Origin of the sequence: uncultured Pontibacter sp. (assembly GCF_947499215.1) — a bacterium.
Taxonomy (GTDB): domain Bacteria; phylum Bacteroidota; class Bacteroidia; order Cytophagales; family Hymenobacteraceae; genus Pontibacter.
In genome coordinates, this window is sequence record NZ_CANMNI010000002.1 from 573,647 (window position 1) to 631,317 (window position 57,671).

The 57,671-nt window shown below is 50.1% G+C and carries 51 protein-coding genes and 1 riboswitch (1 of these 52 cut by a window edge); of the genes, 21 read left to right on the forward strand and 30 right to left on the reverse strand.

Features of this window, described 5'->3' with window-relative positions; all coding sequences use genetic code 11:
* Window positions 1–3: 3 nt before the first annotated feature.
* The gene (locus Q1A04_RS10530) at window positions 4–603 is read right to left on the reverse strand and encodes a DNA-3-methyladenine glycosylase (protein ID WP_299705145.1); all 600 of its coding nucleotides are present in this window, start codon (window positions 601–603) and stop codon (window positions 4–6) included.
* Window positions 604–832: 229 nt separating this feature from the next.
* A riboswitch (cobalamin riboswitch) is annotated at window positions 833–1,040 on the forward strand.
* A 103-nt stretch (window positions 1,041–1,143) separates the two neighbouring features.
* Between Q1A04_RS10530 and Q1A04_RS10535 the strand changes: the two genes are divergently transcribed.
* Window positions 1,144–3,060 carry a TonB-dependent siderophore receptor gene (locus Q1A04_RS10535; RefSeq protein WP_299705147.1) on the forward strand — a complete coding sequence of 639 codons (1,917 nt, stop codon included), beginning with the start codon at window positions 1,144–1,146 and terminating at the stop codon, window positions 3,058–3,060.
* Between the two features lie 23 nt (window positions 3,061–3,083).
* Window positions 3,084–4,211, forward strand: a complete 1,128-nt coding sequence (locus tag Q1A04_RS10540; protein WP_299705149.1) for a YncE family protein — start codon at window positions 3,084–3,086, stop codon at window positions 4,209–4,211.
* A gap of 91 nt (window positions 4,212–4,302) precedes the next feature.
* On the opposite strand, the gene Q1A04_RS10545 is transcribed toward Q1A04_RS10540, so the two are convergent.
* The gene (locus Q1A04_RS10545) at window positions 4,303–4,587 is read right to left on the reverse strand and encodes a hypothetical protein (RefSeq protein ID WP_299705151.1); all 285 of its coding nucleotides are present in this window, start codon (window positions 4,585–4,587) and stop codon (window positions 4,303–4,305) included.
* A gap of 149 nt (window positions 4,588–4,736) precedes the next feature.
* Between Q1A04_RS10545 and Q1A04_RS10550 the strand changes: the two genes are divergently transcribed.
* The 3 genes from Q1A04_RS10550 to Q1A04_RS10560 all read left to right on the forward strand — a co-directional run bounded on the left by Q1A04_RS10550 (window position 4,737) and on the right by Q1A04_RS10560 (window position 7,779).
* Window positions 4,737–4,913: a hypothetical protein gene (locus tag Q1A04_RS10550; RefSeq protein WP_299705153.1), complete on the forward strand. Its 177-nt coding sequence runs from the start codon at window positions 4,737–4,739 to the stop codon at window positions 4,911–4,913.
* 50 nt (window positions 4,914–4,963) lie between these two features.
* Entirely contained in the window at window positions 4,964–5,197 is a 234-nt protein-coding gene (locus tag Q1A04_RS10555) for a DUF2798 domain-containing protein (protein WP_299705155.1), read from the forward strand.
* Window positions 5,198–5,574: 377 nt separating this feature from the next.
* The gene (locus Q1A04_RS10560) at window positions 5,575–7,779 is read left to right on the forward strand and encodes a radical SAM protein (protein ID WP_299705158.1); all 2,205 of its coding nucleotides are present in this window, start codon (window positions 5,575–5,577) and stop codon (window positions 7,777–7,779) included.
* A gap of 183 nt (window positions 7,780–7,962) precedes the next feature.
* Here Q1A04_RS10560 and Q1A04_RS10565 read toward each other — a convergent pair whose 3' ends face one another.
* The 14 genes from Q1A04_RS10565 to Q1A04_RS10630 form a co-directional block, all read right to left on the reverse strand.
* Entirely contained in the window at window positions 7,963–9,636 is a 1,674-nt protein-coding gene (locus Q1A04_RS10565; protein WP_299705162.1) for a M28 family metallopeptidase, read from the reverse strand.
* Window positions 9,637–9,795: 159 nt separating this feature from the next.
* The gene (uvrB, locus tag Q1A04_RS10570) at window positions 9,796–11,823 is read right to left on the reverse strand and encodes an excinuclease ABC subunit UvrB (RefSeq protein WP_299705165.1); all 2,028 of its coding nucleotides are present in this window, start codon (window positions 11,821–11,823) and stop codon (window positions 9,796–9,798) included.
* 186 nt (window positions 11,824–12,009) lie between these two features.
* Window positions 12,010–12,378: a hypothetical protein gene (locus Q1A04_RS10575; protein WP_299705168.1), complete on the reverse strand. Its 369-nt coding sequence runs from the start codon at window positions 12,376–12,378 to the stop codon at window positions 12,010–12,012.
* A gap of 131 nt (window positions 12,379–12,509) precedes the next feature.
* Entirely contained in the window at window positions 12,510–12,968 is a 459-nt protein-coding gene (locus tag Q1A04_RS10580) for a hypothetical protein (RefSeq protein ID WP_299705171.1), read from the reverse strand.
* A gap of 20 nt (window positions 12,969–12,988) precedes the next feature.
* A complete protein-coding gene (locus Q1A04_RS10585) occupies window positions 12,989–13,138 on the reverse strand; it encodes a hypothetical protein (protein ID WP_299705174.1) in 150 nt (49 codons plus the stop codon).
* Window positions 13,139–13,242: 104 nt separating this feature from the next.
* A complete protein-coding gene (locus Q1A04_RS10590; protein WP_299705175.1) occupies window positions 13,243–14,949 on the reverse strand; it encodes an outer membrane beta-barrel protein in 1,707 nt (568 codons plus the stop codon).
* Window positions 14,933–15,511 (reverse strand): RNA polymerase sigma factor, encoded by a 579-nt coding sequence (locus Q1A04_RS10595; RefSeq protein ID WP_299705177.1) that lies wholly within the window; start codon window positions 15,509–15,511, stop codon window positions 14,933–14,935. The genes Q1A04_RS10590 and Q1A04_RS10595 overlap by 17 nt, the downstream gene beginning before the upstream one ends.
* 297 nt (window positions 15,512–15,808) lie before the next feature.
* Window positions 15,809–16,210 carry a YkvA family protein gene (locus tag Q1A04_RS10600; RefSeq protein ID WP_299705179.1) on the reverse strand — a complete coding sequence of 134 codons (402 nt, stop codon included), beginning with the start codon at window positions 16,208–16,210 and terminating at the stop codon, window positions 15,809–15,811.
* 93 nt (window positions 16,211–16,303) lie between these two features.
* Window positions 16,304–17,041, reverse strand: a complete 738-nt coding sequence (locus tag Q1A04_RS10605) for a shikimate dehydrogenase (protein ID WP_299705182.1) — start codon at window positions 17,039–17,041, stop codon at window positions 16,304–16,306.
* Between the two features lie 2 nt (window positions 17,042–17,043).
* Window positions 17,044–17,991 (reverse strand): DUF368 domain-containing protein, encoded by a 948-nt coding sequence (locus Q1A04_RS10610; protein WP_299705185.1) that lies wholly within the window; start codon window positions 17,989–17,991, stop codon window positions 17,044–17,046.
* An 83-nt stretch (window positions 17,992–18,074) separates the two neighbouring features.
* A complete protein-coding gene (locus Q1A04_RS10615; protein ID WP_299705188.1) occupies window positions 18,075–18,863 on the reverse strand; it encodes a phosphosulfolactate synthase in 789 nt (262 codons plus the stop codon).
* A complete protein-coding gene (locus Q1A04_RS10620) occupies window positions 18,863–20,260 on the reverse strand; it encodes a tetratricopeptide repeat protein (RefSeq protein WP_299705190.1) in 1,398 nt (465 codons plus the stop codon). The genes Q1A04_RS10615 and Q1A04_RS10620 overlap by 1 nt, the downstream gene beginning before the upstream one ends.
* Before the next feature lie 68 nt (window positions 20,261–20,328).
* Window positions 20,329–21,339 carry an NAD-dependent epimerase/dehydratase family protein gene (locus Q1A04_RS10625; RefSeq protein WP_299705192.1) on the reverse strand — a complete coding sequence of 337 codons (1,011 nt, stop codon included), beginning with the start codon at window positions 21,337–21,339 and terminating at the stop codon, window positions 20,329–20,331.
* Window positions 21,340–21,357: 18 nt separating this feature from the next.
* Window positions 21,358–22,104, reverse strand: coding sequence for a CpsB/CapC family capsule biosynthesis tyrosine phosphatase (locus Q1A04_RS10630; protein ID WP_299705193.1), 747 nt, complete (start codon window positions 22,102–22,104; stop codon window positions 21,358–21,360).
* Between the two features lie 328 nt (window positions 22,105–22,432).
* Here Q1A04_RS10630 and Q1A04_RS10635 point away from each other — a divergent pair, with 328 nt between their 5' ends.
* From Q1A04_RS10635 to raiA, 4 genes are all read left to right on the forward strand, one after another.
* Entirely contained in the window at window positions 22,433–23,572 is a 1,140-nt protein-coding gene (locus Q1A04_RS10635; RefSeq protein WP_299705195.1) for an acyl-CoA dehydrogenase, read from the forward strand.
* 163 nt (window positions 23,573–23,735) lie between these two features.
* Entirely contained in the window at window positions 23,736–23,930 is a 195-nt protein-coding gene (gene rpsU, locus Q1A04_RS10640; protein WP_299705197.1) for a 30S ribosomal protein S21, read from the forward strand.
* Window positions 23,931–24,000: 70 nt separating this feature from the next.
* Window positions 24,001–24,879: a tyrosine-type recombinase/integrase gene (locus Q1A04_RS10645; RefSeq protein ID WP_299705198.1), complete on the forward strand. Its 879-nt coding sequence runs from the start codon at window positions 24,001–24,003 to the stop codon at window positions 24,877–24,879.
* A 25-nt stretch (window positions 24,880–24,904) separates the two neighbouring features.
* The gene (gene raiA / locus Q1A04_RS10650; protein ID WP_299705200.1) at window positions 24,905–25,207 is read left to right on the forward strand and encodes a ribosome-associated translation inhibitor RaiA; all 303 of its coding nucleotides are present in this window, start codon (window positions 24,905–24,907) and stop codon (window positions 25,205–25,207) included.
* A 100-nt stretch (window positions 25,208–25,307) separates the two neighbouring features.
* Here raiA and metK read toward each other — a convergent pair whose 3' ends face one another.
* Window positions 25,308–26,612 carry a methionine adenosyltransferase gene (gene metK / locus Q1A04_RS10655; protein WP_299705202.1) on the reverse strand — a complete coding sequence of 435 codons (1,305 nt, stop codon included), beginning with the start codon at window positions 26,610–26,612 and terminating at the stop codon, window positions 25,308–25,310.
* A 324-nt stretch (window positions 26,613–26,936) separates the two neighbouring features.
* Here metK and Q1A04_RS10660 point away from each other — a divergent pair, with 324 nt between their 5' ends.
* Both Q1A04_RS10660 and Q1A04_RS10665 read left to right on the forward strand, forming a co-directional pair.
* Window positions 26,937–27,755 (forward strand): phosphatase PAP2 family protein, encoded by an 819-nt coding sequence (locus Q1A04_RS10660; protein ID WP_299705204.1) that lies wholly within the window; start codon window positions 26,937–26,939, stop codon window positions 27,753–27,755.
* Between the two features lie 8 nt (window positions 27,756–27,763).
* Complete coding sequence (locus Q1A04_RS10665) at window positions 27,764–28,426, forward strand: PA-phosphatase (protein WP_299705207.1); 663 nt, start codon at window positions 27,764–27,766, stop codon at window positions 28,424–28,426.
* A 238-nt stretch (window positions 28,427–28,664) separates the two neighbouring features.
* On the opposite strand, the gene Q1A04_RS10670 is transcribed toward Q1A04_RS10665, so the two are convergent.
* From Q1A04_RS10670 to Q1A04_RS19045, 7 genes are all read right to left on the reverse strand, one after another.
* Window positions 28,665–31,064: a prolyl oligopeptidase family serine peptidase gene (locus Q1A04_RS10670; RefSeq protein ID WP_299705210.1), complete on the reverse strand. Its 2,400-nt coding sequence runs from the start codon at window positions 31,062–31,064 to the stop codon at window positions 28,665–28,667.
* Between the two features lie 74 nt (window positions 31,065–31,138).
* Window positions 31,139–32,809 carry an amidase gene (locus tag Q1A04_RS10675; protein WP_299705213.1) on the reverse strand — a complete coding sequence of 557 codons (1,671 nt, stop codon included), beginning with the start codon at window positions 32,807–32,809 and terminating at the stop codon, window positions 31,139–31,141.
* Between the two features lie 268 nt (window positions 32,810–33,077).
* Window positions 33,078–33,914 carry a Calx-beta domain-containing protein gene (locus tag Q1A04_RS10680; RefSeq protein WP_299705215.1) on the reverse strand — a complete coding sequence of 279 codons (837 nt, stop codon included), beginning with the start codon at window positions 33,912–33,914 and terminating at the stop codon, window positions 33,078–33,080.
* 17 nt (window positions 33,915–33,931) lie between these two features.
* On the reverse strand, window positions 33,932–35,392 hold the full coding sequence (locus Q1A04_RS10685; protein WP_299705217.1) for a RagB/SusD family nutrient uptake outer membrane protein: 1,461 nt from the start codon (window positions 35,390–35,392) through the stop codon (window positions 33,932–33,934).
* Between the two features lie 31 nt (window positions 35,393–35,423).
* Window positions 35,424–38,435: a TonB-dependent receptor gene (locus Q1A04_RS10690; RefSeq protein ID WP_299705220.1), complete on the reverse strand. Its 3,012-nt coding sequence runs from the start codon at window positions 38,433–38,435 to the stop codon at window positions 35,424–35,426.
* A gap of 326 nt (window positions 38,436–38,761) precedes the next feature.
* Window positions 38,762–39,148: a TM2 domain-containing protein gene (locus Q1A04_RS10695; protein WP_299705222.1), complete on the reverse strand. Its 387-nt coding sequence runs from the start codon at window positions 39,146–39,148 to the stop codon at window positions 38,762–38,764.
* A gap of 3 nt (window positions 39,149–39,151) precedes the next feature.
* Window positions 39,152–39,655, reverse strand: coding sequence for a DUF2752 domain-containing protein (locus Q1A04_RS19045; protein ID WP_366943858.1), 504 nt, complete (start codon window positions 39,653–39,655; stop codon window positions 39,152–39,154).
* On the opposite strand from Q1A04_RS19045, the gene Q1A04_RS10705 reads away from it, so the two are divergent.
* Both Q1A04_RS10705 and Q1A04_RS10710 read left to right on the forward strand, forming a co-directional pair.
* Window positions 39,597–39,812, forward strand: coding sequence for a DUF2892 domain-containing protein (locus Q1A04_RS10705; protein WP_299705225.1), 216 nt, complete (start codon window positions 39,597–39,599; stop codon window positions 39,810–39,812). The two genes, Q1A04_RS19045 and Q1A04_RS10705, sit on opposite strands and share 59 nt — an antisense overlap.
* Before the next feature lie 73 nt (window positions 39,813–39,885).
* Window positions 39,886–40,419, forward strand: a complete 534-nt coding sequence (locus tag Q1A04_RS10710) for a dihydrofolate reductase family protein (RefSeq protein WP_299705228.1) — start codon at window positions 39,886–39,888, stop codon at window positions 40,417–40,419.
* A gap of 134 nt (window positions 40,420–40,553) precedes the next feature.
* Here Q1A04_RS10710 and Q1A04_RS10715 read toward each other — a convergent pair whose 3' ends face one another.
* Both Q1A04_RS10715 and Q1A04_RS10720 read right to left on the reverse strand, forming a co-directional pair.
* Window positions 40,554–40,790, reverse strand: coding sequence for a hypothetical protein (locus Q1A04_RS10715; RefSeq protein WP_299705231.1), 237 nt, complete (start codon window positions 40,788–40,790; stop codon window positions 40,554–40,556).
* A gap of 199 nt (window positions 40,791–40,989) precedes the next feature.
* Window positions 40,990–42,255: a DEAD/DEAH box helicase gene (locus tag Q1A04_RS10720; protein WP_299705234.1), complete on the reverse strand. Its 1,266-nt coding sequence runs from the start codon at window positions 42,253–42,255 to the stop codon at window positions 40,990–40,992.
* A gap of 328 nt (window positions 42,256–42,583) precedes the next feature.
* Between Q1A04_RS10720 and Q1A04_RS10725 the strand changes: the two genes are divergently transcribed.
* Genes Q1A04_RS10725 through Q1A04_RS10740 form a run of 4 tightly spaced genes read left to right on the forward strand, consistent with a single transcriptional unit; the run spans window position 42,584 to window position 47,848 of the window.
* On the forward strand, window positions 42,584–43,279 hold the full coding sequence (locus tag Q1A04_RS10725) for a TetR/AcrR family transcriptional regulator (RefSeq protein WP_299705237.1): 696 nt from the start codon (window positions 42,584–42,586) through the stop codon (window positions 43,277–43,279).
* 24 nt (window positions 43,280–43,303) lie between these two features.
* Window positions 43,304–45,043: an ATP-binding cassette domain-containing protein gene (locus Q1A04_RS10730; RefSeq protein WP_299705240.1), complete on the forward strand. Its 1,740-nt coding sequence runs from the start codon at window positions 43,304–43,306 to the stop codon at window positions 45,041–45,043.
* Window positions 45,044–45,045: 2 nt separating this feature from the next.
* On the forward strand, window positions 45,046–46,401 hold the full coding sequence (locus Q1A04_RS10735; protein ID WP_299705243.1) for an HlyD family efflux transporter periplasmic adaptor subunit: 1,356 nt from the start codon (window positions 45,046–45,048) through the stop codon (window positions 46,399–46,401).
* Between the two features lie 7 nt (window positions 46,402–46,408).
* Window positions 46,409–47,848, forward strand: coding sequence for a TolC family protein (locus tag Q1A04_RS10740; protein WP_299705246.1), 1,440 nt, complete (start codon window positions 46,409–46,411; stop codon window positions 47,846–47,848).
* A 502-nt stretch (window positions 47,849–48,350) separates the two neighbouring features.
* Here Q1A04_RS10740 and Q1A04_RS10745 read toward each other — a convergent pair.
* Window positions 48,351–51,089: a lamin tail domain-containing protein gene (locus Q1A04_RS10745; RefSeq protein WP_299705249.1), complete on the reverse strand. Its 2,739-nt coding sequence runs from the start codon at window positions 51,087–51,089 to the stop codon at window positions 48,351–48,353.
* Between the two features lie 386 nt (window positions 51,090–51,475).
* On the opposite strand from Q1A04_RS10745, the gene Q1A04_RS10750 reads away from it, so the two are divergent.
* The 4 genes from Q1A04_RS10750 to Q1A04_RS10765 all read left to right on the forward strand — a co-directional run bounded on the left by Q1A04_RS10750 (window position 51,476) and on the right by Q1A04_RS10765 (window position 54,559).
* Window positions 51,476–52,465: an aspartate-semialdehyde dehydrogenase gene (locus Q1A04_RS10750; RefSeq protein ID WP_299705252.1), complete on the forward strand. Its 990-nt coding sequence runs from the start codon at window positions 51,476–51,478 to the stop codon at window positions 52,463–52,465.
* A gap of 150 nt (window positions 52,466–52,615) precedes the next feature.
* Window positions 52,616–53,473: an Mrr restriction system protein gene (locus Q1A04_RS10755; protein WP_299705255.1), complete on the forward strand. Its 858-nt coding sequence runs from the start codon at window positions 52,616–52,618 to the stop codon at window positions 53,471–53,473.
* A gap of 56 nt (window positions 53,474–53,529) precedes the next feature.
* Window positions 53,530–53,922: a DUF302 domain-containing protein gene (locus tag Q1A04_RS10760; RefSeq protein WP_299705258.1), complete on the forward strand. Its 393-nt coding sequence runs from the start codon at window positions 53,530–53,532 to the stop codon at window positions 53,920–53,922.
* Window positions 53,923–53,986: 64 nt separating this feature from the next.
* Window positions 53,987–54,559 (forward strand): GNAT family N-acetyltransferase, encoded by a 573-nt coding sequence (locus tag Q1A04_RS10765; RefSeq protein ID WP_299705261.1) that lies wholly within the window; start codon window positions 53,987–53,989, stop codon window positions 54,557–54,559.
* A 14-nt stretch (window positions 54,560–54,573) separates the two neighbouring features.
* Here the strand turns inward: Q1A04_RS10765 and Q1A04_RS10770 are convergent, their stop codons facing one another.
* From Q1A04_RS10770 to Q1A04_RS10780, 3 genes are all read right to left on the reverse strand, one after another.
* Entirely contained in the window at window positions 54,574–55,716 is a 1,143-nt protein-coding gene (locus Q1A04_RS10770; RefSeq protein ID WP_299705264.1) for an FAD-dependent monooxygenase, read from the reverse strand.
* Window positions 55,717–55,875: 159 nt separating this feature from the next.
* Entirely contained in the window at window positions 55,876–56,937 is a 1,062-nt protein-coding gene (locus Q1A04_RS10775; protein WP_299705267.1) for a lysylphosphatidylglycerol synthase transmembrane domain-containing protein, read from the reverse strand.
* 119 nt (window positions 56,938–57,056) lie between these two features.
* Window positions 57,057–57,671, reverse strand: the 3' portion of a protein-coding gene (locus tag Q1A04_RS10780) for a segregation/condensation protein A (protein ID WP_299705269.1). The gene runs 156 nt beyond the window's last position; only the last 615 of its 771 coding nucleotides appear in the window; its start codon lies off the right edge, out of view; it ends in the stop codon at window positions 57,057–57,059.

Here is a 57,671-nt window from a genome sequence, read left to right on the forward strand (position 1 = left end):
AGGCTACTTCTTCCTGCTCACCCACTTGTTACCTTTCAGCCAGAAGCGCCATGGTAGTAGCGCGTCCTCTCCTGCGTAGTCTATTCCTATGCGAGGGCCGATGGCTATATCTTCGGCGGGAACGGCTATACCTTTGTCCTCTACCCAAATTGTGTTCCCAGTGAGGGGAGTACCATAGTGCTTCCGATCTATACCTAGCGCGATGCTCAGCACACCCGGCCCGGCCGTTAGGTTCGGCTTAGGAGTGGCCATATTGCGGCGCAGCATCATCTCCTCTATACCTTCGGTTGGTTCGATGGCCCGCACCAATACGGCATCGGCTTGGCCTTCCACGTTGGTAATGATGTTGAACAGGTTATACATGCCATATACCAAGTATACATAGGCCACGCCACCTTCATGGTACATAATCTCGGTGCGTTGGGTGCGCCGGTTCATGTGCGCATGGCAAGCCTTGTCTCCCACGCCGGAATATGCTTCCGTCTCCACAATGATGCCTCCGGTCAGCATGCCGTCGTGCCGGGTATACAGGTGCTTACCCAGCAGGTCCTGTGCCACCTGCACCACATCCGGCCGGGTATAAAATGATCTTTCGAGTTTCACTTTTTCTAATGAGTAATTTCTTTTAATGACTAATTACGAATGAGTAATGATTAATTGGGTACACTCCTAATTGATGAATACTGTACTACGCATAATTTAAGGGTATACGGTGAACTGTTACACCAGCCATTCATCGATCATCCCTTTATCATTAATAATTACTCACTACTTATTAGTTAATGATTCATTATTCACGACTAATTAATCATTACTCATTCATAATTAGTCATTATCTTTACGCCAGATTGGTGGCCTTTACTGCTTCCGTGGTAAATGCCTTAAAAGGGAAATAGGTGTAAAACCTATGCTGTTCCCGCAACTGTAATCTTCGAAAAAGAGGGTTAGCCAACACCAAAGCCACTGCGCAGCACCCGCTGCATGGGAAGGCCGGCTGACTGAAGAGAGCCAGGAGACCTGCCAGTCCGACAAGATATAGTCGTATGCTTTCGGGTAAAAAGCTGCACGGCCTTCGCTATACCTGCGCGCGCTGTTCCTGCCCTATACCTGTTTGCATGCTTCGGGATTTAAGCAAGCGTATACGTGGCTACTATTTTTCATCGTACTCTTTCAGGCCTAGCTCTTTTGCTAGGTATGGCTCCGGCGGCTTTGGCGCAGCAGGATACTACGGTATACCAATTGGGTACAGTGGAGGTATTCGGCAAGCCGGCCGAGGTCTTCTCCTCGGGTAGCCGCCTGAGCACCCTCGACAGCAGTTTCACCAAAACCTACTCCTCCGGCTCACTCGCAGAGGTTTTGCAGGCCCGTACGCCTATTTTCTTAAAAAGCTATGGTGCGAGCGGCATTTCCACACCAACTTTTCGGGGAACGAATGCCACCCACACCGCCGTGCTTTGGAACGGGCTGAACATTGGCCTGCCCTCACTTGGCCTAAGCGACTTTGCCACCCTTCCTATAAGCGCCTTGAGTGATGTGTCGGTGCAGCATGGTGCGGCGGGCGCGACCTACGGCAGCGGTGCTATCGGAGGGGCCATCCTCTTAAACTCCCCTGCTTTTGACAGGGCGCCGGGCTTTGGCGCAGAATTGCAGCAGGAGGTTGGCAGCTTCGGACGGTACTTCACAAGCCTAGGCACCCATTACAAAGGTGGAAAGTTCTCCATTGGCCTGAGCGGGCATCGCCTTGTTTCAGAAAACAACTTTCCTTACGCAGACTATGGGAGCTTCGGTGCGCCAGTCCGCCGCCAAGACCACGCGCGGGTGGAACAGCATGGCTTTACACAGGACTTGGCTTGGCAGCTTTCCAGCAAGAGCCGACTTGCCCTGCACGGCTGGTATACCTATGCCGACAGAGAAGTTACACCAACGCTGGGCGCCGCCAACAACAATGCACGGCAGCTCGACAAGAACTTGCGCCTGATGGCTGACTTCGGGCACAGCAGCCGCTGGGGTGAAACCAGCTTGAAAGCGGCGCATTTCTCTGACTATCTCCGTTACACCGATAACAGCAATAATTCAGTCACCGACATCAATACCTACCAGCTGCAAGTCGAGCAAACCTATACCTATGCCCGGCGCTGGAGCCTGCGAGGTGGCCTCAACCTGCAGCACTTCGCCGCTGATGTGCAGGGCTACGGCGGAGAGGTAAGTGAAGACCGCGCCGCCGCTTTTCTGCTTTTTCGCTTCGACCCAAGCCGCCGGCTGGACCTGAGCCTTAACGTGCGACAGGCTTTCGTGAAAGGCTACAACCCCACACCGGCGCCTACTCTAGGTGCCAACTGGCTAGCTCTGCAGCTAGACCAGCACCAACTGTACCTGAAAGGCAATATATCGGGCAGCTACCGGGTGCCTACCCTAAACGAGCGCTTCTGGCAACCGGGCGGCAACCCGAATATAAAACCGGAGCAGGGCTGGAACTACGAAAGCGGCCTGCGCCATGTGTATACCTCCGGATCGCTGCAAGTAGAGAGTGAAGCCACGCTTTACCGTATGCTCATTGACAACTGGGTGCAGTGGATGCCCATGGAATCAGGCTATTGGTCGCCGCGCAACCTGCAAAAGGTGCGCTCACAAGGCATGGAGCTGAGCAGCCAGGTTAGTCAAAAGTTCGGAGTTTGGACCGTGGCTGCTACTGCCGGCTATACCTATACCGCCTCGGAGCAGGTGAAAGCTTATGAAGGTCCGGAGGAGCTTTACAGGCAGCTGGCCCACGTGCCCTTGCACAAAGCCCAGCTAGGCTCGGATGTAACCTTCCGCTCATGGAGTTTCCTTGGCAACATCACGTACAATGGGCTCCGGTATACCAACAACAGCAACACCTCCAGCCTGCCGGCCTATACCTTGCTGAGCCTCGCCCTGAGCAAAAGGTTTACGATCGGAAGGTATAGACTTATCGGTACGGTACGCTCCGATAATGCCACCAACGCCGACTACCACGTCATGGAAAACATGCCCATGCCTCCCCGCAGTTTTGCGGCAAGCTTACGCTTCATTATTCCTTAACAATACATTCTTAAACACCATACATGAAAAAAAACACCCTCTTCTGCAGCCTCCTGTTATCGGCTGCCTTTTCTTTAAGTGCAATGGTTTTCACCAGCTGCGAAAAAACCTCTAACAACCCGACAGGTGAATATGCTCAAAACGGTGTGCTCATTTCCAATGAAGGAGCCATGAATTTCTCAAATGCTTCTGTGGGTTTCTATAGTCACGACCGCCGCTCAGTAGAAAACAACGTCTTTAAGAAAGTGAACAACCCAATGGTGTTGGGTGATGTGCTGCAGCATTTGTCTGTCCACGGCGAGCAAGTTTACCTTGTGATGAACAACAGCGGCAAAGTAGTGGTGGCAAACGCCAATACATTGAAAGCCGAAGGAGAGATCACTGGTTTTGAGGCCCCACGCCACTTCACCGCATTAAACGAGGAGAAAGGCTACGTGACCGAATGGCTTGGCTACGACCCTGCTACCTATGTCTATGGAAACGGCCGTGTGGCTGTGGTTGACCTGAAAACGCTCAGCGTTACGAAAACCATCACGGTTGGCGTGCAGCCGGAGCACTTGGTTGTTAGCGGCGGCAAGTTGTTTGTGGCAAACGCAGGCGGAAACACGGTAACGGTTATCAACACCGCGACCGATGCCATAGAAGCTTCTATTGCCGTGAACGATGGTCCAAACTCGCTGGCACTGGATCGAAACAATGTGCTGTGGGTGAGCAGCAGCGGTGTAAAAGCCTACAACTCCGACTGGACTGTAAGTGAGGAAAACAGCACACCGGGTTCTCTGTCGAAAATCAATCCGGGCAGCAATGCGGTAATTGAAACAATGACGTTTAGCCAGAAGGCTCCCTCTCCTAGCAAGCTCATTACAAACAGCAACCGCGACAAACTCTACTATGTGTTCAATAACAAAGTATACGGACAGAGCATAAGTGCAAGCACCCTGGCCTCGCAAGCCCTTATCGACCGTGGTAGCGCTTACACGCCTTATGGTTTTTACGGCTTGGGTGTAGAGCCGACAACAGGTATGATCTACGCCGGCAAAGCGCCTGACTTTACCAACAATGGCTGGATGGTGCGTTACAATGGACAAAGCGGTGCCCCTATCGATTCTTTTCAGGTGGGTGTTGCGCCGAATGGCTTTGTTTTCAGATAGGTCGAAACCGGGTACCTCTTATATCTGTCACTAAAACGAAAGGCCCGGCTTCTCTACAGAAGCCGGGCCTTTCGTTTTATACCTGTGTAAATTACTGTTTAGGATTAGGCTTGATGTTTTCATCATAGCGTCCTTCGCGTTTGCCTTCTTGGTTGTAGGCACTGTCACCGATGGCGGTGCCTTCGCGACCTTCATAGATCTCTTCGTAATTTTCGGTCGTGTCACCGTAAGTGCCGGCACGGTCCATCTCTTCTGTTTCCTCAATACCGCTACGCTCTACATTGGTTTCGCCGGGATCGGTACCGGTGTTGCAAGCCGCCATACCTACTCCTAGTAGAATACCCATCACGACTGCACTTGTTTTTATCGATTTCATAGTATAATTCGCTTTAGTACGTTCTTTATTCAGTCTACCCTTTTAGAGGGGTGACTCTTTCATGTACGACCAGCCTACAATTTGAGTTAGAAAAAGGCTCTTCCTTACTGATATGCCGTATTAAGATAGACACTATACTTAAACACACTATGGAAGAGAAACAAGAAAAACAGCCAACAAAGAAAAACACCAAGGAGATGTCGTCGGATGCGAGAAAAGTAGCGGGCGAAAAGCAGACCCCACCACCTCAGGGCACAGGCGCAAACAATCCGGGCCACACGAAGGACGACAGCTCAGACGCCGAGGCACAAAAAGGGCATGCCTGATGCTGAAGCTATAAAGCTATCCCTTAACTTTGCGGCTCACCTGATCTGTTATGAGAAAAGCTTTTTTAAAACCGCCGGTTAAGCGCAAGCTACTGGTTATCTTTCTACTCTGCTTTTTAACGGCCACTGCGTTGCAACTGTATACCTTTGGCTTTGCCGACAACTTTTTCATAAACTGGCTGCGCATGTTCGTGGTGTTGTTTGTGCTGGTAGCCGGCACTGTGTTGGCCATAGTACCGGGTGTTAACTACCTTGTCAACAAATCCTCTGCGCTTCTAGGTTAAGGCTATACCTTATAAAATGGAAAAGCCCGTGACAATACCACGGGCCTTTCACTTATAGGGAACAATTGAAACACTTACACCATCACAAGCCAAGTTTCAGATCGGTTTGACGCCCTGAAGCATTCAACTTTAGATGATTTTAGTGCAAATATATAGATATTCAGATAGATTTATATAATTTAATATCAATTAAATACCTGAATTTAATTACCCACATCCCTGCAACAGCTAACCTATTCATATCCAAGCGCTACCAATTGAACCTGCATTAGCCCGCCGCTGTTGACAGGACAGTAAATAGTTAGAAAGCGCTACAGAATCAGTAGTTTTGTAGACTACGCCTATTGAGGCGCCTCTTATTTTAAGATTCCCGGAACTTGAAGAAACCAACCATACTGCTCATCACGCCGCCGCTTACGCAGCTCAACACCCCCTACCCCGCCACCGCCTACATCAAAGGCTTTCTCGCAGGTCAGGGGTATACCGTTACGCAGGCCGATTTTGGCATTGAACTCGTATTGCGCATGTTTACCAAGGCTGGGCTTGGCAGGATTTTTAAGGCGGTGGAAGAAGGTGGGTTTGAGCTTTCGGACAACAGCCGTCGCATCTTGCGGCTCAAGCGGGAGTACCTGAACACCGTCGAGCCGGTCATTCATTTTCTGCAGAACAAAGACAATACCTTGGCCCAGCAGATCAGCTACAGCCGCTATCTGCCCGAGGCTTCCCGCTTTGACCAAGTGGAGGACATTGACTGGGCTTTTGGCAGCATGGGCATCACGGACCGGGCCCGCTATCTGGCTACCTTATACCTAGAGGACCTCGGCGACCTGATCAAAGAAACCATCTGCCCGTACTTTGCCTTCAGCCGCTATGCTGAGAAGTTGGCTTTGTCGGCTACTTCATTCGATCCATTGGAGGAGTCCTTGCAGACAGAACCAAACTTAGTAGATCAAATGCTACTAGAACTGTTGGAAGAACGACTGCAAGAAGTGCAGCCCGATGTGGTGGGCTTCTCTATTCCTTTCCCCGGCAACCTGTACGGCGGCTTGCGACTAGCACAATACATCAAGCAAAAGTATCCGCACATCAATACCCTGATGGGCGGCGGTTACCCGAATACTGAACTGCGTAGCCTGCGGGAGCCGCGCCTGTTTAAATACATCGACTTTGTGACGCTGGATGATGGCGAAGGCCCATGGCTGAAACTGCTGGAGTGCCTGCAGGGTGAGCGCCAAGTGGACTTTCTGCAGCGCACGTTTATGCTACAGGATGGCAAAGTGGAGTTCGTCAACGGCTGCCTCGACAAAGATATTCCGCATACCGAAGTAGGCACGCCCGATTACAGCGACCTGCCTTTGCAAGAATACCTATCGGTAATCGATGTGATCAACCCGATGCACCGCCTCTGGAGCGATGGCCGCTGGAACAAACTGACCGTGGCCCACGGCTGCTACTGGAAGCGCTGTTCTTTCTGCGACATCACCCTCGACTATATTTCCCGCTACGAAACAGCTCCGGCCGCTTTGCTGGTCGACCGTATCGAGCAGATCATCGCCCAGACGGGCCAGACCGGTTTCCATTTTGTAGATGAGGCTGCACCGCCCGCCGCCCTGCGTGATCTGGCCATCGAGCTGATCCGACGCGGCGTGAAAATTACGTGGTGGGGAAACATCCGCTTCGAGAAGACCTTCACACCTGATTTGTGCCGGTTGCTGGCCGCTTCGGGCTGTATCGCCGTGTCGGGCGGACTGGAAGTAGCCTCTGATCGCTTGCTCGACCTAATGAAGAAAGGCGTGAGTATCGCGCAGGTAGCCCGTGTGACCGATGGCTTTACGCAGGCCGGCATTATGGTGCACGCCTACCTCATGTATGGCTTCCCGACACAGACGGCGCAAGAAACCATTGACTCGCTGGAAGTGGTGCGGCAGCTGTTCCTGAACGGCGTGATACAGTCTGGCTACTGGCACCGCTTTAGTATGACGGCGCACAGTCCGGTAGGCAAGCACCCCGAGAAGTTTGGTGTAGTGAAAGTGGGGCCTCCGGAAGGTGACTTCGCCAACAACGACCTGTGGCACGACGATCCGCAGGGCACTGACCATGAGCTGTTCGGCCAAGGGCTGGCAAAGGCCATCTACAACTACATGCACGGCGTAGGACTGGAAGAACCACTCTCCTTCTGGTTCGATTTTAAAGTGCCGCGCGTTACCACTGACCGCAACCTGATCGCCAAAGCCATACAGGAACCTGCCAAAACCGATAGCGAGCGCAAACTAGCCCGTGTATTCTGGTTGGGCAACGTGCCGGAGATCGATTTTATGATGTATGCCAAGAAAGGCCAGACCATCGAGCGCTGCGTGCTGACCTTCTACGAAAAGGCCGAGGATTTCCAAATCAAAACCACCGCCAACATCGGGCAGTGGCTGCTAGAGCAACTCACGCTGCTGACCTCAGAAGAAGCTCCAACTATGACGCTGAAGCAGTTGGAAGAAACTTACCCACTGGATGCGCACATGAGCTTCACGGAGTTTTTAGCTTCGCCGGTTTGGTTTGAGCTAAGAGAGAAGGGCTTGTTGCTGCTTTAAGGTATAACAGAGATATAAAAAAGAGAAGGCGCCTCCTTTGCGGGAAGTGCCTTTCCTGTTTCATGAAGATATTGGAATCGACAGTTACGCCTTCTTTAAAAACTCCTTCTCCAGCACCACGGTTTTTTTGCCAACATGGCACCTCCTACGTTTGGGCTTCTAAATTAGGCGACTAGCAAATAGCTACTTACTCATATCCTTGTCCCGAACCGCCTTAAACTCAGAGCCGGCTTTCCACTGTGGCCACTCGGAGGAGTTAGCTAGGCGCGCTCCTACTTTGTACAACAGCTTGAGGTCCTCTACGGCACCATCCATTTTGAAATCGGCATGCACCTGATCAGCGGGTTTGTGGTAGTAGTTGGCGTAGTATTCGTCCAGCTTCTTTTTGCCGAGCTCTTTACCACCCTCTTCTAGATCAATGCCCGGACCGATGAACAGCGCAGGTATACCTACCTTGGCGAAATTAAAGTGGTCGGAACGGTAGTATAAGCCGGCCTCTGGATTCTCTTCAGGAGCAATGTAACGCCCTACCGCTTCCGCCTCGGCTGTGATATAGTCTTCCAGTTCAGACTGCCCCACACCATACACCACCACATCCTTGGTTTTACCATAAGCATTCATCATGTCCATGTTGATGTTGGCAACGGTCTTTTCTTTCGGGTACACCGGATTCTCTGCATAGTATGCAGAGCCCCACAAGCCCTGCTCTTCGGCAGTTACGGCCAAGAACACGACGGTTCGCTCCGGTTGTGTTGGCTGGTTCTTAAATGCCTTGGCCATTTCCAGCATACCGGCTACACCACTGGCGTTGTCCACTGCACCGTTATAGATGCTGTCTCCAGAGGCGTCGGCTTTGCCTATACCTAAGTGGTCCCAATGGCCGGTGTAAATGATGGTTTCATCAGGTCGCTGACTACCGGTGATCTTCGCGATGAAATTAGAAGTTTTATCGTAGCGGGTCTTCACTTTCATAGAAGTGCTCACCTGCAGGTTCATCGGCACAGGCTTGTTGCCCGGCTTGGAGGCTTTCGCCAGCATTGACTTGTAGTCCATACCTGCGGCGGCGAAAAGCTTTTCGGCTACCGGAGTAGTTACCCAGCCTTCCATAGCGCAACGATAGGTTTCCTTACCGCGGCTGTCAAGATACATTTTAGAGGTGTTCCAATTGTTCTGCACCACCTGAAAGCCATAGCCGGCTGGCTCGGTGTCGTGGATGATCAACGCACCTTTTGCTCCCTGACGGGCTGCCTCTTCAAATTTGTAAGTCCAGCGGCCGTAATAGGTCATGGCCTTGCCTTTGAAAACGGCCGGGTCCTGCTCATAGAAACCGGGGTCGTTCACCAGAATCAGTACGACTTTATCTTTCACATCAAGACCAGCATAGTCGTTCCAGTTATACTCCGGCGCCACAATACCGAAACCAGCAAATACCAAGTCAGTCGGGTTTATGTCGATGGTCTCGTCTGTTCGGCGGGTCCAGATCACATAATCGGTACGCCCTTCCAGCTTCAGCTCCTGCTGTTTGCCCTTAATGGTCATAGTTGGGCTGGCGGTTGTGTTTACTTCTACCATCGGCACCTCTTGAAAATAGCTGTCGCCATTGCCCGGCTCCAGCCCCAATGCCTTGAACTCCCGCTCCAGATAGTCCAGCGTTTTCTGCTCACCGCTAGTAAAAGGTTTGCGACCCTCCATGTTATCAGCGGCCAACTCCGAGAGGTATTTGCCATAGCTATTGGCAGTAAGCGAAGCCACGGTTTCGGCACCTGTTTCTTCTGTACCAGTAGTAGAAGACTGGCACGCTGTAAACATTCCTGCCACCACCAAGGGCAGCAACAAAGGCTTTATTTTTTTGATCATAGTGTATTCAGGTATAAAATTAAGGCTTCAACTATATGGCTACAGCCGCTACGGATATGTTAAAGTACAGAATCTCGCTTAAGAAAAAAAGCACCCATAGCTAAACGCCATGTGTGCTTTTATACATTCTAAATTCTAAGTCTCAAACTTTCTAACTTATCAGTCCCGCTTGGTCTTGAGCAGTTGCCGAAGCTCTGCCAACTCATCGCGGTACTTAGCGGCCTGCAGGAAGTCGAGGTCCTTGGCGGCGGCTTCCATCTGCTTCTCGGTTTTCTTGATCAGCTTCTCGAGTTCGTCGCGCTTCATCATTTGGATCACCGGCTCGGCCGCAATTGACACCTCTTCCGGACCGGCATACATCTTCACCTCTTTCTTCTTAGAATCGGCTACGGATGTCTGCTCAAATATCTCATCCTTCGTCTTGAGGATCGTGCGCGGCGTAATGCCATGCTCCTCGTTATAGGCCATCTGCGTGGCGCGGCGGCGGTTGGTCTCATCAATAGCTCGCTGCATAGAACCTGTAATGCGGTCGGCATACATGATCACACGCCCCCGTTCGTTACGGGCGGCACGCCCCATGGTTTGAATCAGAGAGCGCTGGTCACGCAGAAAGCCTTCCTTGTCGGCATCGAGAATGGCCACCAGACTCACTTCAGGTAAGTCGAGTCCCTCACGCAGGAGGTTTACTCCTACCAGTACGTCAATCTCGCCTAGCCGCAACTCGCGCAGGATTTCCACACGGTCCAAGGTTTTCACCTCCGAGTGCAGGTACTTTACCTTGATGTTGAGGCGGTCCATGTACTTGGTCAACTCTTCGGACATGCGCTTAGTCAGGGTCGTTACCAGCACACGCTCGTTACGCTTGATACGCTCGTCAACCTCATCCAACAGGTCATCCACTTGGTTGGCGCTCGGCCGTATCTCAATCTCAGGGTCCAGCAGTCCGGTTGGACGGATAATCTGCTCCACAATAACTCCTTCTGATTTCTGTATCTCGTAATCGCCGGGCGTGGCACTCACAAACACCACTTGGTGCATAAGGCTTTCAAACTCGTTGAAGGTAAGCGGACGGTTGTCCATGGCAGCCGGCAGACGGAAACCATACTCCACCAACGCCACTTTGCGGGAGCGGTCACCGCCCCACATGGCTCGTACCTGCGGCACGGTTACGTGGCTCTCGTCGATCACCATCATAAAGTCGTCGGGGAAGTAGTCGAGCAAACAGAACGGTCTCGCACCCGGTGCGCGGCGGTCAAAGTAGCGGGAGTAGTTCTCTATACCTGAACAGTAGCCCAATTCGCGGATCATCTCCAAGTCAAATTCTGTACGCTCTTTTATGCGCTTCGCCTCTACCGGACGGTCTTCTTTCAGGAAGTAATCGTGCTGCGCCACCATGTCGTATTGTATTTCATGGATAGCCTGCTGCAGCGTGTCTTTGCCTGTCACGAAGAGGTTAGCCGGGTATAGCGTCACTGTTTTCTCGTCAGACAGTTTCTTCCCTGATTGCGGATCGATTCGGTGAATCTGCTCCAATTCATCGCCGAAAAAGTACAGACGGTAGGCAAAATCGGCATAGGCCGGGAAAATGTCCACGGTATCTCCCTTCACCCGGAATGTTCCACGTGTGAACTCGGCCTCGGTGCGGCTGTAGAGGATCTGCACAAAGGTATAGAGCAGGTTGTTGCGGCTATAGCGCTGCCCCGGTGCCAGATAGACCACGTTCTTGCCAAACTCTTCCGGATTGCCTATACCGTAAATACACGACACAGAAGCCACCACGATCACATCGCGACGGCCTGAGAGCAGTGCCGATGTCGTGTGCAAACGCAGTTTCTCAATCTCTTCGTTAATTTGCAGGTCCTTTTCGATGAACACATCCGAAGAAGCGATGTAGGCTTCCGGCTGGTAGTAGTCATAGTAAGAGATGAAGTACTCCACCGCATTGTTGGGGAAGAACTGCTTGAACTCACCATACAGCTGCGCGGCCAGTGTCTTGTTGTGGCAAAGGACTAGCGTTGGTTTGCCCGTGTTCTTGATCACGTTGGCCATGGTAAAGGTCTTACCCGTACCGGTGGCACCGAGCAGCACCTGCACGGGTTCTCCGTTATCTATGCCCTTCGTGAGCTGGGCTATTGCTTTCGGCTGGTCGCCGGTTGGTTGAAATTCTGATGTTAGCTGAAAATCCATTCGTTGATTTTACGACATGTAAAGATATACTATAACATGAAAAACGAGCCGTAAGTTTAGCTTTAGTTCATATTATAATAGGAGTTGCAAAAGTTTATAAAAACAAAAAACCTGCTCTGAAAGCAGGTCTTTGCTTGTTTAACTATTCCTAACAAATTAAAAAAACAGATTTTAGTTTTGGTCGTCTCATTCGTTTGAGCAGACCTGTTTTACCCGCACCGGTGGGTACATCATGTTTATGGCCGTACAACGCGGACCATAATCGCCGTTGCGCTCCAGCGAGAGCTGCAGTAGTCGGCCCGGCACCTGCAGCTCCTCCGGCAGGTTGTCGGTGGTTACATAGCCACTCTGCAGCTGACCAACATACTGGTTGCTTCGCTGATCGCCGGCCCCATCGGTGTCTAGGATGCGCAGCACGTACCAACCGTTTTCGCAGTCTGCCCCTATCACCTCCACTTGTAAGTAAGAAGGTACTGCCTCCTCCTGATCAGCGCAACTCACCACAAGCAAGGCTAGCAGCAGGTATAGCAGGATAATGGACAAAGTGCTTTTCATAGTTTTATTTAGTACTAATCTTTAAAGTATCGATGGGGCCGCCTACCATCAGGGCACAAGCTTGTGAACTGTAAGTGGTAGTAGTCTTCTTGCTCATTCGCTTCTGATTGGTCCTGTGTTAGGAGCCCCATTTATCTATGTAAATAATATGTATCGGTAAATACGACACTTGGGTCGGAGCCGGTATAGGCGCTTTCCAGCACCAGACTCCGCTGATCTTTGTGCATCACTTTGAATCGGGCAGACCAGCCGAAGTTGCTCAGCACAAAAGCGTTTGGCTGCGAATAATCAGCTCTGAAGCTGTCGCGGTAGACGCTATTGGAACTCTGAGCACTGGCTCGCTGCAAAAATGCGCTGTCTGCCTTAAACTCAAAATAGTCTTGATCAGTACCCGTATACATGACCGTTGTACAGTTACCGCTTCGGCAAAGCTTGTTGTTTACCCGTTCGATGCGCCACTTCCCCTGCACGGTTTCGCGCAGCCCGTGTTCTCCTATAGCCGGTTGCATATCTTCGTCTAATTTAGCGCAGCCGGATGCCAGCCCTAACAGGACAGTGGCCATGGCCGCAAGCCCCAATATTTTTTTCATAGCGTGGAAAGGCGGCTGGTTTAAAAGACGCCCAAAAAGAACGTGTTGACATCGGTACAACCCGAAAGCAGCACAGACAGAAGTAAAAGCGCCAGCAATACATACCAACCTGAAAGGTTCTCTCGTCCGACAGCCACCAGTGCCACCAGCGTCTGAAGCAAGGATCTCATGAATAGCATCATTTGCATAGCGCTTTTATCTAAATCAATCACTCTACAATTAAATGATTCCTATAAGCGGCAAAGGGTTGCAAGCCCTTTGAAAAAAATAAGAATTATTTTCGGCTGTTATTCAGCTGGTAGTTAAGGCTCATGTTTAGACCAATAGCGTATGGCTTGCCCTGCGGCGCAGAAGCTTTCTCAGGGTCGGCAAGCAGTGTGCTGAAATAGTTGCGCACTTCCGGTCCCAAAGCCAGTGTCAAGTTCGGTGACACACGCTTGCCCACCCCCACGGAGGCGTTGCTAGACAACTGCACATTGCGGAACGGAGACTCTTGATCGTTAGCAGAGAAGCTAACCGGCTGCACTTCATGGTTAGAAGTCGTTACACTAGACTCCAGCAGGAAGTTCGCCGCCACGCCAGCTGCCGCGTAAACAAACCAGTCTTTAGCTACGTCGTGCTCATACTGTAGTCCTACCGGCACGGTCAGGTGGCGGTATTTGTACTCCGTGGCAAAGCTCTCGCTGGTACGGGCCACACTGACTGAGTCAGAAGTGAAACCGTTGTTGAGCGATGACAGGAAGAAAGTGGAGGGATTTAGCTCGTAGCTTTCGTTGGAGCGCGGTTTTGTCCAGAACTGGCGCACAATGAAGTTAGACTTGGACTTGGCCGTGCTCTCGCTATAGCCTATACCTGTGAGCAATTTCAATTTCTCTTTTAGCTTAAAGCCGGCCTTTACCTCCATGGCATACGAGAAGGCCGGCTGGGCGCTGTCCTCAAATTCTTCGCGGGCTGCGGTTATGTTTTGATAAGAGTCCTCTGAGGCGTTGATGCTCGGGCCGGCTGCAATTCTGAACGTGTTGTTCCCAGTATTACCGGACGAGAGCGGATCTGGCAAACCAATATTTTGCTCAAACACTCTCGGTGCATAAGCCAGATTCAGGCTCCAGCGGCTGTCACGTTTTGTGTTGGCGCTTTCTTTCTGGGTCTTCTCCATTGCCAGTGTGCCGCCCAGCACCTCGGCAGGCTTGGTAGTCTGCTGCTGCCGTGCTGCCTGATAGGCGTCGTTCATCTCGGCAAAAGACCTTGGCTTGGCAGCGAAAGCTTGGTTCTGCTGAAGCGGTTGCTGTCCCGCAGTATTTCCATTGCCAAACGTAATGGTCACGCTTTCCCAAGTGATGATCTGGGTATACCTGCTGCTTGGTGTAGTTCCGGTTTCGCCGGCTCCAAAATTAGCGGTGCTAGGCAAGCCGCTTGACACAAAGCCTCTGTTTCTTCCTGCCACCGCACCACTGCCATAGTTTAGGTAAGGGCCATAACCTGAGGCCGCATTATAATAGTCTCCTGAGCCTTGCGCTGCAGCGACAACCGCACTCTCGGTTAAACCGCTAGCAGTCTTCTGACGGTTGGTGGATGCTACCGCCGTAGCTGGCTCCTCTACTTCTTCAGTTGCTGCTTGTGCCATTGTGCTAGTGGCAGCCTGCTGCTCCATATAGGCTTTCATCGCCTCTTCTGGCGTTATGCTTTCAGGTATCGCTGCTTCAGGGGAGGAGGCTATGCCCTGTTGTGGGGCGCCCTCATTTAAATTGTCATTGTAATAGTAGGCCAGAAGCGTACCAGTTAACGCGAATAGCACAAAGCATGCAGCTGCAAGCTGTCTGTAAAACAGCACACGCTTTTTGTAGTTCCTGTTTTCCTGCACCGTTAGATCGTGGTCTATACGGGCCCATAGGTCTGGGGCAGGCTTGGCTTCAGCGTCGAATAGGCGGCGCTGGAACTCCTCTTCCAAGGTATGGCGCTTGTGATTATTGGCTGATGACATGCTCTTGATATGTTTTATCCTGTCGCTCGAGCATACCTTGCAGTATGGCACGGGCGCGTGAATATTGTGACTTAGATGTTCCTTCGGAAATGCCCAGCATCTCTCCTATCTCTTTGTGATTGTAACCCTCGATGGCGTACAGGTTGAACACCATGCGGTAACGTGGAGCGAGGCTTTGGATCATGGCCAGCAACTCATCCATGGAGTAGCCAGTCAGGTTAACGTCTTCGGATGCGATGTTCCCCGCCTCTTCTGTTTCATGTGAAACGGTCATGAGCGATTTCTGCCGCAGCTGCTTCAGGGCCGTGTTGATCATGATGCGCCGCACCCAAAACTCCAGCGGACAGTCCCGTTTGAAATTCTGAATATTGGCGAACACTTTCACAAACCCCTCCTGCATCATATCCTCTGCCTCAAAGCTAGTCGGGGCGTAGCGTAAACAAACCGCCATCATCTTTTTAGAGTAGAGCTCATACAGGAGTCGCTGCATGTCCCGCTTGCCGGCAATGCATCCCTCAATGAGTTTGTCCTCGTCTGACTTAGGTTTTGTAAAAAGCTTCAAACGCCTCTTCTGTTAGCTTCATCTCTATGATTCCCATAGACAGGCAATGGTTGCAAGCCCTAAAAAATATTTTTTACGACTACTCCGCGGGTGCCACCAAGCATGAAAACAGAACCCGCTTAGTAAAACTAGTAAAATTTTGTGCTTGAACATTACGATTTGTAAATATTTAAACACAAAATATAGACGGAGAGGGATAAAGTATAGATGAAACGCTTTGCAGCTTGACTATAAAACAGCAAAGGCCTCTCCTGTATGGAAAGGCCTTTGCCGCGTTTGTCTAAGGTGAGAACTGAATTATATAACTGTCATGAACAGGAGCTTGTAAACCAATATGGCCATCACTGCAGCAGCCAGTACCCATGCGTAACCTACGATCTGATAGGCTTTCATAGCCGACTCGTTTTCTTGGCTCAGCACTTCATAAGCCTGAAGCCTTGCCTGTCCGAGTATGTTTTTAGAAACCAACTGATAAGCCGCATGTATACCCAGCGCAACTAGCACCACATCATCTATGAAGCCGAACACAGGCACCAAGTCAGGTATAAAGTCTATGGGAGAGATGGCATAGCCGATGACCACCGCCAAAAGCAGGGGCACATACCACCTTACCTCAGGATGACGGGCAGAGAGGTACAAAGCGTATATTTCCGCATTCATCTCATGCGCTTTCTGGCGAAGGTAGGTCAACTGCATCATGGCTAAAAGGTGTGTGGGATTTCTATACCTTACGCAAACACCCTAGCAGAAAGTTTCATGATAACATGAAATAAACGCAATAATTATAGCCAATTAATCGTTGCTCCAAATTTGCCAAGCCGCATCGGCCTGCGCATAAAGCATGGGCAAACCGTTCATGGTATTAGCGCCTGCAGCCTTGCCTTTTTGCAGGAACAAGGTTTGCTCGGGATTGTAAACCAAGTCGTAAAGGAAATGATGGGCAGAAAGGGCCTCATAAGGTATAGCCGGAGCGGCCTCCACATGGGGTGCCATCCCCAAGGGTGTCGTGTTGATAATCAAGGAGTAAGACTGTAGTACTTCCGGTGTTATAGCGGCATAGGCTAACCCATTTCCCCGGGGATTTCGGGATACAGAAGTATAGGCAATACCCAGCAAATCCAAGGCGGCCCACACCGCCTTCGCCGCTCCGCCCGTTCCGAGCACCAAGGCCTTGCCCCCAGCCCCGACAGGATAGAACCCCGCCAGCGTATCCCTGAAACCGATGAAGTCCGTGTTATAGCCTTTCAGCTTTCCATCTGCTATTTTGATCGTGTTTACGGCTCCGATCTTGGCAGCGCTCTCGTCGAGTTCATCCAGATAAGGTATAACCGCCTCCTTATAAGGCACCGTCACGTTCAGCCCTACTAGCTCTGGCTCCTGAGCCAGTAAAGCAGGGAATTCAGTAATCTTTGACAGCTCGTATAGTTCGTACACGGCATCGGTTATACCTTCCTGCTCAAACTTCTCCGAGAAGTAGCGCTTCGAGAAGGAGTGCCCGAGCTTTTCACCGATCAGTCCGAACTTACGCATACTTATACCCTATCTACCGTGTTGTCGTCAGTCATGCGGTCAATCAGGTATACCAGCAAGAAGCCGAAAATGGCCAGACCGATAGCGTATAGCAGGTATGGCTCTTCACCTGTCAGCTGTGCGAAAGCGGCCGGGGAAATATTTTCCTGCACGAGTGGTTTTACTACACCATGGCGGTCGGTATAGGTTTGCACAGTTTCCTTCCAAGGCCATACCTTGTTCAAGGAGCCCACCATAAAGCCCGTGAGCATGGCTACTGTGATGTTGTAATAGTTCTTGAGCATCCAGTTAAGGACATGCGAGAAGGCCAACAGCCCCGTCACACAGCCAATCCCGAACACGGCGATCATATCCAGTTTAAGTTCCTTGAGCGCATTCATCATAAACTCATACTTGGCCATTAGCAACAGCAAAAAGCTACCCGACAGGCCCGGCAGAATCATAGCGCAGATGGCGATGGCCCCGGAAAGAAAAATAAACCAATAGGCTTCAGGCGTCTGCATCGGCACCGCAATGGTTACCCAATAGGCAATAGCCACGCCCACCATGCCGGAAAGCACTACAATCGGCCGCCATTTGGTGATCTTTTTGCCTACCACCAATGCTGAGGCTACAATCAAGCCAAAGAAGAAAGCCCACAGCAGGATGGTATGGTTTTCGAGCAGGTATACGACAAGGCGAGAGAGCGACGCAATTGAAAACAGTATACCTGTTATCAGCACCACCAGAAAGGTACCGTTGATGTGTCGCCAGAAACCCGGCAAGTCGAAGCGGGACAGCAGGCGAACAGCCTCTCCGTTCACGGAGCGGATGGAGTCCAGCAACTCCTCGTAAATACCCGTGATGAAGGCAATCGTGCCCCCGGACACACCCGGCACCACATCGGCCGCCCCCATGCCCATACCCTTGGAAAACAACAGCAAGTATTCTTTTAAAGATCGTCTTCTCATGCTTTAAATTCTGGTTTTGGCGAAGCACAAAAAAATTGCCCGTCGGATTAACCGATGGGCAATTTTCTCTTATTTATTATGTATTAGGCGTCGATAATTGGCGCTCCGTTGTTCAGGAAGTGGTTAAATGTGTCGCCACGCAGACCTAGACGGATTGTTTCGAGCGGAATAACCTCGCTAGGGGCAATGTTACCCAAGTTCACGTTCGCACCCAGCAGCTTGATAAACCATACCTGCTGCGCTTTCTGCGGCGCCTCCCAAAGGATCTTCTCAAAAGGAACCTGCGTCAGGATCTCCTCCACCAGACCGCTGCGCACCTCACCAGTGGAGCGGAACAACCCTACATTGCCACCCTCACGGGCCTCCCCGATCACTTTCCAAGCACCGGCGTCCAGTTCAGCCTGCATCAGCTTGATCCACATGTAAGGCGGGATAATCTTCTCAGCGTCCTTAGAGCCAACTTCTGACAGTACTGTCACCTGCTCAGCCAGTGTCTGGATATAACCGCATTTTTTATCATGCGACATTTCCAGTGAACCGTCCGATACTTCAGCGAAAGTCATGTTATACTTGTCGAGCACACGGCGGTAGTCGTCAAACTGGTTGCGGGCAATGAAGGCTTCGAACAGCGTACCACCAAAGTACACCGGTATACCGGCCGCTCTGTAAACATCGAGCTTACGCTGCAGGTTAGGCACCACATACGAGGTAGCCCAGCCCAGTTTTACAATGTCTACGTAATCACTTGCCACGTCAAGGAAGTCCTCTACTTCACGCACGCTCAGGCCTTTGTCCATGGCCATGGTAAAACCACGCTCGCGCGGCTTCACCTCGCGCTCTGGCAGGCTGTTCAGATTATAGTTGTTAGTCATTATTTGCGATATTGGTCAATTAATCGGGATAATGCACGCTGCGACTCCAGTTCAGGGAAGAACTCAAACAGCAGCCTGTGTTTGTCGAAGTCCAAAATTAAAGCATTTTCCAGATAATTGTAAGCTTCGCGGTATTTTCCTGCCGAAAGCATGTAGGCGCAGGCCCTGTAATATAGCTCTGCCTCGTCCGGCTGAAGCTCAATCGCATTCAAAATAATCTCGGTGGCCTCCTCAAAATTACCCTGTTCATATAGGATAATCGACCAGTTCAGGTAAATGTCCTTATCCTCTGGCTGGATCTCGGCGGCACGGGCATAGCTCTCCAATGCTGACACCACGTGACCCACATGGTACTCCGCCGAAGCCAAGGCCACCCAGTAGTCTACGCTGTCGTCGTACAGGTTCACAGCCTTCTTAAAGAAGTGAACCGCCTCGTACCATTTGCCCTGCGCGTCCAGCACTACCCCTATTCCGAACCAAGCCTCGTCCATATCCGGATCGAGGTCGATGGACTTCTGATAATAGCGTCGGGCCAAGTCCCACTGGTGCATTTTTTCATAGCACTCACCTATGTTGCAGAATACCTCCGCCGATGGCGAACCGTGCTCCAGCATGGCATTGAACGCCTCCACCGCTTTGGTATACTCTCCCAAAAACACATAGGCGTTGGCCATGTTGTTGTAGGCCGTTATAAAGTCGGGCTTAATGATGGTGGCGTAGTCGTAGGCGGCAATGGCTTTGTCGTAAGAACCCAGCTTGTTGTACACGTTGCCCAAGTTGAACCACGCTACATACGAATAAGGGTCCTTGTCGATAAAAGCCTGGAAGAAAGGAAGGTCCTCGCGCATAGAGCCCGTGATCTCCATACAGTAGATAATCTCCTGCATGGCGGCCTCATTCTCCACGTTCAGTTCAATGCACTTCTTGTAGTACTTGATGGCAGAACTGAACTTGCCCCAACTCTGATAGGTCAGACCAATGTTGAAGTATATATCGTCGCGGTCCTCGGCAAAGGCCAGCGCTTTTTTGAAATGGTCTACGGCATCGCGGTACTCGCCGCGCTGTGTAAAAATAATGCCACGTGTCAAAAGCACGTCGGGGTTCTGCGGCTCCACTTCTGCCACTTGGTCGATGAGCACCATAGCGTCATCGAAGTTGCCGGACATTGCCAGCAGCTGTGCCTTGTCTATTTGAAGCCCGGTCGAAAAAGGATACTGTGCTATGGCAGAGTCACAGGCCAGCAACGCCTTCTTATAGTCAAAGTTAGCGGTATAGTGGTCTATGATATATTCAAAATCGGTCAGGTCAAAAAAAACGGTCTCATTTGTTCCCAGCATCTGTTCGAACCGAATAATCAGTTCAGGATCCTCGCTGTGCTCGTCAAAATTCTCTTTCATCTCCTATATCCCACAATCTGCGAAAGGCAGCTTTTGTCTTCTTACTACATTTATAAACTGCAAATAGTTTAGTTCGAGCGGGCCACTTCCGGACCACTCTGATTCTGTGCTATTTGCAGCAAACCCGCACAGCTCCAAGCAATGGTCTCGGCCAGTGGCCTGAACTCCACCCCCACTGTTTTGCGAACTTTCTGATTGTCAAACAAGTGTGTCTTGGCTGATACCCGTGCCGTGTCTTTTGTGATGAGCGGGCGGCCTCCCGTGAGCCAAGCCCGGGCATGCTCCAGTCGCCATACCACCTCGGCCAGCGCCGGGGAGACTTTAAAGGAAGGCGCCTTTTTGCCAAAGCGCCGGGCGGCCTCCTCGAAGAACTCCTTGTAGGTGAGCTGCCCTGCATTCAATACAAACCTTTCACCGGATATTTCCGAGAAAGTGAGTCGCAACATGGCCCCCACTACGTCGCGCACGTCCACAAAATTGGCGCTGCCTCCTGTGTAGAAAGCGCGCTCTTGGTATACATATTTAAACAAGCGTGTGCTACTGCGGTTCCAATCAGCCGGGCCCAGCACAACGGACGGGTTTACGATGACGGCCTGCAGCCCTTCGGCTATACCTCTCCATACCTCCAGTTCACCAAAGTGCTTCGATTCGGCATAGGCTGACTGCTTCTCGCCGGCGCTCCACTTGCTGTTCTCGTTCAGCACTGCCACTCCTTTGCTGCGCCCAACGGCGGCGATAGAGCTGACATGGCACAACTTGATCAATTCTTCGGCTTCGAGGCAGGCATCTACGATGTTGGCGGTACCCTCTACGTTAACCTGTTGCAGCAACTCGGCATCCTGCGGCGCATACGACACCAGTCCGGCGCTATGGAACACATAGCCTACCCCTTGCAGCGCTTTGCGCAAAAGGGCAACATCCAAAATATCACCTTCCACCCACTCCACCTGATCGGCCCCTGCAATGGCAGGCACCTGACCACGGTACAGCGCACGCACGTGGTGGCCCTGCGCTACGAGTGCCGGTATAAGATAGCTGCCAATCAGGCCGCTGCCGCCTGTCACAAAAACCGTGGCCATGGAAGTGAGATTAAGAAATTATAACTTACTGTTGAGGAGTGGGAGCTCCAGCGCCTTGACGAGGTATTTGGAGCAAAGCACCTTTTGCAGGTTGGCAATGTGCTTCAAGCTGTGCGTGTCCGACCCCAGAAAATCAACCAACCCGGCGTCGATAAGTTTCTCGGCCACCATCTTGGCGCCCAGCGAATAATAGCCTGTAAGTGAATTGAGGTTTGGCTGCAACAGCACGCCCTGTTCGCGCAGCCCCACCAGATCGTCGAACTTGCCATAGAAATAGGTATAGCGCTCGGGGTGGGCCAGCACCGGCTTGTAGCCCAGCGACTGCATCCGGAAAATAGCCTCGCGCAGGTTGAGCGGCTCATTCAGGAAAGAGGTCTCAAACAGCAAGTACTTGTCGCCAAACGTGAGCAGTTCCTCGTTGTCTTCCAGCTTCTGTAACAGGGCTTCGTCTAGATAGTGTTCGGCGGCGCAGGCCAGTTCCATCTCTATGCCTTCGGCTGTCACGGCGTCCTGCAGCACCTTTAACTGTGTCCGTATGATCTCGGGGGTGTTGCGGTAGAAATCGCTCATGATGTGCGGCGTCATGATGAGTTTGCGGTAGCCCATCTCCTTCATGCCGCGCACCAGTTCCAGCGACTGCTCCACCGTGGCGGCGCCGTCGTCTATACCCGGCAGTATGTGCGAATGCATGTCCACGCCGAGCATGCTCAGCGACTCAACCTGCACCTCTTCCTTGCCAAACAAATTCTGGAAAAACTTTATCATTTGCCTATTTCAACCGTATGTACACGGCACAAAACACAAACGTTGCCAAACACGGCAACGCAACATCAAAATAACGCAATTATTATCCGCTATCAAAATAAACAGTCTTCGTTTAGGTTTATTATAAAACGGACAAATTCTATACGAACTTGGTAAATTAATTCCTGTGTTTTCGCCTTTGTTTATATGGGGCAAAAAGAAAAAGTTTAACCATCAACTAAATCAAACTAAAACCCCGAATTTGCCAATTAGGCTTATTTGGTTAGCTTTGTAAACCCTTTAATCGATTGTCAGTTTAATACACGCGACTATAAATCAAAAAACTTAAATGGAATTTAACTATACAGAAAACCAGCGCATGATCGCGGACATGATCCGGGACTTCGGTGTTAAGCACATCAAACCGAAAATGATGGAATGGGACGAGAGTCAAGAGTTTCCGGTAGAGGTGTTCAAAAAACTGGGAGAACTGGGACTGATGGGCGTGCTTGTACCGACTGAATACGGCGGCTCAGGCTTCGGCTACTTGGAGTATGTCACGGCTATCGCTGAGCTTTCCAAGATAGACGGCTCCATCGGTCTGTCCATGGCGGCGCACAACTCACTTTGCACAGGCCATATCCTGCAATTCGGCAACGAAGCGCAAAAGAAGCAGTATTTGCCAAAACTAGCCACTGCCGAGTGGATCGGTGCGTGGGGTTTGACGGAGCCTAACACGGGCTCTGATGCCGGCAACATGCGTACTGTAGCCGTGCAGGATGGTGACCATTGGGTAATCAACGGCGCTAAGAACTTTATCACACACGGCAAGAGCGGCAACGTGGCTGTAGTAATTGTGCGCACTGGTGAAGTAGGCGACTCCCATGGTATGACCGCTTTCATTATCGAGAAAGGCACACCAGGCTTCAGCGCCGGTCGTAAAGAAGACAAACTGGGTATGCGCGCCTCTGAAACCACAGAGCTGATCTTTGAAGACTGCCGCGTACACAAGGACCAGATGCTGGGCAATGTGGGCGAGGGCTTCATTCAGGCGATGAAAGTACTGGATGGTGGACGTATCTCGATCGCGGCCCTTTCACTGGGTATAGCACAAGGCGCATTCGAAGCGGCATTGGCTTACTCGCAGGAACGCAGCCAGTTCAACAAGCCTATTTCGAGCTTCCAAGGTATTTCGTTCAAGCTGGCTGATATGGCCACGGAGATCGAGGCGGCTTCTCTCCTCACCTATCAGGCGGCTGACATGAAGAACCGCGGCCTGAACGTGAACAAAGAGTCTGCCATGGCGAAACTTTACGCTTCTGAAGTATCAGTGAGAGTGGCGAACGAGGGTGTGCAGATTTTCGGTGGTTACGGCTTCACAAAGGACTACCCGGCCGAGAAGTACTACCGCGATGCCAAGCTTTGCACGATCGGTGAGGGAACAAGCGAGATCCAAAAGCTTGTTATCTCAAGAGCCATCCTAAAATAAGTAGATGCTAAAAAGCATTTCAAAAGTGCCTATAGGATGGTTTTGCCACTATAGGCATCTTTTTTTCAATGGTTTGCGGAATTATTTTTACCAAACTATTGATTTTTAAGTAAAACATTAAGTAAATTTGCAACCCTAAATATCAGAAGAAGCGACCAAAAATATGATTATTGTAAACGTAAAAGATAACGAGTCTGTAGACCGTGCCCTTAAGAGATTTAAGAAGAAATTCGAAAGAACTGGTGTTCTTAAAGAACTGAGATCTAGAACTTTCTTCGAGAAACCATCTGTTTCTAAGAGAAAGCAAAAAGAAAGAGCGAAGTACAAGCAGCAGCTTTTCGCGAACGATAATTACTAGTCTTTCTTTAAAGATATTTTATTTTTCCATACATTAGTATATCTGAGAAACACATCAGGTATACCAATGTATGGAATTATTTTTTAAGTATCTCGAATACGAGAAGCGGTATAGTCCGCACACGCTTACCTCTTATCACACCGATCTGGGCCAGTTCGCGCAATACCTGCAGGACACTTACCAGATCACCGATCCCGCTGAGGCGGACCATTCCATCATTCGGTCTTGGATCCTGACGCTCGTGCACAAAAATCTGGAGGCCCGTTCCGTTAACCGGAAAATCGCCTGCCTCCGCTCCTACTATAAATTCCTGTTGGGCCAGCAGCGCATCAGCGCCAACCCGATGCTGCGCATCAAGGCTCCCAAAGTCTCAAAAAAACTTCCCGCTTTTGTTCCCGAAGAGCCATTTAACAGCTTTTTGGACAGTTTTACTTTTGAAGACACCTTTGAAGGCCAGCGTGACAGGCTCATTCTGGAGTTTCTATATGGCACTGGTATGCGACTGGCCGAGCTCATTGGTATAGGCCACGAAGACGTGGATTTGCATGCCAAGACAGTGCGTGTGCTGGGCAAGGGCAACAAGGTGCGCATCATCCCTTTAAACGACACGCTCGTGCATTCCATCAGGCAATATGTAGAGCACAAGAAAAGCCTGTTTGGCAATAACAATTCCGAAAAGCTGCTCGTTACTAATAAAGAACGTCCCCTGTATCCGAAGTTCGTTTATCGTGTCGCTAAAAAGTACATCAGCTTGGTCACCACCTCCGAACATAATAGCCCTCATGTGCTGCGACACTCCTTCGCTACCCACCTGCTAAACAATGGCGCAGATCTAAATGCCATTAAAGACCTGCTGGGGCATGCTAGCCTAGCTGCTACACAGGTATACACACACAATTCGATAGAGAAGCTAAAATCGATTTTCGAGAAAGCTCATCCAAAAGCATAAAGTTTAACCATAAAATGTTACGATTATGAAGCTACAGATGCATTCAATCCACTTCGAGGCTGATACACAGCTGACCGATTTCATCCAGCAGAAAGTAGACAAACTGGAAACATTCTACGACCGCATCGTGGAAGGGGAAGTGTTTCTTAAACATAACAACAATGACGGAACAGCCAATAAAACAGTAGAGATCAAACTATTTGTGCCAGGCTCCACTCTATTCTCCAAAGAAGATGCTCCGTCCTTTGAAGCCGCCGCTGATGCAGCTGTTGACGCGATGCGCAGACAACTAAAAAAATTCAAGGAGAAACAACTGGCACATCATTAAGCCATTTTGATACTTGCTATACCTGTCTAAGGTATAAAACAAAAGGCCTGCTGATCGCTCAGCAGGCCTTTTTTATGATTGAGGGTATAGCGTCTGTAAATTACAGGCCAAACTCTTCCTTTATCTTGTCAACAAAATCCAGCTTCTCCCAAGTAAAGGTTTCAAACTCTTTTACCGTAGTCTGACCATTTTTCAAGAGTTCTACACGCTTAGTGCCCGGCGTCCTGCCCATGTGGCCATAAGCGGCTGTTTCAGAGAAAATCGGGTTCTGCAGGCCGAAGCGCTGCACAATAGCGTAAGGGCGCATGTCGAACAGTTTGTTCACTTTCTCCGCGATCTCACCGTCACTCATTGCGTTACCGCTTGCGTCTTTCGCCTTCGTCGAACCATAGGTTGTCACGTACAGACCAACCGGCTTAGCCACACCAATGGCATAGGCTACCTGTACAAGCGCCTGATCGGCTACACCGGCAGCGACTAGGTTCTTGGCGATATGACGCGCCGCATAGGCTGCAGAGCGGTCTACCTTAGAAGAGTCTTTGCCAGAGAAGGCACCACCACCGTGCGCCCCCTTGCCACCGTAAGTGTCTACAATGATCTTACGGCCGGTCAGACCCGTGTCGCCGTGCGGACCACCGATCACAAACTTGCCAGTTGGGTTGATGTGGTAGGTAATCTCGTTGTTGAACAGCTTCTGGATACGCTCCGGCAACAGCTTCAGCACACGCGGAATCAAGATGCTGTCTACATCATCTTTAATCCTTTGTACCATTTGCTTCTCGGCTGCCAGCTTGGCTTCGTTGCTGTCGGTTTCAGGCAGCACAAACTCGTCGTGCTGGGTTGAGATTACGATTGTGTCGATCTTCTCAGGCACGTGGTTGTCGCTGTAGCGGATGGTTACTTGCGATTTGGCATCAGGGCGCAGGTAAGTCATCTCCTTGCCTTCTTTGCGGATGGCAGACAGCTCCTGCAACAGCAGGTGCGAAATGCTCAGCGCCAGCGGCATGTAGTTATCTGTTTCGTTGGTGGCATAGCCGAACATCATACCTTGGTCGCCAGCGCCTTGGTCTTCTGGCTTGGTACGCTCCACACCTTGGTTAATGTCTGGGGACTGTTCGTGTATAGCCGAAATTACGCCGCACGCATCGGCATCGAACATATATTCTGACTTGGTATAGCCGATTCGCTTTATCACATCACGGGCGACCTTCTGCACATCCACGTATGCTTCAGTCTTCACTTCGCCGCTCAACACAACAAGACCTGTCGTTACCAGCGTTTCGCAAGCCACTTTAGACTGTGGGTCTTGCTTCAAAAATTCATCTAGGAGGGCATCAGAGATCTGATCCGCTACTTTGTCCGGGTGTCCTTCTGATACAGACTCGGAGGTGAACAAATATGGCATTTCAATAAGTGGGTTTAGGTACAAAGTATAAACCGACTGCAGACAGCTACAGCGGGTACAAAGCTACGGCAATTCCGGCATACTTAAAAACGAACAGTCTTTTATGCGGGTCAGGTACCTCAAGGTATACCGAAAGCTAGATGTTTGGTTTACAACAATTATTAGGAATTGCATCTATCTCAGAACAATTCTAACCTCCAGCTGTTAATATACTTGATCTCAGAAGCATATCTCTATTGATTAATGCTACACCTAGGCTATTTATAACCTTTTATATATAGGATCGTTTCAATTACAAAAATTGTATCTTTTCAAAAACGACATATGAAACAGTATTTTCTAATGATATGGTGTCTCATCTCTATGGCCGGAGTGGCCGAGGCGCAGCGCGAATCCCCTTATAAAACTAATTTTAAAGTTGACGCCCCAATTACGGCAGCGGGTGTGGGCCTGACCTATTATGGCCTGACCTTGATGATGGACAAAGATGGGCTCACAGAGGAACAAATTAGCAGATTAAGCAAAGATGATGTAATCGGTTTTGACCGTTTTTCTGCCGGCTATGACTCTGAAACAGCTAAAAAAATAAGCGACTTTCCTTTCTATGGCTCCTTTGCACTTCCTCTTACCTTGGTTTTCAACCAGAACGTGAAAGGTAACTTTGGCCAAGTGTTTGGGTTGTATGTTCAGACCATGGCGGTAACTGGCGCATTGTTTACAATGACAAGCGGCCTAAGCCCAAGAACTAGGCCATTAGTGTACAGCCCTGATGTGGAAATGTCGGAGAAGACCCGCGCCAATGCCAGAAACTCTTTCTATGCGGGGCACACCACTGCAGCGGCCGGTGCTTCCTTCTTCTTCGCAAAGGTTTTTCACGACTTTAACCCAGACTCGCCCGCCCGGCCATTTGTGTGGGCCGGTGCCGCCGCTGTACCTGCCGTAGTTGGCTACTACCGTTTAAAAGCCGGTAAACACTTTTTGAGCGACAACATACTGGGCTATGCCATCGGAGCGGCGACCGGCATACTGGTGCCGCAGTTGCACAAAAAGACAAACCAGAGTGGCTTTACGCTTAACCCTACCCTTATCCCGACTTTTGCCGGCACAGCCTCACAGGGCGCTAACCTCAGCTATACTTTTTAGAAGTAGGTATGAGGGCGCTCCTACTTAGCCTCAGCTTATTTATTTACCTAAGCCTGTCAGGTATCTGCCAAGCACAAACTATTGCGCCTTACAAAACAGACTGGGTAAAAGACGGCGCTATAACAGCTGGAGGTATAGGTATGACTGTAGTGGGAAGCACCATACTTTTAAATAAAGAGCGACTGACAGAAGAAGACTTACTACGGGTAGACAGAAACCAAGTGAACAGGTTCGACCGATTTGCCGCTGGCAACTACAACGCAACGGCTGAGCAGATAAGTGATTTTCCGTTTTATGGCTCTTTTGTAGCTCCTTTGTTTTTGCTTCTGGATGATGGTGTAAAGCAGCAGGCCCCGCAAGTGTTCTTGCTGTATGGGCAGGCTATGTCCATTACCGGAGCACTATTCAGCATGTCAGCGGGACTTACGGAGCGAAAGCGACCCAGTGTATATGCTACCGATGCCCCATTGGAGGCTAGGCTGCACAAATATGCCACCAACTCTTTTTTCGGCGGTCACGTTGCTGCCACTGCGTCGGCTACGTTTTTTGCTGCCAAGGTCTTCCATGACTTTAACCCCGACTCCCCGGCCCGCCATTATGTATGGGTCGCTGCGGCTATCACACCTGCTGCGGTTGGGTATTTACGAATGGAGGCTGGAAGCATTTTCTGAGCGATAACATCATTGGCTATACCTTAGGGGCAGCTGTAGGCATACTGGTTCCGCAGCTACACAAGAAAACCAATAATTCAGGCTTTTCTCTTGTTCCAGTCAAGACGCTTACGCATGATGGAGCAGCCCTTACCTATACCTTCTAATGCTTGTAAAATCGCTTATCCCTATGGTAAGGCACAAACAGAAAAGCGCACGGCAATAAGTTGCCGTGCGCTTTTCTGTTTTTAGGTATAGCTTACTTCTTCAGGTTCTCTTCGAAGAGCTTGTAAATACGCTTGTACTCATCGGTCCAGCTGGCAGGCTCCGTAAAGCCATGGTCCTCTACAGGGTATACAGCCAGTTCCCAGTTGTCTTTCCCCAATTCAATGAGGCGCTGAGTCAGGCGCACCACATCTTGGAAGTGCACGTTCGTATCCACCATACCGTGGCAGATTAACAGAGCACCTTTTAGGCCCTCGGCATAATAGATCGGAGAGCTTTTAGCATAGGCCAAGCTGTCGAGCTGCGGCACGTTTAGGATGTTAGATGTATAGCCGTGGTTGTAATGCGCCCAATCGGTAACTGATCTTAACGCTGCACCGGCGGCAAACACGTCCGGCTCTGTGAACATGGCCATCAGCGTGATGAAGCCGCCGTACGAACCGCCGTAAATACCGATGCGCTTCGGATCCACATTGTACTTGTCAGCCAAAAGCTTGGCACCATCCACGTGGTCGCTCAGATCTTTGCCACCCATAAACTGGTAGATGCCGGTACGCACATCGCGGCCGTAGCCTGCGCTTCCGCGGTAGTCAATATCCAACACGGTGTAGCCATTGTCGGCCAAGAAGTTGTGGAACATATACTCTCTGAAATAAGAGCTCCACCATTTGTGCGCATTTTGCAGATAACCGGCACCATGCACAAAAATCACAGCCGGGCCATTGGCAACAGCCTTCTCGGGACGGTAAAGGCGGGCATACACGTCTACGCCGTCGCTTGCTTTAAAGCTGATCACTTCCGGATCGCGCCAATCGTATGACTTAAACTCCTCGGTAAGCGACTGTGTCACCTGACGTGGCTTGGCTCCTCTTTTGTTGTCCTGCACGTAGAGTTCCCATGGCTTATTGCTGTAGGAGTAGCGTATGGCCAAGTTCTTCTCGTCAGGTGAAAGCGTAACCTCATGCGCGCCAGTGCCTGTTGTCAGCTGTGTCATTTCGCCGCCCTTCAACGGCATTCTGTAAAAGTGCTTCTCGCCCGGATGTACCTTGTTGGCCGTGAAGTACCAGTTCTTTTTGTCTTTTGAGATCTGAGGTCCTGAAATCTCAAACTGTCCGCTCGTCAGAGCCTTCTTGCTGCCATTGTTTACATTCAAGGTATAGAGATGAGAATAGCCACTCTCCTCCGACTGGAACCAAACATGCTCGTTGTCCGGCATCCAACCGATATCGCCAGCACCATAGCCTATACCCGGGCCGCTGATCCAAGCCTCGTCACGCTGACGATCGAGTGTGGTCAGTTTGCCTGTTGCCGGGTCCAGTTTCAGAATCCAGCGGTCTTTGTTGTCGGCTGCGCGAGCCACCATCACGGCATGCTTGCCATTGTCAGACCAAATCGGACCGAAAACCACCACCCCGCGCATTTCCGGCTTCACAGGTTTAGTGGCCGGCTCTTTCGCTGTGCTTGCTTTGGCGTCTTTATCGCGCAGGTAGGCCGGTAGATCGTTTATACCTTCTAAGTCTTTCAATTGCAGCGCATAGGTAGTATCGCGGCTGATGTCGTACACATAAGACTCATACGTCGCCTGTGCGTCGCCTACTTTGGTTCGCGTGTTGATGTCTTCGGTATAGCCTGATGAAGTCACAAAGTCTGGCACAATGGCCACTTTGGCGTTCTTAGGGCGCGTAACCATTCGGTAAGAGATATAGCGTTCATCCGGACTCAGCACCATGTTATCCACTGACTTGTCGCCAATGTAGATCTCTTTGGGTCTGCTTGGGCTGTCCGCCTTTTGCTGCTTCTTAGCGGCCTCTTTGTCAGCCTCTCGCTCACGCACAATCTGCAAAAGGGCTAGTTGCTGCTCTTTCAGCCACTCACGCTGCGGGTCTTTCCCCTCACCGGCCGGCTTAGTTCCTTTTTTAAAGTCAGTAAGCTGCGCTAACTGTCCATTGGCAATCGTCCACAGGTATAAGTTGCCGTCTTTTATGAACGCCACTTTCTTTTCGTCATGGCTAAAAGAAGGGCTGCTCTCACGCTCTACCGTATTAGTGATCTGCTGCGTTTTGCCACTCTTGATGTCCAGCAAATAGACGTCACCGTTCTTTTCGTATACCTTCTGGGTTTTGGCTTTATTATAGCGGGCTCCATACGGGCTTGGCAACGAACGACGCTCCTGCGGGCTCACCTTCTTTAAGTTCTTGCCTTCGGCAGAAACACTGTAAAGCGAGTCATTGCGGTTAGCGTCCGGATTCCAGCTGAAGTAGATCTTCTTGCCGTCCTCAGACCAGAACACATTGCTTGGCGAGGTTCCAATCCAGTTCGGATCGCGCATGATCTTCTCCACACTCAATTTAGTGGCATCCTGCTGAGCCTGCACGGCCCCACCGGCCAGTACAAGCCATGACATGAGCAGTATGGCTCTCTTCTTAAAAAGCATAAGTTAGATTGTCTTGATTAGATTGATGTTAGCACTTGAAATTAAGTGTTATGACTGAATATGCCAAATATGGCCTACTTCGTTGTACTCAAAGCCATGGGAGGACGCTGTTCATCATGGCTTGTCAGGTCCTGATAGAGCTTAGCCAGCGCCAGTACGTTTGCCTCGCCGTATAGCTGCCCCATAAATGTGATGGTGGTTGGCATGCCGTTTTTCTGAAATCCGTTTGGCATGACCACACACGGGTGCCCACTCAGGTTCGTCATCACGAGGTTACTGCCTGCATAAGATGGGCTGATGTAGACATCAATTCCTTTCAGCTTCTCGTGCATTTGCTGTATGATGAGACTGCGCACGCGCTGGGCTTGCAAGTATTCCACGGCTGTCACGAAGCGTCCCGCCCTGAAAACATTAGGCCAAGCGTTCTTGTGCTGCTGCACCATCATGCTATCGCGACCACTCCGTGTGAGTTCGTCAAACGCAGCAGCCCCTTCCACAGAAATGGTCATGGTCAAGTCACGAGCAGGTAAATTTGGAAGCTCAATCGGCACCAGTTCTATACCTGCCTTACGTAGCGCCTCGAGCGTCGCCTTGTCGTTCTCCTTAAATGGGTACTCCCGGTCAAAGTCTTTGTGCAGATAGCCCACACGCAGTTTTTTCGGATTGATATTCTTATTATAGTTGAAGGGAGCATCGACAACAGTTAGATCCTTCCCATCAGGCCCATGGATGGCATTGAATACGATAGCACAGTCTTCAGCTGAACGGGCAATCGGTCCGATCTTGTCCATGGACCAGCTCAGGGCCATGGCACCGTGTCGGCTCACACGCCCGAAAGTTGGACGCAGGCCTGTGGTGCCGCAAGCTGTGGAAGGCGACACGATGGAGCCCAGCGTCTCAGTGCCAATTGCGAATGGGAGTAAACCGGCGGCAACTGCCGCAGCCGAGCCGGCTGACGATCCGCTAGACCCTTTGTTGATGTCCCATGGAGAACGGGTTTTGCCGCCATACCACACATCACCCATGGCAAGTTCGCCTAATGTTAATTTTGCCACTAATACGGCTCCTGCCTGCTCAAGCCGCTCTACCACGGTGGCATCGAGGTTAAGCTGCTGGTCTCGGTAAGGTACAGATCCCCATGTTGTCTTGTACCGCTTGGTGGCGAGCAAGTCCTTTACACCGTAAGGCATGCCATGCAGCATGCCCTTGTATCTTCCTGCTTTTATTTCCTGATCAGCTTTTCTGGCCTGCTCTAAAGCAAGTTCCTCTGTTAGGCTGGTAACGCACTGCAAGGTTGGTCCATGTTCCTTCAGGCGGTTTAGGAAGAACTTGGTTAATTCTTCGGAGCTGATCTGGCGGGTGCGGAGCAACTCTGCCAACTGCGGCACCGAGTAGAAAGCCAGCTCTTCCTTATTGGCAGGCAATTTTATACCTTTTCGTCGCTCCACCTCAAACTTTTCTCGCTTTTGCTCAAAGGTAAACCCAACCGGTACCGGATTGAACTGCAGCGCTGGCGCCACTTCATTCGGCAAAGGCTGTTCCCTAATGCGCTTATAACTGCTTCTGAACTCTTCCACACTGGTTGTAGCAGAGTCAAGCTGTGCATCCGTAAACTGTAGTCCTATCATTTGCTGCGCATTGCGTAGCACGTCCACTGTTATTTTATCATCGGCCAGTTTAGCTACAAAGGCCCCAGAAACGAAACAACTCAAGCCCAAAAGTGGGTATGCATATATCTTTTTCATTACTGCATTCTATGATTTGATACTAAAAATAAAGGATTTATGGCTCATTGACTATGCATCCGGAAAATATTCTCAAAACAAAGAAGCCGCCCTGTTTCCAGAGCGGCTTCTTTTGTTAAGCTGATTCTCTTTTTCCTTTGACTGCATTGATGCTGGTTTATCCTTCTAGTAATTTTTAGAAGGCTCAACATGAATGCCCAAATTACCATAAAAAAAGAGAGGCAGGATAACTCCTGCCTCTCTCTATTATGCTAAGATTAGCTTTAGGCTATTTCGTGAATGTAGCTCTATAGTTACCAAAGCTTCCCGCTGAAACGCGCACTCTGAAAGTTACAGTAAACTTGTTCTCGCATGGTATAATAGTTCCTAGAGGAGCTACTGTAGTTGCAAGTGACTCGATTACTGCCGGGCCGTAACCATAGAAGTTACCCGTTTCAAAGTTTTGAAGAGGAATTACTCCAGTTAGAGTTTCTTCATCCAATGTCACACGTACCGTTTTACCTTCACCCCAGAAATTAGTCACTAGGAATACAGTTGGGTCTTCCGGGTCTTGTGTGATATCAGACTTCGCTGAATAAGGATCCGTACCAGCCAAGTTATTGTAAGATGCATTGAACGTTCCTACAAAATTAGACGCTACAAACGGACAGTCATTGTCAATGATCGTAACAACCGTTGAGCCAGACTTGCTTTCGGTTCCAGGGTAACCAATTGTATAGTTCGCTGAATTACTACCGATCGCCAGATTGATAACTTTGTTACCATCAACTACGTCATTGTCAATAAGCTGAATCTTGATGGTATCAGAATATACTCCTTCTGCAAAAGACAGTGTGTTACCACCAATTACATTGTAGTGTTCTCCTTCTACTGCATCTCCACTAAGATTCACCTGCGCTGTTGTAGTGCCAGGATGAGAAGTAGTTGCCAAGAATACCGGGATATTAACTATAGCAGTTGCATTCTCATTTACCTGATAGGACTCTTTCTGATAGTGAATAAAATTATCCCCCTTGTAGGTAAACTCCTCCTGCTCGCAGGAAGTCATTGTAAACATTGCGCCTATAGCAAATATAGAAGCAATTAGTCTATTTATTTTCTTCATTATTTCCTCTGATTAAACTATTGTAAATAACCCGTGTTCTGCTGGGCGCCTATCGTTGGGTTTGCGAAGATCTCATCCTGCGGAATTGGGAAAGTAAAGCGGAAGTTTCCAGCAGGAATCGTGCAGTTAGATGCTGGAGCTACCGAGCAGTCTTCACCTCTTTCCAAAGCTAAGTTGAGACGCTTCAGGTCAAAGAAACGATGCCCTTCATATGCAAGCTCTTTTCTTCTTTCTTCTGCAATCGCATCCTTAAGCTCCTGACCAGTTAGGGTTACATCTTCGTATCCGGCTATTCTAGCGCTTCTTAGTGCGTTAAGATCAGCTAACGCTTGCGGATCATTCCCCAATGCAGCAAAAGCTTCAGCTCTTGTTGCATACATCTCTCCAGCACGGATTACATGGATATTGCTCAAACCTTTAATTTGCGCATCTACGTCAGAGTATTTCGTGATAGTGTACTCACCAGCCGCACGGCCAGGAGTGTAGGTAAAGTAAGATGAGAATCTCACGTCATCCGTTCTTTCATCTTCACCCTCTGTTTCGGCATCATCCTGACCAAATGTATTCAGGAGGCTCTGCGTTGGGTTCATGAAAGCTGTGTTAGAGTTAATTTCATAGAAAAGCTCTCCTACACGTGGATTAGTGGCATTCATGGCAAGCGTGAAGTAAGACTCGCCCATACCTGGTCTTTGCTTCCACATGGCTGCAAAGTTAGTTCTGTTAGCAAGACCCTTAGCGTTGATAGCCTCAGTAGCAAAATCAATTGCTTTCTGATACTGCTTCTGGTACAATGCTACTCGAGCCTGAATAGCTGCAGCGGCAGCGTCAGTGAATCGGTTAGGACCCACAGCGTCGTTACTCATTAGACCTTTTGCATCTACTAAGTCCGCATTGATTTGGTCATAAACCTCTTTTACAGAGTTACGGCCAGGCTCACTGATTTTAGACTCTAGCAAAATCGGCACACCAAAGTGGCTAGCATCTGCAGTCGCATCGTAACGATCGGCATACAGTCTTACCAAGTCATGGTAGGCAAGGGCTCGTGCTACAAGTGCTTCGCCTTTTATCTGGTTTTTAACGGCTTGATCACCTTCTACTGCATCGACTCTGTTGATAACGATGTTCGCTCTGTCGATCACTCTGTAAATGGTTGTCCAGATAGCAGAAGCTTCGTTGTTAGTGGATGCAAACGTGTAGTTGTGCAGCTCTGCACCTTGACCACGGTTATCCAACGAACGACGGGCATTGTCTCCTAAGTAAGCAATATCTACTTCCCATGATGTACCATAATAGCTTCCAGACGTCATACCTGAATAGATACCGTTCAGTGCTAACTGGAAGTCACTTAAAGTTGTAAGCGCGACGTCAGCAACCAGTTGGTCCTGTGGCGTTACATCCAGCATATCGTCGCATGAGGTTGTTGCCATGAACAACCCCAACGACAATGCTACATATCTTAAATTCTTATAGATTTTCATTTTAATACTTTTAAAAAACTCAACTTCTTACTTAGAATGTAACATCAACACCTACAGTGTATGTGCGAGGCATTGGGTACTGCGCCATTTGGATGTTGTTATCATCCTCTGGGTCAAAGCCCGTGTAGTTTGTTACAGTAAACAAGTTTTGGCCTTGTAGGAACACTCTTGCATTGCTGATAAATGCTTTCTGAGTAAGTGCTGAAGGAAGGCTATAAGCCAACGTCAGGTTACGAAGACGCAAGTAAGAGGCATCCTCAAGGTCTTGGCTTGAGAACTGTCTTGGGGCATCCCAACGAGCAAACTCTGTTACATCACCTGGCTGCTTCCATGCATTAAGCAATCTAGCATCTTGGTTGTAACCAGCAAATGAAGCTGGGTTTGTGAAGAAGAATGTGTTGTTGTTAAACAACTGGTTTCCTTGCACGAACGAGAAGAAGGCTGCTAGCTCAAGTCTCTTATAAGACATGTTGGAGTTGAAACCACCTGTGTGAGGAGGGTTAAACGTACCGTGTGTGTTATAAACAGCCTGACCATAATCATTTGTGATACCACCGTTAGCATCTAGGTAAAGAGGATCTCCATTAGCCGGGTTTACACCAGCGTATGATGGGATGTAGTGTGTACCCAGTGGAAGGCCTTTGCGGATGATAGATGTACCCGCCTCAAATTCTTCTACCTGCATTAGATCCAAGATCTCATTGTCGTTGTAACCGTAGTTCACACCTAGGTTCCAAACAAAGTCATTTGAACGGATTACATCAGCGTTCAAGCCTACTTCGATACCTCTGTTTCTCATTTTACCTGCGTTACGCTGCAGTGTGGTGAAACCAGATGTACGTGACAACTGCGTGCTGATGAACAGGTCGCTTGTGATGTTGTTGTATACATCAAATGTACCACTGATTCTTCTGTTCAGGAATGAAAAGTCGAGACCTACGTTGGCACTGTTCAGCACTTCCCACTTAAGATCTGGGTTGTCTGGTGTAGATGGGTTCGGAGCAATACCTTGCTGACCATTGTAACTCACGATAGAGAACTGGCCAAGGCGCTCGAAGTCACCAATACCCTCTTGGTTACCTGATGTACCGTAGCTGGCACGCAGCTTCAAGTTGTCAAGTGCGCCGAAGTTCTGCATGAAGTTCTCTTCGGAAATGTTCCATGAAGCACCAACTGACCAGAACGTTGCGTATCTGTTGTTAGCACCAAAGCGTGAAGAACCGTCACGACGAATACCTGCACTTAGGTTATATTTTCCGTCCAAGGTATAGTTACCATTAAAGAAAGAAGATATTAGTGCGCTTTCGCTGTTAGTACCACCTACTACTGGGATCATGTCAGCATTACCTTGTGTAATACCTGCTGGTGTCCAGATCTTGTCATTAAGGCCATAACCTGTGTAGGTTGTGCTCTTGAATGTTTCTTTGTTTACCTCGCCACCAGCTAAGAGATCGATAAAGTGACGCTCACCTAATGCTTTCTTGTAGTTCAAAGTAGTAGTGGAGATGAACTTAGTTCTTCTGTTTGAAGCTTGGTTCAAGCTACCCTTCTTACCTACAGAGGCGTCACCAGGAATTGTGTTAGGCTGTATAAGACGGTCGAACTCTCTTGTTCTGTAGTCAACACCTGTCACATTTCTCAGCTTAAGCTCCTTTAGGATGTCAAATTCTGCGTATGCGCTTGTTACTGCCTTCAGTTCCTTTCTGTCGTTGGTAGTAGCCTGAATTCTGTCGAAAGCTCTGCCACCTACGTTGGTAGTCACTGTATTGATCTCTCCAGTTTCAGGATCTCTCAACAAGTCATAAGGGTTAGCTAAGTATACTGCCAAAACTGGGTTAGCCAAGGCGGCCGCACCTTCTGACTCAATACTTGCCTGCTCAGAGTAACCAGCAGAAGCATTCACACCAAATCTGAAACGGTTCTGCGTGTCATGGTCGATGTTGATACGAGTAGTGTAGCGCTCTAAGTCAGAGCGAAGCATAATACCTTCTTGGTTGAAATAAGCACCAGAGATGTAGAATCTTGTCTTGGCATCACCACCAGAAGCATTTACTTCGTGGCTTTGTGTCTTGCCATTTCTGAAGAATACTTTCTGCCAGTCTTCATTGTTTTCAGACAAACCTTCTTTCAAAGAGTTGATCTGATCGATTGACAGGTAGTTAGCGTGTGTTGGTGCTAGGTTATTTCTAGAATACCAGCCACCTACTGTACCTCTGTACATGCCTTTAGAGGCAAGGAAAGTCTCATACTCAATTTTCTCAGTCGTGTTCATTTGGTTGAACTCAGCACGAGTTGGAGTTGAGTAACCCTGCATGCCACGGTAAGTAAATGTAGTTTTGCCGGCAGTACCTCTTTTCGTTGTGATCACGATTACACCGTTAGCGGCACGTGAACCATAAAGAGAAGTTGATGCGGCATCTTTCAGGATGTTTACACTGGCGATGTCGTTAGGGTTAATCGTAGCAAATACGTTTGCATCGATCGGAACACCGTCCATGATGTAAAGCGGGTCGTTCGAGCTGCTGATTGAACCGTTACCTCTGATACGCACTCTTGCAGTAGAACCAGGCTGACCCGATCCAGCAGAAACCTGCAGACCAGGAGCACGTCCCTGAAGAATCTGATCAAATGTCGCGATAGGCACCTGCTCTATCGATTTTGAATTAACAGTAGACACAGAACCAGTGATTTTCTCAACCGCTTGCTCTGTATAACCAGTAATTACAACTTCTGAGAGTTGCTTGTTATCTAGCTGCAGGGCTACATCAATATTATTTCCTGCACCTACAGCAACTTCTTTGGTTATGTAACCAATATAGCGAAACACTAAAGTGTTCGCATCTCCCGGTACATTTACACTAAATGTTCCGTCCGCACTAGTAGCTGTACCTGTAGAGGTACCTTTAACGACAACGGAAACCCCTGGAAGAGGTGATCCATCCCCTGCCCCCGTAACTTTACCTGTTATTGTCCGACTCTGTGCCACAACTTGACCCAAAAGCGCAAACAAAAACAAGAAGTTAAGTAGTAATACTTTCTTCATAAACTACACTTGTTTTGTTAGGTTGTTGATAATAGATTAGATAATAGAATAAATAATAGAATAGTTCTAATTCCAAATATAAGAAGATTTTATCTTTTACAAAACCTTCTTAAAATTAATTCGTAGAGTTTTTCTTGCTCAAAAAAGTGCTTTAACACACATAAAACGGCATTTAGAGACTTGGCCACTATATTAGACTCTAAAATTTCACAATTTTTATGAGATTTATTTTACACATTTAAAACCTCAATAGAGTTAAATAAGCAAAATAAATTTACTTAATACATCAGATGTTATAACAACAATAAAATGTGCATCGATCTTACTTATGCACCATATCCTCCTGTGTTTCCATAAGACCCGAATTGAGCCATCACCATAGCATGCGCTTGCTGCGCCTCCTTTATATTGTACTCGAAAGCAAGCCTTTTATAATTGATCACATCTACTATAGTACCAATGAAGCAAAGACCAGCTGTAAACAGATATAGCAATCCCATGCCTATGTGACCAAGCACAAAGCGGTGCACACCGGCAACCCCGAAAAAACCAATGATGCACGTAATAAGAACCAGAAGCGGATCGCGACGGCGGGATCTGTACACAGACACGAACTGCTGCGCTTCTTGGTCCGACATAGAGCTCAGCAAGCCTTGCACATAGGCCATTTCATCAGGCTCGAGTTCGGGCATTAAATTAAAGACATTTGCCATAGTTTATAATTTATAATGATGTAGGTATAATTTATAGGATTGAGTCACCAGAACCACAATGCGCCGACCCAGCAAGAGCACTGCAGGCAATCCCAGAGGATGAGCCTGCCAAGAAGCGACGATTTCACCTCTGAATAGGAAGGCGATACTATGCCCTAACCCGCAGCCCAGACACTTTGCCTCCCACAACCAACTTACCGGGCATAGACTGAACAAGTGGCCCTCACCGGGCTCCATAAAAGCCAGCAGCAACAGGCCTACTGTCCAACAAACTGCCTCAGGCATTCCCCCCAGCACACTATAGCGGGAGTTATTTTGGTTTTTTGTCTGCATTGCATCTATAAGGTATAATATAAATACAATATGTGCAAACCAATTGAAGCGCAATTGCACAACTAAGCGCCAGCTTCTACTCGTATGAGTTATAAAAAAACAATAATAGAGTAAGATGGAATGCAACGTTGGAATGACCGAACAGAAATTGCGCGTACTGGCAGGCTTGGCCATAATTGGTATGGGCGCATACTATAATATTAAAGGCTTATCCTTATTGGGAGCTATACCTATTGTTACGGGCATGCTGCGCTACTGCCCTATCAACCACGCGATCGGCTATAACGGCTGCATCGGTGAGCAGCATCGTGTAAAGAGTGCTGTTCTGTAAGGGGCCAATCATTACATTATCTTTGTGGGCATATACACATAATCCCAACCCCTGTGTCCATACCTAATCTGCTATGAGAAAGATTATCCTGTACATTGCCGCCAGCACGGACGGCTACATTGCCCGCCCCGACGGCAACATCGACTGGCTGCAAGACAAGAAATACAACATCCCGGACGAGGATTTTGGCTACACGGCGTTTATGCAGACCATCGATACCACCCTGATGGGGCACAATACCTATAAAGAGGTCATGGGTTTTGATATGCCCTTCCCCTACCCTGACTTGAAAAACTATGTTTTCAGCCGCTCTGAACAGCAAGACACAGAGCATGTCTCTTTTGTGAAAGACGGTGTAGTGGACTTCATCGAAAAACTGAAAGAGCAACCCGGCAAGGACATCTGGCTTATCGGCGGCGGACAGCTCAACGCCACCGTGCTCAATGCCGGACTCTTGGACGAGATCATCCTGACTTATATACCTATTATACTGGGCAAGGGCATTCCACTCTTTGCGGAAGAGGCACAGGAGCACAAACTGAAACTGATTCCAACGGAGAACAAGCTGTATCGCAACGGGTTTCTACAGGTCAGGTACAGTTGCTAGCACACGCAGGAGCCCCGCCTTGATTGCTCAAAGCGGGGCTCTTTTGCGGTTGATGCTGATGTTTTTGGGTGTTTTATGCTCTCCCTTTCAATCGGAATTATGTTGTATACTGGAAAGCGCCTTTTTGTAATTGGTTATGAAGCTTTAGGCAGATCCGGATTGGGGTTAGCCCGGTCTTGCTCTTCTTGATTTCTTTTCAGCTCTTCGGCTTTTTTACGCTCTAACTCAATTCGTTCATCATCCATCATCTCTTGGTTGATCGCTTCGGAGAACTGTCTGGTAAATCCAAAATTGTTTTCCTCTGACCTTACATCGTAGTTTCCAGTATTAAAGAATAATCCTGAAAGGTAGCCTCTTCTATGTCGTTTCATCTCACACACTCCTTTCTATTAAAGTAACGGCCGCTACGTTTTACTGATAGTTTATACTATGTTATACGTAAATACCACAAAATAAGCCTCTTATTATAGGTATTATTACGAAGCCCACCCTCACAGAACAAAGGCCAAAAAAAAAAGCCTCCACAGACGTAATGTCCATGCAGGCCTTTTGATGATCAGCTATACCTTCCTATTTCTTTTTCTTGGCCTTTTTCTTCGCTTTTTTGGCCTTGGCGGCTTTTGCCTTAATTTCATCCTCCTCTGCCTCTTTCATCAGGGCTTTCCAGTCGAACTTGGCCTCCGGGCTGAAGTCGATGGTGGCTTCGCGGTCTTCCGGGTCGAGTTGCAACACCTTGATGTCTTTGGTGAGGTAGGTCTGAATTTCGTCGAGTATCGGTTTCTCTTCGGAACTGCAGAATGACACGGCTATACCTTTGGCGGTGCCGCGGCCGGTACGGCCCACGCGGTGCACGTAGTTCTCGGGCTGATCGGGCAAGTCGTAGTTTACCACGTAGTCCACGTTCGGGATATCGATGCCGCGGGCACTCACGTCAGTGGCGATCAACAGCTTCACGTCGCCTTTCTTGAAGCGCTTCATCACGTCGGTACGGTCCTTTTGCTCTTTGCCGCCGTGTATGCTCACCGCCTCTATCCCGACGCGCTCCATGGCTGCCACCACACGCTCGGCACGTACCTGCGTACGCACAAAGGCCAGTATCTTCTTATCGGGGTTCTCTTTCACAACGCGCTCCAAGAAAAAGCGCTTCTCGTCCATCTCCACATACATTACCGAGTGGTCTACGTTCTTGGACACTGGGTCTTTCGGAGAGATCTGAATACGCACAGGCTTGTTCACCAGCGAATAAGCCAGCTCCTTTATCTTTTCGTTGATCGTGGCCGAAAAGAACAGCGTCTGACGTTTGCGGGGCAGTTTGGTAATAAGTTGGCGGATGTCGTGGATGAAACCGAGGTCGAGCATGTGGTCGGCCTCGTCGAGCACGAGTACCTCTACGCGTTCCAAACGGATGTAGCCTTGGCTCACGAGGTCGAACAGACGGCCGGGCGTAGCGATCAGGATATCTATACCTGCCTCCAACTTGGCGATCTGTGGCCCTTGCTCCACGCCACCGAACACGCAGAACGTCTTCACACGGGTATGGCGCCCCAGTTCTTCGAACACTTCCGTAATCTGCACTGCCAGTTCGCGGGTAGGCACCATCACGACGCACTTAATGCCATCGGAGCGACGGCGATTGATCGCATACTGCAGCCTATCGAGTATAGGTATGGCAAAGGCTGCTGTTTTGCCCGTGCCCGTTTGGGCGATAGCCAGCACATCCTCCCCCTTCATAATGGGTGGTATGGCTTTGAACTGTATATCGGTTGGTTTGCGGAAACCAAGCTTGTCTAGGCTCTTCTTGATCTCGTCGGATATGCGGTAATCTTCGAACTTCATGGTGTTGCGTTACTGGTTAGCTACTGACCATTACGTAAGGCCGCAGCGAATTGCAAAGGTACAGCTTCTTTTTCTGATTTGCTGCGACCTCCCATAATGAGACGCCAATGCTAAAGTATACCGACACACCTATGATATTGGTTTGACTCAAGAGAAAGAATTCGAAAGCAAACTAAACTTTTTTGATAGTATTACTATTATACAGGAAAGTTGTTATAACTTTGCAGCACTAAATCTCGAATACAAGTTAATCTGAAGGCCAGAATACAACCATAAAGGCAATAAGGCACGCTGCAACCAAGGGCATCAATCATAGGGGAATTGACACATGAGCAAAACCAGCATCAAAATAAACCTGACGCACAAGGCATACTTACGTGATCCGGAGAGTACCGAGTTGGGCAGGCGTATTATAAAGGAAAGCATCATCTTAATCGATGAGTTGGGGTTTGAGCAATTCACGTTTCGCAAACTGGCCACGGTGCTCGGATCTACAGAAGCGTCTATTTACCGTTATTTTGAGAACAAACACAAGTTACTGGTATACTTGGTATCATGGCATTGGGCGTGGCTCGATTACAGCGTGCTGTTTCAGACGAACAACATGCCTGATCCGCGTCTGCGCCTGAGCCGCGCCATCGATGTGATCACCACCTCCGGTACCGACGACCCTGCCACAGCGCATGTGAATGAGAGTGCCTTGTACCGCATCGTGATAGCCGAGGCCTCCAAGGTATACCTGACCAAAGAGGTGGATATGGATAATAAGGACGGTTATTTTCTGGAGTACAAACGCCTATGTCACCACATTGCAGAGATGGTCTTAGACGTTAATCCAAACTACCCTTATCCGCATGCGCTTATCAGCACCATCATGGAGGCTGCGCACCAGCAACTGTTTTTTGCACAGCACCTGCCTTCGCTCACCGAAATAAAAGGTACGCAGCGTCGCCCCGAAGAAGCGGCCGCCTTTTTAAAACATCTGGTTTTTGCCGCTGTTGACCAAAATTATAAAGCCGCATAAGAACGCTATACCTGAACCAAGCACATGAACAAAGCCTATAAACACAAGCCACTCTATACCCCGATGCAGCGATTCTGGCAGCTACTGGCCGCCGAGAAGCGCGAGATCGTTTATCTGTACATCTACGCCATTGTGGCGGGTCTTATTAGCCTCTCACTTCCGCTGGGCATTCAGAGCATCATCGCCTTCATCTCGAGCGGACAGATTACCGTGTCGGTGGTCGTGCTGATAACCTTGATTGTATTGGGCTTGCTCATTGTGGGCGGTATGCAGATCATGCAGCTGTGGCTAGTAGAGTACATTCAACAGCGCATCTTTACGCGCACGGCATTTGACTTTTCCTATAGAGTGCCTCGTTTGCAGTCCGAGGCTTTGCACCGCTACTATCCGCCTGAGCTCATGAACCGCTTCTTCGACACCATCTCGCTGCAGAAGTCCATGGCCAAATTGCTCACCGACTTTACCACGGCCGCGATCCAGATCGTGTTCGGCCTCATTCTTCTGGCTTTTTACCACCCGTATTTCATTGTGTTCGGCATGATCCTGATCATTGTGCTGATCGCTATGCTATATTTCACGAGTCCGCGCGGCATTGACACGAGCATCACGGAGTCGAAGTACAAGTACAAGCTGGTGGCATGGCTGCAGGAGATGGCTCGCTCCATGAACACTTTTAAACTGGCGGGCCAGTCGGAACTGCCGACCGAAAAGACCAATGCCTTTGTGACAAACTACCTGAAAGCACGCCGACAGCACTTTAAGGTACTTATGACACAGTACTTCAGCTTCGTGAGCTTCAAAACCGTGATTACGGGCGGCTTGTTGGTATTAGGCGCCATCCTCGTGATTCAACGGGAGATCAACATCGGTCAGTTTGTGGCCTCCGAGATTGTGATCATCCTCATCATGACGGCCGTGGAGAAGATCATCATCAAACTCGACAACATTTACGATATGCTCACCAGTCTCGACAAACTGGGTCAGGTGACAGACATCCCGCTGGAAGAAGAGCGCGGCGTGTCCATGCCCGCCAAGGGACAGGGGTTGTCGATTCAGGTAAAGAACCTGCGCTACCAGTACCCGAGCACGGATGATTTTGCCATCAACGGTATTTCGTTTGATGTGCTGGCCTCTGAGCGGGTGTGCATTGCGGGCTTCAACCGATCAGGCAAGTCCACGCTGAGCCAGTTGTTGCTAGGGCTTTATGAGAACTACGAAGGAAGTATTGCCTACAACAACCTCTCGATGCGCGACCTCGAAAAGAATAGCCTGCGCCGCCTGATTGGCGACAACACCTCCAAAGAACAGGTGTTTGACGGTACTATTCTGGAGAACATTACGCTGGGTATACCCAATGTGCCGATCGATGATGTGGTGTGGGCCACCGACAATGTGGGTCTGACCGATTTTATACACGAACTACCGGACGGCCTGCAGACCGAGCTGACAGGCGGCAGCATCCGTCTGCCAGCCAGTGTGTCGCGCAAGATCATCATGGCCCGCTGCCTCGTGCTGCGCCCTAAAATGCTCCTCCTCGACGATTTCTGGGGAGGGATGGAGAAGCACGAGAAGCTGCGCCTTATCCAGATGCTCTCCTCACAGGAGTTCAGCTGGACCCTGCTTATTATTTCCAACGACCCTGAGGTGATGGCCATCTGCGACCGCACCCTTTTGCTGATGGACGGGAAACTGGTCGCAAGCGGCGATTTTGAAGAAATCCGTCACAGTAAGCCTTATCAGCAACTGGCCAACCTGACTGTTTAACTATGAAAGAGAAAGATCCTTATACCCCTTCTCAGGGACACAGAGCTTTGGAAGCCATGGAAATGGTGCGTACCCCACAGCTTGGGCGCACGCTGGCTTACTGGATCACGGGCATCGTGTTTTTTATGTTCCTGATCCTGTTTCTGCCTTGGACACAGAACATCGCCTCGCGCGGCACCCTGACAGCCCTCGATCCGCAGGACCGTCCGCAGACGGTGCAGAGCATCATTGCAGGCAGTATTGAGCGCTGGCATGTGCAGGAAGGCCAGCTGGTGCAAAAAGGCGATACCATCGTGAGCCTATCGGAAGTGAAGGAAAAGTACTTCGACCCGCAGCTATTGGACCGCCTGAACGAACAGGTGGAAGCCAAGGAAGGTGCCGTGGAGGCCACAGAGTCAAAGGCCGTAGCACTGGAAAATCAGATAAGAGCACTGCGCGAAGGGTTGCGCTTCAGCCTCGACAAAGGCCGCAACAAGATAGAGCAAACCCGCCTGAAAGTGCAGAGCGACAGCGCGGACGTGGTGGCGCAGCGTGTGGAAGTGGAGATCGCCCTCAACCAGTATGCCCGACAGGAGGCGCTCTATAAGCAAGGCCTGAAATCGCTGACAGAGCTAGAGGCTCGCCGCCTGAAACTGCAGGAAGCACAGGCCAAGCTGGTAGCAAACGAGAACAAACTGGCCAGCTCCCGTGCCGAGTTGCAGAACACTTATACTGAACTCAGCTCGCTGCAGGCAGAGTATGGCGACAAACTGGCTAAGGCGGAATCGGAACTGAGCTCGAATCGCGCCTACCTCTACAGCACCATTGGGGAGACCTCCAAACTGCGCAGCGAGTACAGCAGTACCCTTGAGCGGAGTCGCTTCTACCAAGTACTGGCCCCACAAACAGGCTACCTCGTGCGCACGCTTCGTGCAGGTATAGGCGAGAACATCAAAGAGGGCGAGGCCATCGCGACCATCATGCCCGATAACCCGCGGCTGGCCGTGGAGCTCTTTGTGGAGCCCATGGACCTGCCTTTGCTATACCGTGGCGCCCCGGTGCGCCTGCAGTTCGACGGTTGGCCCGCACTGGTATTCTCAGGGTGGCCAAACCTCGGCTTTGGTACCTTTGGCGGCAAAGTGGCTGTTATTGACAACACGGCGACGAATGGTTATTACCGTATGCTGGTAGTGCAGGACCCGGAGCAGGAGGAGTGGCCCGAGGCGATACGCATTGGGTCGGGCGTGCAGGGCTGGGCCATGCTCAACACCGTACCGATCTGGTACGAACTGTGGCGACAGCTCAACGGTTTCCCGCCTGACTACACGGGCACACTGCCTGTAGACGGGGCCAATTCACAGAAAGAAGAAAAGAAATAAGGTGCGTATGAATTTGAATCGTGCTTTTGTGGTCACGTTTGTCTGGTTGCTGTCCTTAACAGGTATAGCCCGCCCTGCCGTGGCCCAGTCTGCCGACTCGGTGCGGGTGCTCACCATGCATGCGCTCTATGAACAAGTGCTGGCCTACCATCCGCTGGCCTCGCAGGCGGCGCTTCTGGCTCAACAGGCCGATCAAGAGTTGCGCATGGCCCGCGGCGGCTTCGACCCCGTGATCAGCAGCAAGTATGGCGAAAAACAGTTTTCCGATAAAGACTATTATACCTACTGGAACAACAGCCTGCGGGTGCCGCTGTGGTTTGGCCCGCAGCTTTTGGCAGGTTTTGAGCGCAACGACGGCCCCTATCTCAACCCTGAGAAGAGTACCCCATCGAACGGACTGAGCTACGCAGGTATAGCCATACCGCTGGGGCAGGGTTTGTTCATGGACGAGCGCCGCGCCATGGTGCGGCAGGCCCAGTTGCTCCCGCGCATGGCCGAAGCCGACCGCCTCAAGCTTGTGAACAAACTCCTGCTGGATGTGGCCAAAGACTACTGGGACTGGCTCTATTATTATAATGAGGTGCTGGTATATGAAGAGGCACTAGAGTTGGCTGAGGTCAGGACAAGAGCCGTGAACGAGCGTGCCCGTCAAGGCGACCTTGCCGCCATCGACACGGTGGAGGCCCGCACCGAGGCCCTTAACCGACGGGTGTTACTCAGCGCGGCGCTGCAGAAGTACAACAACAGCAAGCTGCGCGTCGAGATGCACCTGTGGGACGCCGGCAACCAGCCGTTGGCGCTGGCGGCGAATGCCGTTCCCTCAGCGCTTGGCACCGAACTGGATCCGCTCAGCCCTGAAGAGTTGCAGGAGTTGCTGGAACTGGCCAAAGTCAACCATCCCGAACTTATCAAACTCGATCTGAAAGGCCAGCAACTGGAAGTGGAGCGCCGCTTTGCCGCCGACAAGCTCAAGCCAAAACTGGATGTGGAATACAATCTCCTGCAGAGCGATTTCTTTATGAACGGAGACGCTTTTCAAGCACCTTACATGCGCAACAATTACAAGCTAGGCGTGAGCTTCAGTCAACCCCTCTTTTTAAGAGAAGAACGTGGGAAGCTGCAGCTCACCAAACTGAAGCAACAGGAGGTAGGTTTCCAACAGTCATACACAGTGCGTGCCATTGAAAACGAACTGGAGATGGTCTACAACGAGTGGATGGCATTGGAAGAACAGATTGCCTTGCAGGAACAGATGGTAACGAATGCCCGTGTGTTGCAGGAAGGCGAGATCGTTAAATTCCAAAGCGGCGAGAGCTCCATCTTCCTAATCAACGCCCGCGAACAGAAGTTGCTCGAGTCCCAGATCAAACTCTACGACCTACGCAGCAAATACGCCAAAACAAAAGCGCAACTGTACTGGTCAGCGGGTGATATGCAGCGGGAGTAATGGCTACTGCCGAATTAAGAATAGAGTGATGACGAGCCTCTTTCATCTGACCTGATGGGTTTGCTTTCAAAGTCAAATTGAAGGAGCGCCTAGTAGTTTTCTAAAGAATGTAGCAAACCGATGTGGACAAGTGGCGGTTATCAACAAAGTTGCTAACAAATTTAGCTGTCGTCTAAAATGATTAGCCATAAGTGCAACAATTTGTAGCGTGGGCTGGGAGTGCTAGGGTTGAGTTATTGATTATCTGGTGCAAGATTAACACTCCTGCCTCTTAGCAGAGGTGTTAGCGTTTGGCATAAGTCTCACAATATTGGCTTTACACCCCTATAATCCCCTCAAGGGGATAGTTTTTGCCAGAACTTAACAGCCCTGCTACCCCTCAAGTGGACTACCGGTGCACGATTCGAGCAGGTCGCGACCTGTTCCTACAAACGGTTATACATTTATACCTGCCTGCGACGACGTTACACTGTAATGTCGCTACATCCTAACTCCTAAACTCTTACAGCCTCCCTCCTACCACGACCCGCTCCTTGTGCACACTCTTTTGCCCATCCAAGTCGAAGAGCTCGATGAAGAACAGGTAATAGCCGATTCCCGCTTTGGAGCCATCCTGCCGTGTGCCGTCCCAGCGGAAGAAGCCATCGGTGGCGAGCAACTCGTTTCGCACTAGTTTGCGCACTTCCCTCCCTTGTGCATCAAAAACAGTAATGTTAGCGACAAGGCCGCTTTGGTCAGCGCTGTAATTGATAGTCGTGAAATCCTCATAGCCATCTCCGTCGGGTGAGAACACCTTGGGCTCAATGGTGAACATCCGCTGGGCCGCTATACCTTGCTGTGACTGAGAATTAATGTAGCCGGGTGTGGCAAAGACCATGGTGGCCGCTGAATGGAAATTGTCTGGCGTAGTCGGGCCGTCCAACCGGATACGCTCCAGCGAAATACCGTTACGGTCGTCGATCAGACTGAAGTGCATGCGCTCGGTATAGTCGAAGCGGTCTGCCACGCGGTTATCAGGTTGCAAAACAATCACGGAACCAACTGCATCGGGGTAAGAGGGCAGTGAGGCCATCTGCAGGAAAGTCTCTTCCCGTGCTGCCGGGTAGTTGCTTTTAATGTTTTCAGGGTTGGTGGTAAGCACTACGTATTGGCCGGGTGCCAGTACATAAGGGGCTGTAGTAATCACACGCCGGTTGGCGATGCTGTCGTTGCTAATGTTGGCCAGTTGCCAGTTCTGCAGGTTGATGTATTTGTCGCTGCGGTTGACGAGCTCTACAAAATCCACGCCGCCGGGCCTAGGATTGAACAGCACCTCGTTGATGACCACATCGCCGGGCTCGGGCGCAGACGGCAGGGCAAAAGTTGCCGTGAGTGGGTGCGAACTCAGGTTGCCGGCACAGTCGCGTATACCTGTGGCGGTTAAGGTATAAAGCTGCCGCTCCTGCAGAGGGCCAGCGAGTTGCAAAATCACCTCCTCAAACAACGGTGATGCCACCTGCACACTGGCTATATCCATACCTGCCGGACTCAAGGTATAGCGCCCCACCTCCGCGACCTGCGCACTGTCAAGCCGCTCGTTAAAGCGCAGCAACAATCGATCAGGTGCTATTGCTATAACGCTGAGCAAAGTGGGCGGGGTGTTGTCAGGTATAGAGGCGGCGACGGAGTTAGGCTGGCCGGGAGTACCGCCGCGAGGGTCGTTGGAGACCATCCAGTTTTCGGTACCAGCGCAGGGATTGCTCACATCAATCATCTCGAGGCTCCAGCCGCCGTTGCGCTTGGCATTGTCGCGGTACCACGTGTCGCTGTAGTTCACGGCATAGATCAGACGGCCATTGGGCTGGCGCAACTGCAGGAGCTCACCAGTGTTGTTCAGGCTCGGAAAATTGCTGATGCCGATCACTCGGCCAAACTGCGTAAAATTGGCCACCTGTGTGTTGGGTACGATCACGGCATATTCGCCCGGTTGCAGAAGAGCGCTGGGAAGCGTAGTAGTAGAGGTTGCGTCGGAGAGGCGTATACCTTGCAGCGTGAGCACCTTCTCAGTTGGGTTGTACAATTCGATGTACTCCACGGCAGGTAGCCCTACAGCCGGTGTTTCGCGGGCCATGATTTCGGTGATGAGCAATTCGTTATAGCCGGGCAGCACAGGCGGCAGCGCATACTGGAAAGTCAACTCCACTGGGCTTGGCAAAGCGTTGCCATATAGATCGGCTATACCTGTCACCGCCATCGTATTCGCCCCATTCCGCAGCGGCTGCGCAAAAGTGAGCAAGACTGTACCGTTTTCGGTAAGCTCAGCAGAAGTCGGTTTGATGCTCCCGTTCAAGGTATAGTTGGCGAGGTTTTGGGCTTGTTCTGTGGCTAAGGGCTCGTTGAAGCGCAACTCCAGCGTTTGCGTACTCAGCGGCTGGGCGCTTTCCAGCACCGGCGGGGTTGTATCTGTAATCCGGAAATCATCAAAGTAAAACTTCTGGCTGTTGGCAGAGCTATACCTAACCAGCACGCCAAAGTAGGCCGAGCGCTTGTGTGTAGCATCTGTAACTCTTCCCTGAGAGACGTAGCTCTGCCCCGTACCTGTCACATCAATCTCTAACTGCCACTCATGCTCTACACTCCGCGTGACCCGCACCCGCACGATGGTGTTGGAAGTTGCCACGGTTTTGTCTTGCCCGTTGATGATGATCACAGGGGTCTTTCCAGCGTCTTTCCGGAACAAGCTCACTTCGTCGGGCGTACCACCGATACGCACAAAATAGCCGTTTAGGTCAGCGGACTTCAGCTCTTCTTTGTCCGAGATCAGGAAGATATCGGCATAATTGCTGGAGGAGGTTGCCAGTCGCAGGTTGGCCCAGAACTCCCAAACCGTACCTACCACTGCCTGTGAGGGCGTGGCAAGGTATAATGTCGTGCCCGTCACTGCAGGTCCATTGCTCTGCAGCTGGTTCTGGGTATTCACGACAAAACTGTTCACATCACCAGCCCAAGTGGGGTTTTGGGTAAAATTTCCGTCAGAGAAGTCGTCTTGAAGCTGGGCTGTGGCAAGGTATGGCAGCACAAGGAGAAGACTAGTAGCTAGCGTCCTTTGCGTAACACTCGCCTTGATGTTATGGGAGATGAGGTAGTTTATACCTTCCACCACCATCAGAACCCATTTCGCCATACTGAATGCACCTTGGAGGCTAGTATGATAGGCAATGATCTGGTAATCTATAAATGCTTGGCGTAAAGTTTGTTTCATGCGCAGATATTGTGGTGAAAACTTACGAACTTCGCAGCCGCAAAAGGAAAAGCCTGTGCAAACGTGAAGACATTCACTGGGCCGTAAGGCGCTGTGAGGTCGGAAAACCGGCCGCTTTTTGTAAAATTTAGAACTTTTACGCGAGCTAAGGGAGTTAGTTAGAAGAGTTTGGGAGTTAGTGGGTTAAGAAGGCAGAAAACTGTAAAGCATAACCTGTAGGGACAGGTCGCAACCTGTCCGAATCGTAAATAGGCATACAACTGCCTTTTCTTCGGAACAGCCATCGCACAGAAACAGGCTAAACCGGAATTAACAACTCAACAATTTAAACTTTCAACCCTATCAGCACATTAAAGAATTAACACATTAACCACATACCTTAAACAATGAAAGTAGCAGTAGTAGGCGCCACCGGATTGGTAGGCGGCGAGATTTTGAAAGTACTGGCGGAGCGTAACTTCCCGGTAACGGAATTATTGTTGGTTGCTTCTGAGAGATCTGTTGGTAAACAGATGGAGTTTAAGGGTAAACAGATAAAGGTGATCGGGATGCAGGACGCGATTGCGGCTGCCCCACAAATTGCCATTTTCTCAGCCGGCGGCAGCACCTCTACCGAGTGGGCCCCAAAGTTCGCCGAGGCAGGCATCGTGGTAGTAGACAACTCTTCGGCTTGGCGCATGGACCCTACCAAGAAGCTGGTGGTACCAGAGATCAACGCCAAAGAACTGACTAAAGAAGATAAGATCATTGCTAACCCGAACTGCTCGACCATCCAGATGGTAGTGGCTCTGAATAAGCTGCACGAAGAGCTGCAGGCGAAGCGCATTGTCGTGAGCACTTACCAGTCCGTGACAGGTACAGGCGTGAAAGCGGTGGAGCAGCTTATGAACGAGCGCGAAGGCAAAGAGGGCGAGAAAGCCTACCCGTATACCATCGACCTGAACGTGTTGCCGCACATCGACGTGTTTCAGGACAACGGTTATACCAAGGAGGAGATGAAGATGATCCTCGAAACAAAGAAGATCATGGGCGACGACTCTATCCGTGTAACCGCTACTGCCGTGCGCATCCCTGTGATGGGCGGTCACTCCGAGTCAGTGAATGTGGAATTTGAGAAGGACTTTACGCTGGACAAGGTATACCACATCCTGAATGAAACCGAAGGTGTGAAAGTGGTAGACGACGTAAAAAACCTCCAATACCCGATGCCGAAAGACGCGCACGGCAAAGACGAAGTGCTCGTTGGTCGTGTCCGCTTAGACGAAACCCAGCCGCGTACGCTCAACATGTGGATCGTGGCAGATAACCTACGCAAAGGTGCTGCCACCAATGCTGTGCAGATTGCCGAGTATCTGGTGAAGCAGGGGTTGGTGTAGGTATAAAATTCAATAAACCATAAAAAACGGAAGCTCTTATCGGGGCTTCCGTTTTTGTTTAAAGAAATTAAGACATACCTGTAAGCACTAAGTTCCATAGGAAATATCATATATTTATGTGTTTCTAGTACTTAAGCCCTTAAATTCATCATGAGCGAAATCTTCAAGTATAAATACGATGACTTATTTAACCCGACTCTAAAAGCACTTAAAAAACTCGGTGGCTCAGGATCTGTAAGCGAGATTGAAGAAGAGGTGATTGAAATTTTAAAACTATCTGAAGAAGAAGTTAACGACATTCATCGGGAAAGCACAACCAAACTCACCTACCGTTTAGCTTGGGCTAGGAACTATTTAAAACGCTATGGTTTACTTGAAAACTCAAAGAGAGGTGTTTGGGCATTAACAGAAAATGGTAAACAAACAGCTTCGGTTGATAAGAAACAAGTCAAGAGAACCATTATTAAGCTCGACAAAGAAGTCCGAGGGGAAAAAGAGAAACCTGTAGCTACAGATATAGAAAACGCCAGCGAAGAACTTATAGAGTTTTCATGGCAAGAGGAGCTACTGGATTCTGTAAAGAAAGTTTCCCCTGATAAATTTGAAAGACTATGCCAAAGGCTTCTCCGTGAACTGGGCTTTCTAAATGTAGAGGTCACACAACGCTCTAATGATGGCGGAATAGATGGCCAAGGTCTTATCAGGATTGGAGGTGTACTCTCTTTTCATGTTGTATTTCAGGCAAAGCGATATCAAGGCAGTGTTGGCTCGAGTGTAGTAAGAGACTTTAGAGGAGCCATGATCGGAAGAGCTGATAAGGGACTTATTTTGACCACTGGAACTTTCACTAGAGAAGCAAAGAAGGAAGCCAATAGAGACGGCGCTCCTCCTATAGATTTAATTGACGGAAATGAATTTGCCGAAAAGCTTAAAGAGCTTGGTCTTGGTGTAGAAATTGAGCTAGTCGAGAAGGTTAACATCAAAAAAGAATGGTTCGCTGATTTTTAATACCACCCCAATCCCCTCCCCGTTCGTAGTTAAATCAAACAACCTAAACCAAAGCTATGAACTACTATTTCAACAAAACACTGACAGGCAAGAACTTCGAGGAGGCGGTGCAGCAGGTAACCGACGAATTGAAGAAAGAAGGATTTGGTGTGCTCACCGAGATTGACGTGAAGGATACGCTGAAAAAGAAAATAGACGTCGATTTTAAGAACTATAAGATCCTTGGGGCCTGCAATCCGCATTTTGCACACAAAGCCCTGCAAAGCGAGGACAAGATCGGCGTGTTTCTGCCTTGCAACGTGGTGGTGGAAGAGCATGAGAACGGCGAGATAGAAGTATCTGCCGTGGACCCCATCGCCTCCATGGCTGCTGCCAAAAACGAATCGCTGGAAGGTATCGCCACGGAGGTGCAGCAAAAGCTGAAGCGGGTAATCGAAAACTTAAACTAAACCGAAAAGGGTATAGAATCCGCTGGCGTAGAGCTATTAGCAGTAGCTAAGAGCTTATCTTTGCATGAACAGCAGTTTCATCAACAATAGATACATGCGTACCCAACCCATCCACTCCGAAAGGCTCGTGCTTATACCTTTTACGCTCGAGGCAGCCCGCACTCTTTATGCCGGCGACAAAGCTGTGCTTGCCTATCTTGGGCTGCAGGCAACACCTTATTGGCCAGATCAAGAAACGATGGATACCTTGCCCAAAGTCATTAAACACTTAGAAAAGGTGCAGGAGCCAACCGGATTTGAATCTTGGATGATAGTGCTGAAACGCAACAGCACCGTTATAGGCGACGCCGGCTTTAAAGGACCGCCTAGTGCCGAGGGAGTGGTTGACATAGGTTACTCCATCATTGAGCAGGAGCACCAAAGAGGCTATGGCCTAGAAACGGCCAAGGCCTTGGTGGATTGGGCATTTCGGCAACCCACAGTTAAGACTGTGACAGCAAGCTGCCTTTTAGAAAACGCGGCCTCTATCCGGATACTCGAAAAGCTAGGTATGGAAGAGCGTGTACGGGACGATGAGGTAATCTATTGGAAGCTGGAACAATCCAAAGCAGGTATAGCATGCGCAAATTTGCAGTAGCGTTCTACTCCAGTCTAGAAATCTACCTTATATAAATCCTCCATCTGCCGCTGCGTCACGAACTTGGGCATAGCCCGGAAGAGCGTATTCCGAAGCTTACCCAACAGCGGATGACGCCAATGCGCCACTTCACCTAGCCTGCGTGACATTTCAATGACCTTGGCTGTGCGGGCTTTGCGGCGCTTTTCGTATTTCTTGAGGCCCTCGGCCAGTACATTTTCCTGCTGCAGGCACTGCGCCAGCACTACGGCATCTTCTATGGCTTGGCAAGCGCCCTGTCCCATGTTGGGTGTGGTGGCATGAGCGGCATCGCCCAAGAGTACGACGCGTCCGTACACGAAATGCTTCAGCGGCTTCAGGTCGGCTATGTCATTCCAGATAAGCTGGTCCTGCGAAGTGGAGGCCAGCACGGCTTCTACGGGCGGGTGCACCATTTCGAAATGGCGAGCCAGTTTTTCGGGCGTCATGCGGCGCATTTTCTCATCGCGCTGCGGGGCGTTAATGCAGGCATACCAGTAAATCTTGTCGCCTTGCAACGGCGCTATACCTACCCTGCCCTCCGGTGCCCACGTCTCCGCCGATATCATGTTATTGATTTCAACGCCCGGGTTGTCGACCACGGCGCGCCAGCAGGTATAGCCAGCGTAGCGGGGTATGCTTTCGGGCACCAATTGCTGGCGCACCACCGAGCTAATGCCATCGGCGGCGATGAGCAGATCAGCCGTGGCATGGCTCCCGTCAGCAAACATGATCTGCACCTGATCGCCGCGCTGCTTTACCTCTTCGCAGCGCTTGCCCAACACAACAGAGTCGGGCTGCAGATGACTGAGGAGTACCTCGTGCAGGTCGGCGCGGTGTATCACAAAATTGTTGATGCCATACTTGCTGCTCAAAGGGCGAGTGTCCATGTTGCTGATCTCGCGGCCGTGCTCATCGAAGATCACCAGCGCATCGAGTTGCTTGCCTCTTGCGACCACGTCGTCCATCACACCAAGTCGGGCAAGTCCCTGCATGGCGTTGGCGGCCAGCCCCACGCCAGCCCCCAGCCCTTTGAAATTGGGTGCCGCCTCATACACGGTAGTTTCTATACCTGCCTGCTGCAGTGCCAAGGCCGCACATAAGCCTCCGATACCGCCTCCTACAACTATGGCTTTCATACTTATGACTGATTGGTTTCCTTATTCATTATACTCCATTTCGCCTGTTTCAGCATGGTCTAAACTAGCATAATCTATACCTTCTCACAACAAAAAAAGCAGTACAAGAATTACCCCGCGCTGCTTCTTTCCTACATGCTGCTATACGCTCCCGACACCCTATACCTTCACCTCATCCTCCACCGAGGAGCGTCCAAAGACTTTGGCGACCCAGCGCGGCAGGAAGACAGAGCCAAGTATAAGGTATGGATAATAGGTGATCAGACGATAAAGCACCACCACGATGTTGCTGAAGCGGCCGAGGAACAGCCCGAAGAAGCTTGGGAAGGCCATCTCGACTATACCTGCCCCGCCCGGCGTAATGGCCACGAGCATCACGATCCAGAAGATCAGGTTGCGGGAAAAGATAAGCATGTGCTCTGCAAAGGTCACATCGGTAAAGGCGGCGATTAGGCAGTTGAGCAGGAAATAGCGGGCGCTCCACACAAAAATGGTGGAGATAACGGCTCGGGCCCAATAATTAAAATCCTTACCACGGAGCTGCTGCGAAGCCCATATAATCTCGTTGCCATGGTGAAAGGCGTTGACGCGCCACTTGCGCAGCAGCTTCCAGCCAGTCAGCTTCAGCAGGATCCACTTGAAAGCACGCGGGCGCACAAACAGGGCATAGATCATGACGAAGGTATAGACGGCAATAAGCGAATAGCTGATGTAGAAGGCTGTTTTGAGGGCATTTACGTCGGAGGCAGAAAGTCCGAAATCCGGGAAAACATCGCCCTGCGTGGCCAGCAGTGCAATGGGGGCCGCTATGATGAAGAACATGTTGTCGAGCACGGCCGTGAGCATGACATAGGCCAGCGATTTGCCCAGCGGTATACCTTCTTTGTTTAGCACAATGGTCGCGATGGTGGTGCCACCCACCACCGATGGCGTAATAGCTGAGGCAAACTCCCAAAGCATAATCACGTCGAGGCTATTGCGCCACGTCAGGAATTTGTCGGTTAGGCTGCGGATGCGGTACATGTACCCCAAGTCGCGGATCACGAGCACGAGCAGTGCCGCTGCTAGCCACCACCAGTTGGCTTCGGCTATACCTTTCAGATCGCTAAGTTTGTCGTCTTTTATGAATAGCCATGCCGTAGCGCCCAGTCCCAGTAATACCGGGATCAGGATCTTGATCGGACTGAAATTCTTGAGTATGGTCTTCTTGTTCTGGTCCATGCAGGCTATTGTAACCCTTTCCTCGGCGCGCGCTCTTTAATAGCTGACGTGCAAAACTACTTAACTATTCGGCAACTCTAGGGAAACGGTTCGGCTTTTTAAGGATTTTCGGAAAGAGCCTACTCTAAAATGAGCTGTGTAACTTGAGCGGCCTGTCCATCAGCCAAGATAATGGTGAAGTCGTTGAACCCCTCTCCCACTTCTATTCCGATGAGGTTGAGTTGCAGCATATCCAGTATGGCCAAGAAGTTGAAGATCATACCGATTTTGTCCGGGAAGGCCTGAATGATATCAGAAAAAGCCACCTGCTTGCGCTCCTCAATGGTGCGCAGGATGTAGTCGCGCTGGTCCTCGATGGTATAGGGGTAGGTCAGTACGGTATGCTTCGGTCGGCTCTGCTCTTCTTCGAAGCGGTGCATTACCTTGTCGAACACCCGCATGAGCTTGTAAAGACTCAGATCCTGCAGTTCGTACTCAAAGTGGTTGGCGTTGGCAATTTGCTGCAGTTCCTCGTGCACATTACCGCGGTTTTCCTGCGCCAAACGTGTTTCTTCCATCTGCCCGAGGTCGCCCAACACGGCCTTGTAGCGCTTGTACTCCAACAGATGCTGCACGAGCTCTTGGCGCGGATCTATCTCGTTGCCTTCCTCGTCTTTCTCGGTGCGGGGCAGCAACATTTTGGCCTTGATGCGCATGAGCGTAGCAGCAGTCAGGATAAAGTCGCTGGCCACCTC

What these genes read in the sequence shown, in the direction of transcription:
- Q1A04_RS10775 (WP_299705267.1), bottom strand. Translation starts at nt 56,937, where the DNA reads ATGGACCAGAACAAGAAGACCATACTCAAGAATTTCAGTCCGATCAAG.
- uvrB (WP_299705165.1), bottom strand. Translation starts at nt 11,823, where the DNA reads ATGGATTTTCAGCTAACATCAGAATTTCAACCAACCGGCGACCAGCCG.
- Q1A04_RS10695 (WP_299705222.1), bottom strand. Translation starts at nt 39,148, where the DNA reads ATGGCAAATGTCTTTAATTTAATGCCCGAACTCGAGCCTGATGAAATG.
- Q1A04_RS10710 (WP_299705228.1), top strand. Translation starts at nt 39,886, where the DNA reads ATGAGAAAGATTATCCTGTACATTGCCGCCAGCACGGACGGCTACATT.
- Q1A04_RS10630 (WP_299705193.1), bottom strand. Translation starts at nt 22,104, where the DNA reads ATGATAAAGTTTTTCCAGAATTTGTTTGGCAAGGAAGAGGTGCAGGTT.
- Q1A04_RS10740 (WP_299705246.1), top strand. Translation starts at nt 46,409, where the DNA reads ATGAATTTGAATCGTGCTTTTGTGGTCACGTTTGTCTGGTTGCTGTCC.
- Q1A04_RS10735 (WP_299705243.1), top strand. Translation starts at nt 45,046, where the DNA reads ATGAAAGAGAAAGATCCTTATACCCCTTCTCAGGGACACAGAGCTTTG.
- raiA (WP_299705200.1), top strand. Translation starts at nt 24,905, where the DNA reads ATGAAGCTACAGATGCATTCAATCCACTTCGAGGCTGATACACAGCTG.
- Q1A04_RS19045 (WP_366943858.1), bottom strand. Translation starts at nt 39,655, where the DNA reads ATGGCCAAGCCTGCCAGTACGCGCAATTTCTGTTCGGTCATTCCAACG.
- Q1A04_RS10750 (WP_299705252.1), top strand. Translation starts at nt 51,476, where the DNA reads ATGAAAGTAGCAGTAGTAGGCGCCACCGGATTGGTAGGCGGCGAGATT.
- Q1A04_RS10665 (WP_299705207.1), top strand. Translation starts at nt 27,764, where the DNA reads ATGAGGGCGCTCCTACTTAGCCTCAGCTTATTTATTTACCTAAGCCTG.
- Q1A04_RS10645 (WP_299705198.1), top strand. Translation starts at nt 24,001, where the DNA reads ATGGAATTATTTTTTAAGTATCTCGAATACGAGAAGCGGTATAGTCCG.
- Q1A04_RS10565 (WP_299705162.1), bottom strand. Translation starts at nt 9,636, where the DNA reads ATGATCAAAAAAATAAAGCCTTTGTTGCTGCCCTTGGTGGTGGCAGGA.
- Q1A04_RS10600 (WP_299705179.1), bottom strand. Translation starts at nt 16,210, where the DNA reads ATGATGCAGTTGACCTACCTTCGCCAGAAAGCGCATGAGATGAATGCG.
- Q1A04_RS10765 (WP_299705261.1), top strand. Translation starts at nt 53,987, where the DNA reads ATGAACAGCAGTTTCATCAACAATAGATACATGCGTACCCAACCCATC.
- Q1A04_RS10670 (WP_299705210.1), bottom strand. Translation starts at nt 31,064, where the DNA reads ATGCTTTTTAAGAAGAGAGCCATACTGCTCATGTCATGGCTTGTACTG.
- Q1A04_RS10610 (WP_299705185.1), bottom strand. Translation starts at nt 17,991, where the DNA reads ATGAGAAGACGATCTTTAAAAGAATACTTGCTGTTGTTTTCCAAGGGT.
- rpsU (WP_299705197.1), top strand. Translation starts at nt 23,736, where the DNA reads ATGATTATTGTAAACGTAAAAGATAACGAGTCTGTAGACCGTGCCCTT.
- Q1A04_RS10550 (WP_299705153.1), top strand. Translation starts at nt 4,737, where the DNA reads ATGGAAGAGAAACAAGAAAAACAGCCAACAAAGAAAAACACCAAGGAG.
- Q1A04_RS10760 (WP_299705258.1), top strand. Translation starts at nt 53,530, where the DNA reads ATGAACTACTATTTCAACAAAACACTGACAGGCAAGAACTTCGAGGAG.
- Q1A04_RS10635 (WP_299705195.1), top strand. Translation starts at nt 22,433, where the DNA reads ATGGAATTTAACTATACAGAAAACCAGCGCATGATCGCGGACATGATC.
- Q1A04_RS10755 (WP_299705255.1), top strand. Translation starts at nt 52,616, where the DNA reads ATGAGCGAAATCTTCAAGTATAAATACGATGACTTATTTAACCCGACT.
- Q1A04_RS10625 (WP_299705192.1), bottom strand. Translation starts at nt 21,339, where the DNA reads ATGGCCACGGTTTTTGTGACAGGCGGCAGCGGCCTGATTGGCAGCTAT.
- Q1A04_RS10745 (WP_299705249.1), bottom strand. Translation starts at nt 51,089, where the DNA reads ATGAAACAAACTTTACGCCAAGCATTTATAGATTACCAGATCATTGCC.
- Q1A04_RS10725 (WP_299705237.1), top strand. Translation starts at nt 42,584, where the DNA reads ATGAGCAAAACCAGCATCAAAATAAACCTGACGCACAAGGCATACTTA.
- Q1A04_RS10545 (WP_299705151.1), bottom strand. Translation starts at nt 4,587, where the DNA reads ATGAAATCGATAAAAACAAGTGCAGTCGTGATGGGTATTCTACTAGGA.
- Q1A04_RS10685 (WP_299705217.1), bottom strand. Translation starts at nt 35,392, where the DNA reads ATGAAAATCTATAAGAATTTAAGATATGTAGCATTGTCGTTGGGGTTG.
- Q1A04_RS10590 (WP_299705175.1), bottom strand. Translation starts at nt 14,949, where the DNA reads ATGTCATCAGCCAATAATCACAAGCGCCATACCTTGGAAGAGGAGTTC.
- Q1A04_RS10575 (WP_299705168.1), bottom strand. Translation starts at nt 12,378, where the DNA reads ATGAAAAGCACTTTGTCCATTATCCTGCTATACCTGCTGCTAGCCTTG.
- Q1A04_RS10585 (WP_299705174.1), bottom strand. Translation starts at nt 13,138, where the DNA reads ATGAGATCCTTGCTTCAGACGCTGGTGGCACTGGTGGCTGTCGGACGA.
- Q1A04_RS10580 (WP_299705171.1), bottom strand. Translation starts at nt 12,968, where the DNA reads ATGAAAAAAATATTGGGGCTTGCGGCCATGGCCACTGTCCTGTTAGGG.
- Q1A04_RS10615 (WP_299705188.1), bottom strand. Translation starts at nt 18,863, where the DNA reads ATGACTAACAACTATAATCTGAACAGCCTGCCAGAGCGCGAGGTGAAG.
- Q1A04_RS10605 (WP_299705182.1), bottom strand. Translation starts at nt 17,041, where the DNA reads ATGCGTAAGTTCGGACTGATCGGTGAAAAGCTCGGGCACTCCTTCTCG.
- metK (WP_299705202.1), bottom strand. Translation starts at nt 26,612, where the DNA reads ATGCCATATTTGTTCACCTCCGAGTCTGTATCAGAAGGACACCCGGAC.
- Q1A04_RS10730 (WP_299705240.1), top strand. Translation starts at nt 43,304, where the DNA reads ATGAACAAAGCCTATAAACACAAGCCACTCTATACCCCGATGCAGCGA.
- Q1A04_RS10770 (WP_299705264.1), bottom strand. Translation starts at nt 55,716, where the DNA reads ATGAAAGCCATAGTTGTAGGAGGCGGTATCGGAGGCTTATGTGCGGCC.
- Q1A04_RS10715 (WP_299705231.1), bottom strand. Translation starts at nt 40,790, where the DNA reads ATGAAACGACATAGAAGAGGCTACCTTTCAGGATTATTCTTTAATACT.
- Q1A04_RS10680 (WP_299705215.1), bottom strand. Translation starts at nt 33,914, where the DNA reads ATGAAGAAAATAAATAGACTAATTGCTTCTATATTTGCTATAGGCGCA.
- Q1A04_RS10720 (WP_299705234.1), bottom strand. Translation starts at nt 42,255, where the DNA reads ATGAAGTTCGAAGATTACCGCATATCCGACGAGATCAAGAAGAGCCTA.
- Q1A04_RS10620 (WP_299705190.1), bottom strand. Translation starts at nt 20,260, where the DNA reads ATGAAAGAGAATTTTGACGAGCACAGCGAGGATCCTGAACTGATTATT.
- Q1A04_RS10690 (WP_299705220.1), bottom strand. Translation starts at nt 38,435, where the DNA reads ATGAAGAAAGTATTACTACTTAACTTCTTGTTTTTGTTTGCGCTTTTG.
- Q1A04_RS10675 (WP_299705213.1), bottom strand. Translation starts at nt 32,809, where the DNA reads ATGAAAAAGATATATGCATACCCACTTTTGGGCTTGAGTTGTTTCGTT.
- Q1A04_RS10540 (WP_299705149.1), top strand. Translation starts at nt 3,084, where the DNA reads ATGAAAAAAAACACCCTCTTCTGCAGCCTCCTGTTATCGGCTGCCTTT.
- Q1A04_RS10705 (WP_299705225.1), top strand. Translation starts at nt 39,597, where the DNA reads ATGGAATGCAACGTTGGAATGACCGAACAGAAATTGCGCGTACTGGCA.
- Q1A04_RS10660 (WP_299705204.1), top strand. Translation starts at nt 26,937, where the DNA reads ATGAAACAGTATTTTCTAATGATATGGTGTCTCATCTCTATGGCCGGA.
- Q1A04_RS10555 (WP_299705155.1), top strand. Translation starts at nt 4,964, where the DNA reads ATGAGAAAAGCTTTTTTAAAACCGCCGGTTAAGCGCAAGCTACTGGTT.